This window comes from Methylocystis sp. L43 (assembly GCF_015709525.1).
Taxonomy (GTDB): Bacteria; Pseudomonadota; Alphaproteobacteria; order Rhizobiales; family Beijerinckiaceae; genus Methylocystis.
The window spans coordinates 1-57,671 of the sequence record NZ_JADNRA010000032.1; the positions used below are offsets into that span (position 1 = coordinate 1).

At 61.9% G+C, this 57,671-nt stretch carries 47 protein-coding genes, 1 tRNA gene and 1 pseudogene (1 of these 49 running past the window's edge); 25 read left to right on the forward strand and 24 right to left on the reverse strand.

The features are described 5' to 3' along the window. From IYX23_RS12475 to IYX23_RS12500, 6 genes and pseudogenes are all read right to left on the reverse strand, one after another. Positions 1-763: carboxyl transferase domain-containing protein (locus IYX23_RS12475; protein WP_348643657.1), on the reverse strand; the 763-nt coding region annotated here is incomplete at its 3' end. Positions 764-1,325: 562 nt separating this feature from the next. Continuing rightward, positions 1,326-2,189, reverse strand: a complete 864-nt coding sequence (locus tag IYX23_RS12480; RefSeq protein WP_196393832.1) for a DUF6671 family protein — start codon at positions 2,187-2,189, stop codon at positions 1,326-1,328. A gap of 1 nt (position 2,190) precedes the next feature. Beyond that, positions 2,191-3,288, reverse strand: a complete 1,098-nt coding sequence (gene pyrC / locus IYX23_RS12485) for a dihydroorotase (RefSeq protein WP_196393833.1) — start codon at positions 3,286-3,288, stop codon at positions 2,191-2,193. Between the two features lie 39 nt (positions 3,289-3,327). Continuing rightward, entirely contained in the window at positions 3,328-3,618 is a 291-nt protein-coding gene (locus IYX23_RS12490) for a formate dehydrogenase subunit delta (protein WP_246716751.1), read from the reverse strand. Beyond that, positions 3,615-6,483, reverse strand: a pseudogene (fdhF, locus tag IYX23_RS12495) (formate dehydrogenase subunit alpha). The gene IYX23_RS12490 and the pseudogene fdhF overlap by 4 nt, the downstream one beginning before the upstream one ends. 428 nt (positions 6,484-6,911) lie before the next feature. Then, complete coding sequence (locus IYX23_RS12500; RefSeq protein WP_196393835.1) at positions 6,912-7,562, reverse strand: heme-binding beta-barrel domain-containing protein; 651 nt, start codon at positions 7,560-7,562, stop codon at positions 6,912-6,914. 454 nt (positions 7,563-8,016) lie between these two features. Between IYX23_RS12500 and IYX23_RS12505 the strand changes: the two genes are divergently transcribed. Continuing rightward, positions 8,017-8,727: an ABC transporter substrate-binding protein gene (locus tag IYX23_RS12505; protein WP_196398849.1), complete on the forward strand. Its 711-nt coding sequence runs from the start codon at positions 8,017-8,019 to the stop codon at positions 8,725-8,727. Further along, positions 8,712-9,086 carry a cupin domain-containing protein gene (locus IYX23_RS12510; RefSeq protein WP_196393837.1) on the forward strand — a complete coding sequence of 125 codons (375 nt, stop codon included), beginning with the start codon at positions 8,712-8,714 and terminating at the stop codon, positions 9,084-9,086. Before IYX23_RS12505 ends, IYX23_RS12510 begins: the two co-directional genes overlap by 16 nt. 54 nt (positions 9,087-9,140) lie before the next feature. Here IYX23_RS12510 and IYX23_RS12515 read toward each other — a convergent pair whose 3' ends face one another. Continuing rightward, positions 9,141-9,740 (reverse strand): SGNH/GDSL hydrolase family protein, encoded by a 600-nt coding sequence (locus tag IYX23_RS12515; protein WP_210330684.1) that lies wholly within the window; start codon positions 9,738-9,740, stop codon positions 9,141-9,143. Positions 9,741-9,874: 134 nt separating this feature from the next. Continuing rightward, positions 9,875-11,014, reverse strand: a complete 1,140-nt coding sequence (locus tag IYX23_RS12520; RefSeq protein ID WP_196393839.1) for an OpgC domain-containing protein — start codon at positions 11,012-11,014, stop codon at positions 9,875-9,877. Between the two features lie 270 nt (positions 11,015-11,284). Between IYX23_RS12520 and IYX23_RS12525 the strand changes: the two genes are divergently transcribed. Beyond that, complete coding sequence (locus tag IYX23_RS12525; protein WP_196393840.1) at positions 11,285-12,394, forward strand: glycerol dehydrogenase; 1,110 nt, start codon at positions 11,285-11,287, stop codon at positions 12,392-12,394. Between the two features lie 21 nt (positions 12,395-12,415). Here IYX23_RS12525 and IYX23_RS12530 read toward each other — a convergent pair whose 3' ends face one another. Genes IYX23_RS12530 through IYX23_RS12545 form a run of 4 tightly spaced genes read right to left on the reverse strand, consistent with a single transcriptional unit; the run spans position 12,416 to position 15,950 of the window. Then, positions 12,416-14,029, reverse strand: coding sequence for a GMC family oxidoreductase (locus IYX23_RS12530; RefSeq protein WP_196393841.1), 1,614 nt, complete (start codon positions 14,027-14,029; stop codon positions 12,416-12,418). A gap of 8 nt (positions 14,030-14,037) precedes the next feature. Further along, the gene (locus tag IYX23_RS12535) at positions 14,038-14,469 is read right to left on the reverse strand and encodes a hypothetical protein (RefSeq protein WP_196393842.1); all 432 of its coding nucleotides are present in this window, start codon (positions 14,467-14,469) and stop codon (positions 14,038-14,040) included. A 30-nt stretch (positions 14,470-14,499) separates the two neighbouring features. Beyond that, the gene (locus IYX23_RS12540) at positions 14,500-15,177 is read right to left on the reverse strand and encodes a transaldolase family protein (RefSeq protein WP_196393843.1); all 678 of its coding nucleotides are present in this window, start codon (positions 15,175-15,177) and stop codon (positions 14,500-14,502) included. Positions 15,178-15,209: 32 nt separating this feature from the next. Beyond that, positions 15,210-15,950, reverse strand: a complete 741-nt coding sequence (locus IYX23_RS12545; protein ID WP_246716752.1) for a class I SAM-dependent methyltransferase — start codon at positions 15,948-15,950, stop codon at positions 15,210-15,212. A 371-nt stretch (positions 15,951-16,321) separates the two neighbouring features. On the opposite strand from IYX23_RS12545, the gene IYX23_RS12550 reads away from it, so the two are divergent. Both IYX23_RS12550 and IYX23_RS12555 read left to right on the forward strand, forming a co-directional pair. Next, the gene (locus tag IYX23_RS12550; protein ID WP_196393844.1) at positions 16,322-17,479 is read left to right on the forward strand and encodes a c-type cytochrome; all 1,158 of its coding nucleotides are present in this window, start codon (positions 16,322-16,324) and stop codon (positions 17,477-17,479) included. A 46-nt stretch (positions 17,480-17,525) separates the two neighbouring features. Then, positions 17,526-18,467, forward strand: a complete 942-nt coding sequence (locus tag IYX23_RS12555; protein WP_196393845.1) for a c-type cytochrome — start codon at positions 17,526-17,528, stop codon at positions 18,465-18,467. 22 nt (positions 18,468-18,489) lie between these two features. Here the strand turns inward: IYX23_RS12555 and IYX23_RS12560 are convergent, their stop codons facing one another. Beyond that, entirely contained in the window at positions 18,490-18,828 is a 339-nt protein-coding gene (locus tag IYX23_RS12560) for a rhodanese-like domain-containing protein (RefSeq protein ID WP_196393846.1), read from the reverse strand. 61 nt (positions 18,829-18,889) lie between these two features. Beyond that, positions 18,890-21,700, reverse strand: coding sequence for a phosphoenolpyruvate carboxylase (gene ppc, locus IYX23_RS12565; RefSeq protein WP_196393847.1), 2,811 nt, complete (start codon positions 21,698-21,700; stop codon positions 18,890-18,892). Between the two features lie 163 nt (positions 21,701-21,863). On the opposite strand from ppc, the gene IYX23_RS12570 reads away from it, so the two are divergent. Together IYX23_RS12570 and bioB are read left to right on the forward strand one after the other, a co-directional pair. After that, positions 21,864-22,400, forward strand: a complete 537-nt coding sequence (locus IYX23_RS12570) for a PTS sugar transporter subunit IIA (protein WP_196393848.1) — start codon at positions 21,864-21,866, stop codon at positions 22,398-22,400. After that, positions 22,397-23,380, forward strand: a complete 984-nt coding sequence (bioB, locus tag IYX23_RS12575) for a biotin synthase BioB (RefSeq protein ID WP_196393849.1) — start codon at positions 22,397-22,399, stop codon at positions 23,378-23,380. Before IYX23_RS12570 ends, bioB begins: the two co-directional genes overlap by 4 nt. Here the strand turns inward: bioB and lipB are convergent. Continuing rightward, entirely contained in the window at positions 23,377-24,114 is a 738-nt protein-coding gene (lipB, locus tag IYX23_RS12580; protein WP_196393850.1) for a lipoyl(octanoyl) transferase LipB, read from the reverse strand. The genes bioB and lipB overlap by 4 nt on opposite strands. Before the next feature lie 249 nt (positions 24,115-24,363). On the opposite strand from lipB, the gene IYX23_RS12585 reads away from it, so the two are divergent. Both IYX23_RS12585 and IYX23_RS12590 read left to right on the forward strand, forming a co-directional pair. Further along, positions 24,364-24,576 (forward strand): hypothetical protein, encoded by a 213-nt coding sequence (locus tag IYX23_RS12585; RefSeq protein WP_196393851.1) that lies wholly within the window; start codon positions 24,364-24,366, stop codon positions 24,574-24,576. Positions 24,577-24,742: 166 nt separating this feature from the next. After that, positions 24,743-24,827, forward strand: a tRNA-Leu gene (locus IYX23_RS12590). 38 nt (positions 24,828-24,865) lie between these two features. On the opposite strand, the gene IYX23_RS20640 is transcribed toward IYX23_RS12590, so the two are convergent. Together IYX23_RS20640 and IYX23_RS12600 are read right to left on the reverse strand one after the other, a co-directional pair. Beyond that, positions 24,866-26,776, reverse strand: a complete 1,911-nt coding sequence (locus IYX23_RS20640; protein ID WP_196393852.1) for a hypothetical protein — start codon at positions 26,774-26,776, stop codon at positions 24,866-24,868. Then, a complete protein-coding gene (locus IYX23_RS12600) occupies positions 26,734-27,711 on the reverse strand; it encodes an HTH domain-containing protein (protein WP_196398850.1) in 978 nt (325 codons plus the stop codon). The genes IYX23_RS20640 and IYX23_RS12600 overlap by 43 nt, the downstream gene beginning before the upstream one ends. On the opposite strand from IYX23_RS12600, the gene IYX23_RS12605 reads away from it, so the two are divergent. Together IYX23_RS12605 and IYX23_RS12610 are read left to right on the forward strand one after the other, a co-directional pair. Further along, entirely contained in the window at positions 27,689-28,468 is a 780-nt protein-coding gene (locus IYX23_RS12605) for a class I SAM-dependent methyltransferase (protein ID WP_196393854.1), read from the forward strand. The genes IYX23_RS12600 and IYX23_RS12605 overlap by 23 nt on opposite strands. A 245-nt stretch (positions 28,469-28,713) precedes the next feature. Next, the gene (locus tag IYX23_RS12610) at positions 28,714-29,589 is read left to right on the forward strand and encodes a hypothetical protein (RefSeq protein ID WP_196393855.1); all 876 of its coding nucleotides are present in this window, start codon (positions 28,714-28,716) and stop codon (positions 29,587-29,589) included. A gap of 46 nt (positions 29,590-29,635) precedes the next feature. Here IYX23_RS12610 and IYX23_RS12615 read toward each other — a convergent pair whose 3' ends face one another. Further along, positions 29,636-30,658: a polysaccharide deacetylase family protein gene (locus IYX23_RS12615; RefSeq protein WP_196394010.1), complete on the reverse strand. Its 1,023-nt coding sequence runs from the start codon at positions 30,656-30,658 to the stop codon at positions 29,636-29,638. A 20-nt stretch (positions 30,659-30,678) separates the two neighbouring features. On the opposite strand from IYX23_RS12615, the gene mgtE reads away from it, so the two are divergent. The 4 genes from mgtE to IYX23_RS12635 all read left to right on the forward strand — a co-directional run bounded on the left by mgtE (position 30,679) and on the right by IYX23_RS12635 (position 34,413). Then, positions 30,679-32,091, forward strand: a complete 1,413-nt coding sequence (gene mgtE / locus IYX23_RS12620; protein WP_196393856.1) for a magnesium transporter — start codon at positions 30,679-30,681, stop codon at positions 32,089-32,091. Between the two features lie 52 nt (positions 32,092-32,143). Further along, on the forward strand, positions 32,144-33,151 hold the full coding sequence (locus tag IYX23_RS12625; RefSeq protein ID WP_196393857.1) for a GH25 family lysozyme: 1,008 nt from the start codon (positions 32,144-32,146) through the stop codon (positions 33,149-33,151). A 137-nt stretch (positions 33,152-33,288) separates the two neighbouring features. Continuing rightward, entirely contained in the window at positions 33,289-33,477 is a 189-nt protein-coding gene (gene rpmF, locus IYX23_RS12630; protein WP_014891260.1) for a 50S ribosomal protein L32, read from the forward strand. Positions 33,478-33,651: 174 nt separating this feature from the next. Next, the gene (locus tag IYX23_RS12635; RefSeq protein ID WP_196393858.1) at positions 33,652-34,413 is read left to right on the forward strand and encodes a DUF4239 domain-containing protein; all 762 of its coding nucleotides are present in this window, start codon (positions 33,652-33,654) and stop codon (positions 34,411-34,413) included. A 47-nt stretch (positions 34,414-34,460) separates the two neighbouring features. Here the strand turns inward: IYX23_RS12635 and IYX23_RS12640 are convergent, their stop codons facing one another. The 4 genes from IYX23_RS12640 to IYX23_RS20645 all read right to left on the reverse strand — a co-directional run bounded on the left by IYX23_RS12640 (position 34,461) and on the right by IYX23_RS20645 (position 38,957). Further along, positions 34,461-35,246: an SDR family oxidoreductase gene (locus tag IYX23_RS12640; protein ID WP_196393859.1), complete on the reverse strand. Its 786-nt coding sequence runs from the start codon at positions 35,244-35,246 to the stop codon at positions 34,461-34,463. Then, positions 35,243-35,746, reverse strand: a complete 504-nt coding sequence (locus IYX23_RS12645; protein WP_196393860.1) for a TerB family tellurite resistance protein — start codon at positions 35,744-35,746, stop codon at positions 35,243-35,245. Before IYX23_RS12645 ends, IYX23_RS12640 begins: the two co-directional genes overlap by 4 nt. A gap of 140 nt (positions 35,747-35,886) precedes the next feature. Then, positions 35,887-37,476, reverse strand: a complete 1,590-nt coding sequence (locus tag IYX23_RS12650) for an ATP-binding protein (protein ID WP_196393861.1) — start codon at positions 37,474-37,476, stop codon at positions 35,887-35,889. Further along, positions 37,473-38,957 carry an ATPase domain-containing protein gene (locus IYX23_RS20645; RefSeq protein WP_348643658.1) on the reverse strand — a complete coding sequence of 495 codons (1,485 nt, stop codon included), beginning with the start codon at positions 38,955-38,957 and terminating at the stop codon, positions 37,473-37,475. The genes IYX23_RS12650 and IYX23_RS20645 overlap by 4 nt, the downstream gene beginning before the upstream one ends. A 469-nt stretch (positions 38,958-39,426) precedes the next feature. Here IYX23_RS20645 and IYX23_RS12660 point away from each other — a divergent pair, with 469 nt between their 5' ends. Next, positions 39,427-40,131 carry a L,D-transpeptidase gene (locus tag IYX23_RS12660; protein WP_196393862.1) on the forward strand — a complete coding sequence of 235 codons (705 nt, stop codon included), beginning with the start codon at positions 39,427-39,429 and terminating at the stop codon, positions 40,129-40,131. 314 nt (positions 40,132-40,445) lie between these two features. Next, positions 40,446-41,453, forward strand: a complete 1,008-nt coding sequence (locus IYX23_RS12665; RefSeq protein WP_348643659.1) for a histidine kinase dimerization/phosphoacceptor domain -containing protein — start codon at positions 40,446-40,448, stop codon at positions 41,451-41,453. A gap of 55 nt (positions 41,454-41,508) precedes the next feature. Here the strand turns inward: IYX23_RS12665 and IYX23_RS12670 are convergent, their stop codons facing one another. After that, positions 41,509-41,691, reverse strand: a complete 183-nt coding sequence (locus tag IYX23_RS12670; RefSeq protein ID WP_196393863.1) for a hypothetical protein — start codon at positions 41,689-41,691, stop codon at positions 41,509-41,511. Positions 41,692-41,930: 239 nt separating this feature from the next. Beyond that, on the reverse strand, positions 41,931-42,728 hold the full coding sequence (locus IYX23_RS12675; RefSeq protein WP_196393864.1) for an N-formylglutamate amidohydrolase: 798 nt from the start codon (positions 42,726-42,728) through the stop codon (positions 41,931-41,933). Between the two features lie 135 nt (positions 42,729-42,863). On the opposite strand from IYX23_RS12675, the gene IYX23_RS12680 reads away from it, so the two are divergent. The 8 genes from IYX23_RS12680 to addA all read left to right on the forward strand — a co-directional run. Then, on the forward strand, positions 42,864-43,766 hold the full coding sequence (locus IYX23_RS12680; protein WP_196393865.1) for a transglutaminase family protein: 903 nt from the start codon (positions 42,864-42,866) through the stop codon (positions 43,764-43,766). A gap of 51 nt (positions 43,767-43,817) precedes the next feature. Continuing rightward, positions 43,818-44,639: a transglutaminase family protein gene (locus IYX23_RS12685; RefSeq protein ID WP_196393866.1), complete on the forward strand. Its 822-nt coding sequence runs from the start codon at positions 43,818-43,820 to the stop codon at positions 44,637-44,639. 357 nt (positions 44,640-44,996) lie between these two features. Continuing rightward, positions 44,997-46,406, forward strand: coding sequence for an adenosylhomocysteinase (gene ahcY, locus IYX23_RS12690; RefSeq protein ID WP_196393867.1), 1,410 nt, complete (start codon positions 44,997-44,999; stop codon positions 46,404-46,406). A 334-nt stretch (positions 46,407-46,740) separates the two neighbouring features. Continuing rightward, positions 46,741-49,245 carry an ATP-binding protein gene (locus tag IYX23_RS12695; RefSeq protein ID WP_246716753.1) on the forward strand — a complete coding sequence of 835 codons (2,505 nt, stop codon included), beginning with the start codon at positions 46,741-46,743 and terminating at the stop codon, positions 49,243-49,245. Further along, a complete protein-coding gene (gene tsaE, locus IYX23_RS12700) occupies positions 49,242-50,792 on the forward strand; it encodes a tRNA (adenosine(37)-N6)-threonylcarbamoyltransferase complex ATPase subunit type 1 TsaE (protein WP_196393868.1) in 1,551 nt (516 codons plus the stop codon). The genes IYX23_RS12695 and tsaE overlap by 4 nt, the downstream gene beginning before the upstream one ends. 34 nt (positions 50,793-50,826) lie before the next feature. Beyond that, entirely contained in the window at positions 50,827-51,519 is a 693-nt protein-coding gene (locus tag IYX23_RS12705) for a nucleotidyltransferase family protein (RefSeq protein ID WP_196393869.1), read from the forward strand. A gap of 5 nt (positions 51,520-51,524) precedes the next feature. Further along, the gene (gene addB / locus IYX23_RS12710; RefSeq protein ID WP_196393870.1) at positions 51,525-54,632 is read left to right on the forward strand and encodes a double-strand break repair protein AddB; all 3,108 of its coding nucleotides are present in this window, start codon (positions 51,525-51,527) and stop codon (positions 54,630-54,632) included. Continuing rightward, positions 54,629-57,671, forward strand: partial view of a double-strand break repair helicase AddA gene (gene addA / locus IYX23_RS12715; RefSeq protein WP_196393871.1) — the 5' portion only. It continues 446 nt past the right edge of the window; 3,043 of the gene's 3,489 nt are visible here — the first part of the coding sequence; its start codon is at positions 54,629-54,631; the stop codon falls past the right edge of the window. The genes addB and addA overlap by 4 nt, the downstream gene beginning before the upstream one ends.

Sequence of the window (57,671 nt, forward strand, 5' to 3'; positions counted from 1 at the left end):
GCGCCTCCTCCTGGTTGGAGGAAGGCAGGAAATCAATCAGCCGGCGCATCTGCAGGAGCGCTTCGACGTCGTTGTCATATGCGCGATCGGCGATCGAGCTTTTGGTCGTATGCACCGAAGCGCCGCCGAGTTCTTCCGCCGTGACGGTCTCGTTGGTCACCGTCTTCACGACATCGGGTCCGGTCACGAACATATAGCTCGTGTCGCGCACCATGAAGATGAAGTCGGTCATCGCCGGCGAGTAAACGTCGCCGCCGGCGCAGGGGCCCATGATCACCGAGATTTGCGGAATGACGCCCGAGGCCAGCACATTGCGCTGGAAGACCTCGCCATAGCCGCCGAGCGCCGCGACGCCTTCCTGGATGCGCGCGCCGCCGGCGTCGAAGAGGCCGATGATCGGGGCGCGATTTTTCAGCGCCATGTCCTGCAGCTTGGTGATCTTTTGCGCGTGAGTCTCGGAGAGCGAACCGCCGAAGACGGTGAAGTCCTTGGCGAAGACGAAGACGGCGCGGCCGTTGACCGTTCCCCAACCGGTGACGACGCCGTCGCCTGAAATTTTTTCGCCCTGATCCATGCCGAAATCGGCGCAGCGGTGGGCGACGAACATGTCGAATTCTTCGAACGAGCCGTGATCGAGCAGCAGTTCGATTCGCTCGCGCGCCGTGAGCTTGCCGCGGGCGTGCTGGGCTTCGATCCGCTTTTTGCCGCCGCCAAGTCGGGCGGACGCGCGCCGCCGTTCAAGCCCGTCGAGAATATGTTTCACCAACCATTGTCCTTACCATTTCGTAGCGAAGATCGCACCGACAAGACTACGGCCGCCGAAATCTCCTGAGATTCAACATATGTTGCGCAAATCCATCGCAAATGCTCTTCATTTGGCCCCCATCCCTCGTCGCGATGTCCGCTCCTCAACTTTACGCGATTCATTCCAGCCATTACTTTGGCGTCTGAGTGCGTAGAGGATTTCATGGTCTAGGCAATCTAGGCGGATTTCCAGCGTTGCAAAAATTCAAAATGTCTAAGAATTTGTTTCAAAAAACTCGCATAGGGTCGTAACCGGCCCCGATCTCGCGAAGATCGTCCATTCGATGAAGCGAAAGATTGATCTACTGCGGATGCAGCGCGCGCAGAGGCTTCAGTGCGACGTCATGCGGCCGAAGATGGTCCGTCAAGAGGGTCGATCCCGCAAGACCGCAGATCCTCTTTTGCTGAAACGGTGCGCGTGACTGCGTCACCGGCGAAGCTTGCTCTCCGCCTCACGGAGAATCCTGCGAGGAAAGTGACACTGCGTCAGTGTCAACAGAAGGTCCGGGAGCTGGAATGCATCATGGGTTGCACAAAGGGCAGTGCTGAGCCGGCGCGCGCTGCAATCCATCTCCCCGAAGGCGTTCTTCCGTATAATCGCATGCGGGACACCCTAATCTCTCAGCAACGACCAACTCAGTGGGCGCGCCGCAGGCTTCGCAGAGCAAGCCGGCGCGAGATCCGGTCCGACCAAAACCCGGCGCGCCGCAGGCCGGGCATTGCCGCGCCAGGCGCTGCGCGAGGCGTTCGGCCAATATGGCAAGACTCCTCATCCGCGTCGGGTTGAAGTGGGCGCGCATGTCCGTCTCCATGCGCGCCCGGCCATCCGATGATACAGCAGCGGCTGCTTCAATGGCGCGCCTTAAGCGGTCGGGATCGACGATGCCCTTAGCGAGAGCAGACGCCACTTCACCTTCGTTCGGCCGCACGATCAGCCCATGGGTTGGAAAACCGATCCTTTGCAAAAACCCGTCGGATGCTTCTCCGGGCGAGACGACCAGATGATCATAATTCGTCTTCTCGGCGATTAAGCTTTCGGCGACAACAATTCCGCTCTCGTCATCTACAAAGACCAGAAGCTCCATGCCTGCAGGAATATACGGAATGGCGGGATGCGGACCGAATGAGCCTTCACTCGCAAGCCCAAGCGGCACGCCTGCGGCGCGCATGCCCAAACGCGCTTTGCGCATGGCGACGTCGAGCATCGTTCCATCGCGCGGAATCTCTCCAGAGAACGTGCCAAGTTGATCAGTATCTACTCCAGGCGGTGAAGTGACGATTAAGCCGGGTGTCGACATCAACGCGGGCGCAACGACCTGTTCCTTGCGGTGCATGGTGGCGAAAGCGGCCGTTCGACTGGCGTAAGGATGGCGCGCTTGGGCCATGCTAGTAAGCGCCGCTCGATCGTCCGCGAAAGGTCCAGGCGAGGGTGGCGTTCGCCTGAAACGGTATGATGTGAGTGTTGGCGACAACCATGGTTGGAGACACTCTTCGCGGTGTCCGTTCGAGGACGATGGAGCGCGTATTGAGAGAAAGACCATAGAAGCGGGGACCATGTTCGGCGGCGAAGGCTTCCAGTCTCTCCAGCGCGCCTTCCTCGTCGAAAACCGCGGCGTAAGTTTCCAACGCCACGGGAGCGTTGAAAATGCCAGCGCATCCGCAGTCGGACTCCTTCTCGCCCACCGCGTGCGGCGCTGAGTCCGTGCCTAAGAAAAACTTCGGATTGCCCGACGTCGCCGCGCGGCGCAGCGCCAGTCGATGCCGTTCCCGCTTGGCGACCGGAAGACAGTATAGGTGCGGGCGGATACCGCCTTTGAACATCGCGTTTCGATTGATGACCAGGTGATGCGGCGTGATCGTCGCGCCGAGGTTCGGTCCGGCGGTCTCGACGAACGCGACCGCCTCCTCGGTCGTTATGTGCTCCAACACCACTCTTAGCGCCGGAAACGCCGCGAGAAGTTTCGCGAGAACACGCTCGATAAAAACAGCCTCGCGATCGAAGACGTCGACGTGGTGGTCAACGACCTCACCGTGCACCAGCAACGGCATCCCAAGTCGCTGCATCACCTCGAGGACAGGATAGATGCGCTCGATATCGGTCACGCCTTGCGCGGCATTGGTGGTCGCGTGCGCCGGATAGAGCTTGGCCGCTGTGAATACGCCAGATCCGAAGCCCCTCTCGATTTCGCCGGGATCAATAGTGTCGGTGAGGTACGCGGTCATGAGCGGCGTGAACGCGAGACCCGGCGCGAGCGCCGCCTGAATGCGCGAGCGATAAGCCTCCGCGGCGGCGACCGTCGTCACCGGCGGAACGAGGTTCGGCATTACGATCGCCCTTGCAAATTGCCGGGCCGTTTCGTTGACCACCGCCCGCAGCATGTCGCCGTCGCGCAGGTGCACATGCCAATCGTCGGGCTGTCGGATGACCAATCTGGTCGCCGCGCCGGGCGTCGGAATCCTCAACGGGTCGCGAAAACCAGGCATGACAGTTGACCATGGTTGACGCGCGTGCCGCCGCTTCGGTCAAGCCTTCGGCGGGCCATAATAGCCGGGCTTGGAATGGGTATCGTTCAGCAGCAGTTTCGCGCCTTCGACGACATGGGGCGCGAGGCCCGCGCCCCCCGTCTCGATCAGCGTCAGCAACTCGGCGCGCATCCTCGGATCCCAATAGGTCCGCATGTGATTCCTGATGCCTTCCGCGCGCCTTTCCGGCGGATAGGGCGCGAAGAAATCGCCGATCTGATTGGCCATCAGAACGATGCGATCGAGCGCCATGACAGGAATGTCGGCGCCCTGCGAAGGCCACTGCGTCATGCGCATTCCGCCGGCTCCAGCTCCTCGATACCCGGCCCTTCCGCCTCCTGCACGCTGTCGGCGGCGGGGCCGTTGGTGCGAACGACGTCGACCGCCGTGACCTTGTATTCGGGACAGTTCGTCGCCCAGTCGGAGAGGTCCGAGGTGACGGCGTTGGCCTTCGATTTCGCATGGTGGAACGTTGTGTAGACAACGCCCGGATTCACGCGCTCGGAAATCTTCGCGCGCAGCTCGGTCTGGCCGAAACGGCTCGACAGCTTCACCCAGTCACCGCTCTTCAGGCCGCGCGACATGGCGTCCTGTTCGTTGATTTCGAGCACGTCTTCGGGATGCCACATGGAATTCGGCGTGCGCCGCGTCTGCGTGCCGACATTATATTGTGAGAGAATGCGGCCCGTTGTCAGCAGCAGCGGATATTTATCGTTGGCGCGCTCCGCTGTCGGCACATATTCGGTGAGCATGAAGGCGCCAAGCCCGTTGGCGCGCGGGAACTTCCCGATGTGGAGCACTTCAGTGCCCTCGGGCGCGTCCTCGTTGCAGGGCCATTGCGCCGAGCCGACGCGGTCGATCAGCGCGAAACTTATGCCGCGATAGTTGGGCGACAGCCGCGCAATCTCGTCGAGAACCTCACCGGGATTGTTGTAGGTGACGTTGTAGCCCATGGCGTTCATAAGCTTTACCGTGATCTCCCAGTCCTGAAGGCCGGCCAGCGGCTCGATCACCTTGCGCACGCGCGAGACGCGGCGTTCCGCGTTGGTGAATGTGCCGTCCTTCTCCAGCGACGATGAGCCGGGGAAGAAAATATGGGCGTATTTCGACGTCTCATTGAGGAAGAGATCATGGAGCACGACGCATTCCATGTTCTTCATCGCGGCGATGACGTGGTGCTGGTTCGGATCGCTCTGCACCGGATCCTCGCCCATGATGTACATGCCCTTGAAGGACCCCGCGACGGCGGCGTCGAGCATGTTGGGCAGGCGCAGGCCGGGCTCGGCGTCGAGCGTCACGCCCCATTCCGCTTCAAAGCTCGAGCGGGTGGCGTAATCCGTCACGAAGCGGTAGCCGCTGAAGACATGCGGCCAGCTGCCGAGACAGCTGCCGCCCTGCACATTGCCCTGGCCGCGCAGCGGATTGACGCCAACGCCCTCGCGCCCCAGCATGCCGCAGGAGAGGCCGAGATTGCCAAGGCACATCACGCCGGTCGAGCCCTGCGAATGTTCCGTCACGCCGAGGCCGTAATAGATGGCGCTGTTGGGGCCGCCGGCATAGATCCGCGCCGCTTTGCGGATGTCGTCCGGATCAACGCCGGCGAGCGGGCCGATGACTTCCGGCGCATATTTGTCAGAGCCGACGAGCGCTTTCCAGTTCTCGAACTCGTTCACTTCGCAGCGCGCGTGGACGAAAGCTTCGTTGTAGAGTTTCTCGCGCACCACGACATGCGCGATGCTGTCGAGAATCGCGACATTGGTGCCGGGTCGGATGGCGAGATGCACATCCGCCTTGCAATGCGCGGACTCTACCGTCTCGGTCTTGCGCGGGTCGATGACGATGAGCTTCGCGCCCTGGCGGATGCGCCGCTTCATCAGCGAGCCGAAGACTGGATGACCCTCAGTCGGATTGGCCCCGACGACCATGACGACGTCGGCCTGAAGGATAGAATCGAAGTGCTGGCTCGCAGCGCCCGCGCCGATGGTGTTGGTCAGGCCGAACTGCGTCGGCGAGTGGCAGATGCGGGCGCAGTTGTCGATATTGTTGTTGCCGAGCACCGCGCGCGCGAATTTCTGCGTGAGGAAGATTTCCTCATTCGTGCAGCGCGAACTGGAGACGGCGCCGACCGACTTCACCCCATATTTGGCCTGGATGCGCTTGAATTCGCTCGCCGCGTAGTCGAACGCCTCCTGCCAGCTCACGGGCTTCCACGGATCGTTGATCGAGAGGCGGATCAGCGGCGTACGCACCCGGTCAGGCGCATTGTAATAGTCATAGGCGAAGCGCCCCTTGATGCAGCTGTGGCCATGATTGGCCTTGCCTTCCTTCCAGGGAGTCATGCGCACGATCTTGCCCCCGCGCGTCTCGGCCTTGAAGCCGCAGCCGACGCCGCAATAGGCGCAGGTCGTGACGACGGATCTTTCAGGCTTCAGCGGGTTCGGCATGTTTGTACTCTCCCTCGAAGAGACTTTTCTCGACCAGCGCATGGCTCGGGCAGGTCTGCACGCAGGCGCCGCAACTCACGCATTCGGATTCAAAAAACGATTGATCCTGGCTGGCGACGACTTTGGACTCGAAGCTGCGGCCGGCGATGGTGATCGCGAAGGTTCCCTGCACCTCGCCGCAGGCGCGCACGCAGCGGCTGCAAACAATGCATTTGGCGGGATCGAACAGGAAGTAGGGGTTGGAGGCGTCGACGGGCGCGTCGAAGTGATTGGCGCCGCCGTTGCCGTACGGATGGGACGCGATCCCTTCGGCCTTCAGCGTTTCGTGGAGTTCGCTCCACCCGTCCGCCATCTCGCTTTCGGGGAAGTCGGAAAGGTAAAGCTCCAGAACGCCCTTGCGCAGGCGCTTCAGCGTCTCGGTCTGGGTCTTGACCTTCATGCCCTCGACGACCGGCGTGGTGCAGCTAGCCGGGAACCCGCCGCGGCCTTCGATCTCTACGAGACAGACGCGACAGCTGCCAAAGGGCTCGAGCATATCGGTGGCGCAGAGCTTCGGCACTGCGCGACCCGCTTTTGCGGCGGCAAGCATTACCGAACTGCCAGCCGGAACCGTGACGGTCACGTCGTCAACATCAAGCGTTACGGGCGATCCATCTCGTGGCGGGGTGCCAAAATCGATCTCGTCTTTCAGTCCGCGCAGTTCAGACCACATTCGCTGCCTCGCCAATCCAAAGCTGCCTTTTCTTGTTCCTTCAAGAGGTCACAACCCACTTCAAGAGTGGGCTTTCCTTCCCTCGCACAGTTGCTCGACCTGCGACGACCTCGACGTCGCAACTTGGCGCAACCAGATGGCATGGTCGCAGAGCGCAGCGCCTTTAGTGCTTCCGGCGGCGCCAGGGCATGGCGTCAGGGTCCCGGGCCGTTCGACGTCGCGACCGGGGTCGGGAAGGCAAGACTGCAAATGCCACAATATGCCAACGGCGCTATATTTAGCTGAATGCGATTATCACTCAATTTCAATTTATCGAATAGCTCGTTCTATTGTGGCAAAACGCCAGCGACCTCCCGATTGCACCGAAAGTTCTGACGACTCGGGGTGAACTAACATCGGGGGCGACATGACGTTTCAAGAATTCAGAGCTAACTCACTTTGCTGTCCTTCAGCAGGCCGACGAGCGGATTAGGCGCCGGGGGCGCGATCCGCCGCAGCGTATTTGTGTCGTGGTGGTTGAACGGCGGCGTCTTGCCGCGCAGGGCGAGATCCGTTCGCGTCACATAGGTCCAGCTGCCATCGTCGTTGAAGGCGATGTCGATGCGGTAATAGTCGGTGCGAAACGCCTCTTCCAGGAAAGTCGTCGAGCAAATGCCGAAGCGACTGTCGCCGCGCCGCGCCTCGACTGAAATGCGCGCGTCATCGGGTTTCGCCGTTCCGCCCGCCAGCACGACTTGTCCGCGCGGGATCGCGATGGTCTGCATAATCAGGCCCGTGGCCGGCTCCCAGAGCCAGTACCCAACCTGGTCGTGAAAGGTGATCGCCTCCTCCGGGGTGTTGATATGGATGTGATAGCGCAAACCATAGAGGAGTTGCGGCCCGTTCGTCTGCGGATCGATCGGATCCATCCTTATATGCTCGCGATACGCGCGTCTTTCCGGCCCTTCGGCCTTGGGATTGACGTCCACGCCTTGATCGGATTGCCACACGCCCGCCAAGCGGCGCAACGGACCCAGATTAGCGAGCGTGTCGGGGGAGAACTCAGGCTCGGTAAAAATATCTTCCGGACTGCTGCACACTTTTCATGTCCCTTCTTGCTCATCTGAGCGCTTGTGATTGAGGAACGTGCGCGGCCTGATTTCAAGCGGCAAATTTACCCAATCTGCTGCCGACATTCGTCGCAGCGGCTTTTGACTGAGACAAAGACATCAAGGCGACGAGACGCCGGCTTCGCGGACGCTCGGGCATGAATCGCGCCGCACGCACCGTGCGGGGGCGCACTGCGCCTTTCAATGAGACGCGCAATGATCCGAATGTTGCAAAGAACGCTTAGCTTTTCGAAGCGATCGGGGCCGGCCGGTGGGGCCGGCCCTTTTTCGCGCCCCTGCTCGGTTTTTTCTAGGGTCTTGGCGGACGTAAACGCGTATATTTCCGTCAGATATTTGCATCGTTGGTGGGTAGGCTGCTTGCTCCGTGAGAGCCGGTTTGATAGGCGGAGTCGAACGTGCCTCTCGATTTTGTGCAGCGTGTCCCATGGACGTCAGCACCATCACATCCGGCGTCTTATGCGTCGGCGCCGCATTGCCCGATCCGCCGTTCGAATTCATGGAGGACGGGGAAGCTCGCGGCTTCGACGTCGAGCTGATGCAGGCGGTCGCCGCCGAGCTCGGTCTCGCCTGGCGGCTCGCTCCTTATACGGGCGCGGATTTCAACGGCATCTTCGAGGGGCTCGCGCGCGGCACGTGGGATTGCGTCGCGTCCGGGGCGACGATCACGCCCGACCGGCTACGGCTGGCGTCGTTCTGCACGCCTTACATCCGATCCGGCCAGAGTCTCGTTTGCAACGTCGAGGCGACGCCGAGCGTCAGGTCGATCGACGATTTGCGCGGCTTGATCCTTGGCGTGCAGCAGGGCAATACCTCCGAGCCAGTGGCGCATCGCCTCAAGGATGAAGGTCGGATCGCGGAAGCGCGCACCTATGCGTATCACGACATCGGCGCGATGTTGGATGACCTGTCCGCCGGAAAGATCGGCGCGGTGATGAAGCTCGCTCCCGTGATGCGCTGGATGATCAGGAATCGTCCCCAATTGCGCATCGTGCAGGACGGGATCACGGATGAGAGGCTCGGCGTCGCAGTTCGCCTCGGCGACGACGCCCTGCGCACGGCGATAAACGACGCCCAAGCGCGATTGCACAAAAGCGGCGCGCTCCCGCAGTTGGTGAAGAAATGGCTCCAGACGTAATCCGCTGCATTCACCTGTATACGGGGAGCGACGGCCGCTCCCACGTCGACCATATCGCGCTTCCGTTGGGAGCCGTAACGCCAGCGAAATTGGCGCATTTCGAGGAGACCGCGCCCGGCGCCTCGCGCGACTGGCACACCGCGCCATGCGAGCAATTCGTCGTCACGCTCTGCGGAACTTTGGAGTTCACCACACGCGACGGCGAGACGTTTGTGCTGCGGCCAGGCGACATACTGCTGGCGTCCGACACGGCCGGAACCGGACATCGCTGGCGGCTCATCGACGATCAGCCGTGGCGACGCCTTTACGTCGAGCTGGCCGCTCCCTTTTTTCCCGCCGGCGCCGGTCTCGAGACCTGACTTTGCGCGCGCGCCAGCGGCCGCGCTGCGCCAACGTCGCTCCGCTCCGCGGCGTCAAGGATCGAGACGGCTCACAAGGTCCTGGATCTGGCCCGCGAGTCGTTCGGCGACGCAGGCATAGCCGGCGTCGTTCATGTGGAGACCGTCAGGCGCGAGCAGAGGCTCGACGCCGCCCCCCGGCGCGGCATCGAGCGTCTTCATCAAATGGTAGCGCGAAAAAAGGCAGATGTGCTCCTTCTCCGCGACGCGCTCTAACGTCTCGACGAAACGCTCGTAACGGGCTGGATCTTGGACCTTTTTGATGAATTGCGGATCGACGAGCAGCACGTCGCTCTTGTGCCGCTCGATCGACAAAATGCCGCGTTCGACCACGGCTTCAAACTTTGGCTCCGAGACCGATGCGTTCAGCGCGTCGTTTGTCCCCACCTGCCACAGCACGAGATCGGGCTTGATGCGGTCGAGTTCAGCATTCAAGCGTTCAAGCGCGCCATCGGCGGTCTCGCCCGCCTTTCCGGCATTGATGACCTCGACGTCCGCGCCGGGAAACCTTTGCTCGAGCGCGAGTTCGAGCCGCGCCGGATAGGCGGCCGCCGGCGAAGACGCGCCGACGCCTTGCGTCGATGACGAGCCGATCGCCAGCACATGGACGGGCATTTTCGCCCGCAGCCGCGCGGCTGTCCGCTTGAGAGCGCCTCTCGCCGGCATGCGGACTGGCGCGGCTGCGCAACGACTGCGAGGAATCAGTTCCACCGCGAGGCCGGGCCACGACGCTATGCAAGCGAGGCCGGTCAGCGCGTGAAGGAAAGCTCTTCGGCCTGGACGAAGTCCGCTGGCGCAGCGGTCGCCGCCAGAGGCGGTGTGCGATGTCTGCATTCCAGAAAGCTCGCGAGTTTGTAGAGAGTCCAGAGTCCGGCGAGAACGAAGATGACGTCGAAAAACGGAGAGTTGATCGCCGTGGCGTTCAGAATTTGTCCGATTACGCTCAGGAGACTACCGGCGCTGAATATGACAAGGCTATGTCTCCCCAGAAGCGACGTGGCCGAAAAGATGGCGGTCGCTTTAAGCTTGGCGGACGCACGGGAACAATAAAGAACATAGGCGAGGGCAAGAAAGTCGACAATTCGAATGACGCCAAGCTCCGTCTTGCCCCGATCCAAATGGGCCACCGCGACATCGGCGAACTCGGGAATAAACCCGATGAAATTGCTCACGATAAGCGCGGCGCCCAGAGTAAACGTGAGGGCAAGGCGATAGGTTCCCGCGTGCATCGCGAACTTGCCGTCTCGTATGACCAAGCCTGTGAAAATCCCTAAAGCAAACATCAATTGCCAGGTCATGGGATTGAAGAACCAGACGCCAGGCTCCGGCCAGGAGGGCAAATTCGCGCCGGTAAAGCGGGCGACCGCATAGATGCCGGCGGACAGAAGCAACATTCGCCAGCGATTACGCAGTCCGACAAGGCAGAGCAGAGGGGCGAAGAGCAGGAGCGCGACATAGAGGGGGAGAATGTTGAAATAGCCGATCTGATGCCCGAGCGTCGCGACGCCAACCAAGCCCCGCAGCGGATCAAGGAACGGCGCGGACCGCCCATGTTCGGCGAGGAATTGCTCTTGACCGGTCAGAAGGGTCGCGGCGCCAAAGAGCGCGAGCGCGATGGCGGTGAGGCCAAGATGCGCTGCGTAAAGCCGCATGGCGCGCGACAGCAAAGGCGCGGAGGCCGTCCACTTCGGGGCTGTCTTGAAGCGGCGACCGTAGGCGAGCGCGACGGACAGTCCTGACAGGAAGACGAAGGCCTCGGCCGCGTCAGAAAAGCCGTAGTTCCGGGGCGTCAGATAGCCGAGAATATTGCCTGGCATATGATTGACGAAGATCGCCGCCAATACGGCGCCGCGCCAGAAATCGATCGATTCGATTCGTTCTCCTGGCACGCGGTCTGCTCCCTGCATGCGCGTTCGCGACGCGCTTATCAATGTAGGCGATATTGGGGAGCCGAGGGGAGCCGCTGCACGTCGTGTAGGCGCCTAAATCCTATGCGAATGGTGTGCAAACTTCAGACGCTTGCCGTGAGACTTTGCAGCGTCATGCTAAGCGGCGGCAATCACCGACTTCACAGGAAGGCGATCTCGAGCCGATGCGTTGCGTTGCGGCCGCATTTGCTCTCAAATCGCAACCCTCACGCGTCAGATCGGATCTCGCGCATGTTGAAGATTTTCTGCGCTCCCGCGAGATATGTTCAGGGCCGCGACGCGACGATGGCGCTCGCCTCCGAACTGGCGCGGCTCGGCATTGCGGGAAAGGCGCTGATCATCGCGAGTCCGACCGCGCGCAAGGCGCTGGAGCCCGTTTGGCGCGAGACGTTCCCAGCCGCCGGACTCGACTATGCGATTCTCGATTTCGGCGGTGAGTGCTCGTCTGCGGAGATTTCCCGCGGGAGCGAAGAGGCGCGCCGGGTCTCGGCCGCGTCGATCGTCGGCGCCGGCGGCGGCAAGACGTTGGACGCCGCCCGCGCCGTCGCCGCGGAACTTGAGCTTCCCGTCGCCTGCTGTCCAACGACGGCGTCGAGCGACGCGCCCTGCAGCGCGCTTTCGGTCGTCTACACCGAAGACGGGGTGTTCGAGAAATGCCTCTTTTACCGGCGCAACCCCGATCTCGTGCTTGTCGACAGCACGGTCATCGCACGCGCGCCGGTGCGCCTGCTGATCTCGGGCATGGGCGACGCGCTCGCCACTTTTTTCGAAGCGGACGCCACCATCCGCGCGCATCGCAAGAACGTCGCTGGGGGGCTGAGCACGATCGCCGCCGCCGCCATCGCCGAGCTCTGCTACAAAACGCTCCTCAATGACGGGATATCCGCCGTCGCTGCGGCGCGGGCAGGGTCGATCACGCCGGCGCTGGAACGCATCATCGAAGCGAACACGCTGCTCTCCGGCCTCGGGTTCGAGTCGGGCGGCCTTGCGGTGGCGCATTCGGTCCACAATGGACTGACGGCCGCGCCGGAAACGCATGATCGGCTGCATGGCGAAAAGGTCGCCTTCGGCACGCTGGTGCAGCTTGTGCTGGAAGGACGGCCGCGTTCGACGGTCGATGAGGCAATGGGATTTTGCCTCTCGGTCGGCTTGCCTGTGACGCTTGCCGAACTCGGGCTCGCAAATCTGTCGCGCGAGACCGCGCGGGCGATCGCCGAGCGCGCCGTCGCCGTCGGCGAGAGCGCGCATAATGAACCCTTTGAGGTGACCGCCGCGACTCTCATGGACGCGATTTATGCCGCCGACTCCATGGGCGTCGCCTTCAAGGCGCGCGCTTCATAGCAGGCAGGCTCCCGCGCGCGCCTATTCCGTCAAGGAAGAAAGAACGGCGTCGGCGGCGCGAAGGGCGAGCGCGGCGATGGTGAGCGTCGGATTTGCGGTTCCGCCGGTCGGGAAAACGGCGGCGCCAACCAGAAAAAGATTTCGGTGCGCGTGCGCGCGCAGGTTTTTGTCGACGACCGACGTCGTCGCGTCTTCGCCCATGCGCGCCGTGCCCATGATATGGCCGGCGCCTTGGGCGTCGTCCTTGTGCCAAAAGGCTTCCACGCCGATCTTCGCAAACATGTCTTCATGCAGAAGTTTGGCGTTGGCCAGGGCGCGGTCGGTGTAGCGGTCGAGTTGAAAGAAGATCGCCGGGCGCGGCAGGCCGGTCTTTTCGATTTGCGTTCGATCCAGCGTCACCCTGTTGCTCGCCAGAGGGAGCTGCTCCGTCAACGCGGCCACGCGAATGTGCCGCGACGTCTGCTCCCTGAGCGCCGTGTCGAGCGCCTTTCCGCGCAGGCCGCTCAGCGCCAGTTCGCGCGCGGTCGATTCAGGCGCTCCCGTCGGCCAATTCCACCCTTCATTGCCAAATTCGAATCTCAAAGCCGAATTTGCGCCGCGGTCTTTCAGATCTCGAAAATTCTCGATCCCCGATGTCGCCCCAGGTCCGCGATAGGGCCAGACGGGCTGGCGCGTGAGCGCCCAGCTCAGCTGGATCGGATGATCCATCAGATTTCGGCCGAGCTGATCCGAGCGATTGGCGACGCCGCCAGGATAGGACTCGGAGGCCGAGGCCAGCAGGAGTCGCGGCGTCTCGACGCCATTGCCGGCGACGCAGACGGCGCGCGCGAATACGCGTCCTGTCGAGCCATCCGATCGTATGAACCTGACCGCTTCGACGCGCCCGTCCGGGCGGCATTCGACGAAATTGGCGCAGGTCTCCGTCAGCAGCCTCGCGCCGAGAGATTGGGCGCGCGCGACGTGAATGGTCGCGTCATATTTCGCTTGAATCGGACAGATGGGAATGCAGCTGGCGCTGCCGTGACAGGCCGGTCGGTCGCCGGACGGCTTCGAGAGGCGCGCCTGCGGCGTCGGGCGGACCTTATAGTCGGACGCCTGCAACGCGTTGCGCCATGCGCGATCAAGAAAACTCTGGGCGATCGGCGGAAACGGGTAGGGCGCTGATCGTGGGGAGCCGAGATCGTCGTCATTGTCTCCGGCGACTTCGAGCTCCTGTTCCGCCTGGCAATACCATGGCTCGAGATCGGCGTATGAGATCGGCCAGTCAACGCCGAGGCCGAAGCGCGATTTCATCTCGAAATCGGCGGGAACCAGTCGAACGGCGGTGCCTAGCCAGTGCCATGTCGTGCCGCCGACCTGGCGCAAATAGGTCGAACTGAAAGGATGAGGCCCTTTCTGCGCATAGAACGCATCGGGCTTGTCTGACTCGGGGTGCGGCGTGAACGCCGCCTGCTCATAGGCCGACTCGGGAGTCTTGGGAAAAGCGGTCTGGAACCGCTTCACCGAGGCGGCGCGGTCGACGCGCGGGCCGCCCTCCATGATGATGACTGTCGCGCCTTTGCGCGCGACGCGAGAGGCGACCAACGCCCCGGCGACGCCAGAGCCTATGACCACTACGTCGGCGTAAAAATCCATGCGAGGCGTCACTTCCCGATTGGCGTGAGCGCCCAGCCCGCGCCGTCATTTCGGGGAATGCCTCTTGGCCCGGCAAAACCGATTGCGTTCCACAGGAGCGCGCCCGTGTAGTCGACGCAAATCATGCGTCCAGACTCGACGGTTTGACCGGAATACCAGTCGGCCACAATTTGGCGCGCATGGCGCTCCGAGTCTTCTCGGTTCAAACGGCCTATGTCAGCAAGGAAGCGGCGATCGGGTCCAAGACTCTGCAGATAAATCCGAGCGGAATCGACTGAAAGATTCGGGCGCCCAGTAAGCTCGGCGCTCAGGCGGAGAAAGTTTTCGAGATCCGAGGTTTCCGCAAGTCCGGTCCGATCAGCAATGCAGGGCGCAAGCGCGCCGAGCGCGCAGCCGATCAGCAGCTTCCGACGCGAGACGTCACGATCCTTTGCGCGCATGGCATTCTCGTTTTGCGAAGAGCCAGCCCTTCAGCGTTCCAATACGATATTCTTGTCGAAGGCTTCGATCGCCTCCTTCGACAGGGCGGACGTCAATAAGTCGTCGAGAACAGACGGCGGCACCGTAATGTCGCGACTATATTGCAGTCCAACTTCGACGGTCTGTCGATCGGAAAAACTCGCAAGCAGCAACGTCCGTTCGGCGCTCTTGACGATCGCGGCGATGGCATCGAGCTGCTTCTCCCAATCTTTTTCACGCCGCATGAGTCTGCCGAGATATACGGCGACGCCATCCGCGCCCGCCTCCATCGCGACATAGGCTTGCGCCGCCGTGAACACCGCTGTCGCCAGAGAGGCGCACTCCTTTTCCTTCAGCGCCGCGCAACATAAAAGGCTGGTTCGGGTCGGCGCAAGCTTGATCCACAGTTTCTTCCCGCGCGCGGCTTTCAGGTCGCCGACATAGCAAGCCGCTTGCCTCAGCGCGTCGTCTGCGCTTCCAACCGCCTGAATCATCAGATGCCGAATCGCGCCAATATCGGCGGACATTCCGCAGAGCTTGCGCGCGGCGGCGACGTATTCATCCAACGACAAAGCTTCCGCGCCGGCGGCGCGGGCGATCAATGTCGGATTGGTGGTGAAGCCTTGCACGCCAGGAAATTTCAGCGCCTTCAGGATCGCATCTTGATCCGCCGTATCGACGAGAAGCATCGCGTCTCACTTTGTTGTGGTCGTGGCCGGGTTCACGCAGGCTTTTTCCTTGCGCTCAACACGACGCTCTTCGGATTGGCGAGAATGGCGTCCCAGAATTTCTGTCCGTGCCGCTCAATTCCTTCCTTAGACACGGCGAACGGCGTCCACTCGGCGTCAGCAAACCCGCCCTGATCCAGCGCGTCCTCATATGCGCCACGACTCCACTGGGTAAATTCGATCGAGAAATTCTCGCCGCCGACAAAAGCCATCCGGACGCGCAGGCTGCGCGGGTCTTTGCCGATCTCTTCGAGAAAAAATCCATAGGGAAGCGTATCGGCTCGACCGTTGATGAAATCCGGATTGGGCACGACAGCGATCAATCTGCCCTCGGGAGCCAAATTCGCCGCCACGGATCTGAACATTCGCACAAGCGTCTGCTCGTCCTCGGCATAATTGAACAGAAAGGCGGCCGTAGCGACGTCGAACGCCCCCAAGACCGCCGTCGCTGCGGCGTCGCCGACCTCGTAGGCGACGCCAAGTGGATTTTGGCTCTCTTCATGCCGGGCGACGTCAATCATGGCGGGCGACAGATCAACGCCGAGCACATTCTTTGCGCCAAGTCTTTTGAGGAGCCGGGAATAATGGCCAGTGCCGCATGCGTAGTCGATGACGCTCGCGCCTGAAAGATCGCCGAGAACCGATTGGACGGTTGGCGTTTCAAGGAAAATCGTATGGTCATCCTTCCGCGCCGCCGAATATTGCCGGCTGATTGTTCGATATTGGTCGCTCATGCGCATGTCCCGGAAAGCCGCTGCTAGATCACGCTGCATTTGGGCGAAATCGCCCAAATGCAGGCTTCAAGGTTTGGAACTTATTCCTTCAGCTCGACAGTGGCCATGGGTTCGCCAAACGAGGAACGCTTTCTGCCGCGACGGCCTCTTAAGGCAATCTGGCGAGGCCTGCGCTTGCGAGCTGATCGCTTCGTGTTCCAGCCCTATCTCTCTTAGAGACGCTACTGCGTCGAGACGCTACTGCGTCGAGACGCTACTGCGTCGGCGACGCTGCCAGGCTAGCGCCAAGTGGGGAGATCGGTATGGAGAGAACCGAACAGTCAAACGCAACTGGCCCCCGATGCGCCGGCGCAGCGCGGCGGTGACGCCAGGTGGCGTTCGCCGGAAAAGCTCTACTCGCCGTAGTCGGGGTCGCCCTCGTTCTAGCTTTGGCCGTCCTGTTCTTCGCGTGGTCGGGTCTCTACAACGTCGCGGCCAGCCAGCCTCATTGGGCGCTCACGCGCTGGTTCCTGGACTTTGGTTTGCGGCGTTCCGTTGCGACGCACAGCGCCCCCATCACGCCGCCGACGCTCGATGATAAAGATCTGGTGATCCTCGGCGCCGGCCATTTCGACGGAGGCTGCGCGTCTTGCCACGGCGCGCCGGGGGGGCGCAGCGACCCGATCGTTGATCGCATGCTCCCAGAGCCGCCCGAACTCAACCGCGCCGTGTCGGATTGGTCGGCCGAGCAGCTCTTCTGGATCGTCAAGCACGGTCTGAAATTCACCGGAATGCCGGCGTGGGTCGCGCAGCAACGCGACGACGAAGTGTGGTCTGTCGTCGCCTTTCTGCGCGCGCTGCCGCAGATGAGCGAGGGCCAATATCGGCTGTTCGCCATCGGCGACGTCGAGGCGCGGCCGAATGACGGCGCTGAGATCGCCCGGAACGGCATGACAATGGAGGCGCTGACGCGGTGCGTGCGCTGCCATCGGGGCGATGCGCAGCCCAGAAGCGCGCTCGTGCCCCGCCTCGCCGGACAGTCGCAGGCCTATGTCGAACGCGCGCTGCGCGATTTCGCCGGCGGATTAAGGTCGAGCGGAATCATGGAGCCGATCGCCGTGGCGCTGGACGACGCCGCGATCGCGGCGCTGAGCGCATATTACGCGGGCGCGCCCAACCTCGCTCCAAGCGCGCCGCCGATAGAATCGAACGCCGATCAAATTGCGCGCGGCAAGCAGATTGCGACAGAAGGCGTTCCAGGGTCGGGCGTTCCGGCTTGTCTGGTTTGCCACGGCGATACGCGCGCGCCGTCCTTTCCAAAGCTCGACGGCCAGTATGCGCCCTATATTGTCGGCCAGATCGAACTGTGGAAACGAGGGCTGCGCATAAAGACGGGATATGGGGCGATTATGGGGGCGATCGCGTCGCGTCTGACCGACGAGCAGGCGCGAGACGTCGCCGCATATTTCGCGAGTGTTGCGGCGAGGCCCGCCGAAAGGCCCGCGCCGCCGTCGCCGCCTTCACCTCGTCGAGGACGCCGTGCGCGATAAAAGACGATCCAGTCGCGTTAAACTGGCCGCTCCAGCTGCGTGCGTCATGCTTGCCGGATGTGACGGCGTTCAATCGACGCTCTCGCCGGCTGGACCGCAGGCGCACCATATTGCGCGCCTGTTCTGGGCGATGACGGCGGGAAGCGGCGCGATCCTGCTCGCCGTCATTCTCGTGACGGCGATCGCGCTATTTGCGCCGACGCGCCGGCGGGCATTCCTGGCCGACGACGCTGTCGTGCTCGCCGGCGGGCTGATCTTCCCCGTCGTCACGCTCTCTGCGCTGTTCGTCTACGGACTGATTCTGCTGGGCGCAGGGCCGGGAAAGACGGCCGCCGCGCCGATTGGAATAGAGGTGGCCGGCGAGCGCTGGTGGTGGCGCGTCATCTACCGGGACGGCCCGTCGGCGGTGGAGAGCGCCAATGAGTTGCGGATTCCGGTCGGCCGCGCGGTTGAGATCGAACTTTCCAGCGATAATGTCATTCATAGTTTCTGGGCGCCGAGATTGGCCGGCAAGCTCGACATGATTCCCGGCCGCAAGACCGTGCTGACGCTGAGCGCCGAGACAGCGGGCGTGAGCAGGGGCCAATGCGCGGAATATTGCGGGGGGGCGCATGCGCTGATGGCGTTCAACGTCGTGGCGATGCCGCAGAATGAATATGACGAATGGCGGTTGCGGGAGTTCGAGCCAGCGCAGGAGCCCGCAACGCAGGAGACGCGAGAGGGCAAGGCGCTGTTTCTTTCGCATGGCTGCGGCGCGTGCCACACAATCCGCGGAACGCCTGCGGCCGGCAGGATAGGGCCCGATCTAACCCATGTGGGCGGCAGGATCTCGATCGGCGCTGCGATCCTCGCGACGGACGAAGCCTCCCTCGCGCGCTGGATCAAGCACAATCAAGACATCAAGCCCGGCAATCTGATGCCGGCCTTTGACATCTTCAATGATAGCGAACTGCTCGCCCTGTCGCGCTATCTCGCGAGCCTGCGTTGAAGCTGCGCGGCCGTCTGAGCGCTTACATGCCCTGGACGACGGGTTCGCCGGCGCTGAGCCAAGCGAGGATGCCGCCGCCAAAATGCGTGTTGGCGTCGCGACGGCCCAAGAGCCGCGCCTGCTCCATCGCCGACACCGAGCGCTTGCCGGAGCGGCAATAGATGATCACTTGCTGGCCCTCGCCGGCGACCGGCAGCTGGCTCGGATCGAATTTCGACAGCGGATTGAACAGCGCGCCGGCGATGTGGCCCGCCGCATATTCTTCAGCCTCTCGCACGTCGACAAGCAAGACCCGCCCTGTTGCAAGTCCTGACTTCAACTCCTCCAGACTGATGTCATTGAACTGGTTGCCTGCGCTCATGACGCTTATTCCTCCGATCGATCCTTCGCATGATGAATTTTGGCGCGTTGTCAGGGCTCGCCTATCCCGTATTGCGCAAGCCCGCCGCAATGCCGTTGATCGACATCAGGATGCCTTCGCGAATGTCGTCGCCGCGCTCCCCCGCGCGATGGCGGCGGATCAGTTCGACCTGCAGATAGTTGAGCGGCGCGATATAGGGGAAGCGGTGCCTCAGCGAGCGCGCGAGCGTCGGATTGTCGGCGAGCCGCTCCTTGGAGCCGAGAATTTTTTCAAGCGCGTCATTCGCGCGCGCATGCTCCGCCTCGATCATGCCGAAAATGCGCGCGGCAAGCGCCTTGTCCTCGACGAGTCCGGCGTAATGATGCGCGATCGACATGTCGGTCTTGGACAGGATCATGTCGATGTTCGAGAGCAGCGCGCGAAAGAACGGCCATTCTTCGCTCATCCGGCGCAAGAGCGCGAGCCGCGCTTTTTCGTCCTTCTCGATGAAATGCGCGATCGCCGAACCGAAGCCGTACCAGCCCGGCAGCGCGACGCGCGCCTGCGCCCAGGAGAAGCTCCACGGGATGGCGCGAAGATCCTCGATGCGGCGCGACGGTTTGCGCGAGGCCGGACGCGAGCCGATGTTGAGCGAGGCGATTTCCGAAATCGGCGTCGACGAAAAGAAGAAATCGACGAAGCCTTCGGTCCCATAGACAAGGCCGCGATAGGCCGCCATGCCGGCCTGCGACAATTCTTCGGCGGCTTCCAGGAACTCCGGCGCCGGAGTCTTGTGCGCGGAGAGCAGCGTCGCCTCGAGCGTCGCCGCGACGAGCAGTTCGAGATTGACGTGGCCGATCTGCGGATTTGCGTATTTCGCCGCGATGACTTCACCCTGCTCGGTCAGACGGATCTGCCCGTTCACCGTGCCGGGCGGCTGCGCGAGAATGGCGTCGTAGCTCGGTCCGCCGCCGCGTCCGACGGTTCCACCGCGTCCGTGGAAAAGCCGCAGGGCGACGTTCGGCAGTGGGCCGAAAAATTCCGCAAGCGCGGTCGAGGCGCGGTAGAGCTCCCAGATGCTGGTCAGGATGCCGCCGTCCTTGTTGGAGTCGGAGTAGCCGAGCATGACGTCCTGCTGCCCGCCGGAATTGACGACGAGCTTGAGGATGCCGGGCAGAGCGTAAAACTCCTGCATGATCGGCGCGGCGTTGCGCAGATCCTCGATGGTTTCAAAGAGCGGCACGATGATGAGATCGGCGACGACGGTCTGTGTGTCGCGCGGATCGAGCGTGCCCCGCATCAGGCCGCATTCTTTTTGCAGCAGCAGAACTTCAAGGAGGTCGCTCACCGTTTCGGTGTGGCTGATGATGTAATGACGGATCGCCTCGTCGCCGTAGAGCCGGCGCATCTCTCGCGCGCGTTCCATGATCGTCAGTTCGCTCGTGGCGCGGTCGCTGTATGTCGCGCCCGGCAGGCGCACCGGCCGCGGATCGTTGAGCAGCCTCAGCAGCAGCTGCTGCTTTTCGACCTCCGGGAGCGCGGCGTAATCGTCGACGACGCGGGCGACGCCGAGAAGCTCGGCGATGGTCTCCTCGTGCCGATCGGAGCTTTGCCGCAAATCGAGCGTCGCGAGGTGAAAGCCGAAGACTTCGACGGCGCGGATCAGCGGCTCGAGCCGCTGCGTGGCGATGACCTCGCTGTGATGCACGCGCAGCGATTCATCGATGGTGACGAGATCGGCGAGCAGCGCCCATGAATTGGCGTAAGGCTCGCCTGGCGCGACCGCGTGGCGCGCCGCCTGACCGCCGGTCAGCTTCTCCAGCGTGCCGGCGAGGCGCGAATAGACGCCGATGAGCGCGCGGCGATAGGGCTCATCGTCCCGATGCGGATTGTCGTCGCCCGAACGGACCGCAAGCGCTTCGAGCGCCTTGGTGCAGCCGGCGTAACGCCGCGAAATCGAAAGTTCCGCGCCGAGCTCATGCACTTCGATGAGATAAAAGCGCAGCACGGTTTCGCACTGCATGCGCAGGGCGGTCGAAAGCGACTCCGCCGTCACGTTCGGATTGCCGTCGCGGTCGCCGCCGACCCAGGCGCCCATGCGCAGGAACGGCGGCACGCGCAGTCCTTCGAGACGCTGTTCGATGTCGGCGTAAAGGCGCGGGATCTCGCGCAAAAAGGTGCTGCGATAATAGCTCAGCGTGTTCTCGATCTCGTCGCGCACGGTCAAGCGCGAGTGACGCAACAGCTCGGTCTGCCAGAGCTGCGAGACGCGGGCGCGAAGCTGCATCTCGTTTTGCGCGCGCTCGGCCTTGCCGCGCATATGTTCGCGTGCGGCGAGCAGTTTGAAGATCGCGTGTTCGGCGTCGAGCAGGCTCTTGCGGCGCACTTCCGTCGGATGCGCCGTCAGCACCGGCGAAATCCAGCCGCGCGCCAGCGCCTGAGCGATCTTGCCGGCGCCGACGGCGGCCTTGCGCAGACGCGCGAAGGTCGTGGCGAGGCTCGGCGCCCCGGTGAAGGCGCCGCTCGCCTGGGCGCGGGCGCGCTGCTGCAGCGGATGCAAATCTTCGGCGATATTGGCAAGATGCGAGAAATAGCTGAAGGCGCGGATGACGGTGCGCGCCTCTTCCGCCGTCAGCGCGCGCAGCAACGCGTCGAGATTCCTGTCGGCTTCGGCGTCCCCGTTGCGGCTGGCGGCCACGGAAAGCCGCCGGATCGTTTCGATGCGCTCGAAGGCCGCGGCTCCCTCATGTTCGCGAACCGCGTCGCCCAGCAGGCGCCCAAGCAGGCGAATGTCCTCGATGAGGGATTCGTCGCCCTTCAAGGGTTCGGGATCGGCGCCCGCCGCCGCAGCGGTCGTAACGAGCTTTTCCTGCGCCTGCGCTTCAAGCTGCATGATCTATCGCGACCTTTAAACTTTCCGCGCCTCAAGGCGCCTCTCGGTCAGCTATAGCAGGGTTTAGGCGCCATTTCGACGCGGCACTTGTTCGAGGCGGCTCGGCCGCTTATAGACGTCGGCGACGATGCGATCCGCCTAATCTCCGTAATTTGCGTCGCTAATGGTCAAAGCCATGCTCGATACAACCGAAATTCTTATCTTTGCCGGGGTCGGCCTTGTCTTTGCCTTGGGCCTCCTCGCGTTCTGCAGGTGGTCGGGCGCGGCCGTCCAGCGGATCGCCGCCTATGCGCTGATCGCGCTGTGCTTCCTCTACGTCGGCTTCGCCTTCCGCGCTGAGGAGCCGGGCCCTTGGGTCGGCTTTGAAATGACCGGCGTCGCCGTCTTCGGCACGCTCGCCGGCATGTCGATCATCGGCTCGCCCTGGTGGGTCGTCGCGGGCCTCGCGCTGCATCCGCTCTATGCGATTTACTTTCACTATATCGGCGCCGCCTCGCAATTCGCCCCCGCGCCCTTCGTCGTCGCCAATGCGGCCTTCGACGTCGCGATGGCGCTTTTCGTCGCTTATGCCGCATTGCGTGGCGGTCGCAAGAGCGCGGCGGGCGTTCAGAAGACGTCTGAGAAGGAGGCGCCGCAGCGCAGACTCGCCGCGCGCTCCCAGCATCGTTCGCAAAGCCGCGACGCCGGAGGTCCGGCGTGAACGCGCCTGCGGACTTCTCCTTGCGCTACGACTGGGGCGTCGAAGAGATCGTCGCGATCCATGATCAGCCGCTGCTCGATCTCGTCGCGCAGGCGAACGCCGTTCATCGCCGCTTTCACGACGTCAATGACGTGCAGAAGGCGGCGCTGCTGTCGATCAAGACCGGCGGCTGTCCGGAAGACTGCTCCTATTGCCCGCAATCGGCGCATCACCGCGAGGTGAAGCTCGACCGCGTCGATCTCTTGGAGACGGCGGAGGTGCTCGGCGCCGCAAAGACCGCCAGAGAGGCCGGCGCCGATCGCTTCTGCATGGGGGCCGCCTGGCGCTCCGCGCCCGAGGGCAAGCGCTTCGACGCCGTGCTCGACATGGTGCGCGGCGTGCGCGCGCTCGGCATGGAGGCCTGCGTCACGCTCGGCATGATCAATGAGTCGCAAGCGAAGCGCCTCGTCGAGGCCGGGCTCACCGCCTACAATCACAATCTCGACACCGGCCCGGAATTCTACAACGAGATCATCACCACCCGCACCTATCAGGACCGTCTCGACACGCTCAAGGCCGTGCGCGGCGCGGGTCTCGAGATGTGCTGCGGCGGGATCATCGGCATGGGCGAAAGCGTGAAAGATCGCGCCGGCATGTTGCAGACGCTGGCGTCTTTCGATCCGCATCCGGAAAGCGTGCCGATCAACGCGCTGGTCGCCGTCGAGGGCACGCCGCTCGCCGGGCGCGCGCAGATCGACCCGCTCGATCTCGTGCGCATGATCGCGACCACGCGCATCGTGATGCCGAAGGCGCGGGTGCGGCTCTCGGCCGGCCGCTCGTCGCTGTCGCGCGAAGCGCAAATTCTCTGCCTCGTCGCCGGCGCCAATTCGATCTTCTACGGCGAGAAGCTGCTGACGACGGGCAACGCCGGCGTCAATGAAGACGATGCGCTCTTCGCCGCTCTTGCGGCGCGCGAGGGGCGGGCGCCCACCGCGCCTTAAGAGTCCTCGGCCGGGCCGAAGATCAGCTCGAAATTCCTGCGCAGCGCAGCGTCGACGGCAGGCATGTCCGCCGCCACGCCGAGGTCCGCGAGGCTCGTGACGCCAAGATGCGACTCGCGCACGCCGCAGGGCGCGATGCCGGAAAAATGCGTCAGATCCGGCGCGACATTGAGCGCGATCCCGTGAAAGCTCACCCATTGCCGCAGGCGCACGCCGATGGCGGCGATCTTGTCTTCCGCCATTTCGCCGCCCCGTCCTTTGGCCTTCTCCGGCCGCTCGACCCAGACGCCGACGCGCCCGGCGCGCCGCTCGCCCGTGACGCCGAAATCGGCGAGCGTCGCGATGATCCATGATTCAAGCGCGCAGACGAAGGCGCGCACGTCGCGTTGGCGTCGCGAAAGATCGAGCATGACGTAAGCGACGCGCTGTCCTGGCCCATGATAGGTGAACTGCCCGCCGCGTCCGGTGCGGTAGACGGGAAAGCGCGCCTCGAGCAGATCCTGCTCCTTCGCCGAGGAGCCGCCGGTGTAGATTGGCGGATGTTGCAGCAGCCAGACGCATTCGCGCGCCTCGCCCGAAGCGATCGCCGCGGCCCGCGCCTCCATAAAAGCCACCGCCTCCTCATAGGGGACGAGATCGTCGCTGACGCGCCATTCGACCGGCGGCGCGCCAGGGCGCAGACGCATGACGGCGTCTAGGGAGCCGCTAGAAGGCGGACAAGGCGTTTCAGTCATTCGGCCGAACGAAGCCCATCAAGCGCCGCGAGACGCACGTTCCGACGAAACTGAATCTCGGCGATTGCTTCAGGCCTAGAGCGTTTCGCGAGCAGCCTCTGTATAAGCGCAAGAATTTCTCGAAAAGCGACCGTAACAACCGCGTTGAATTGGATGTCTGGTCGCGGCTCAGCTTCAATTCTATCCCCTTGTTCATTCACGCGCCGGTCGCAACTACGTGCAATGATTAGCGCAAAGCAGGAGAACGCAATGGTTTACTTGTTCGAGTTTTTCGCAATCGACGCCGCCGGCCAACGCCTTTCTCTAAATGCGACGAAACGTCGTGTAAAGACGGCGGCGCTCGCGGACGCCTATGGGCAAACAATGATGCGCGATGTCTTCTATGACAATCAAAAGGCCACCATCTGCGTCATTAAGGATCAAGTCGGGCATACGCTTCGTGAAGTGCTTGCGACCGCCTGAAAGTCACAAAAGAGAAATTCGTCCCGCCAAGGCGATCGGCGCGCCGCAAATGTAAGGCGCGTCCTAACGAGCAAAGAGCGGGCGGTTACGCGTTCGCCGCTTGTCATCTGGGAGCCGATTTGTTAGACGCAGCGCGCCGGCGCTTCGCGTTAAGCGGAGCGTCCTTGCGGCCGTGGCGGAATTGGTAGACGCGCTAGCTTGAGGTGCTAGTTGGGCAACCAGTGGAGGTTCGAGTCCTCTCGGCCGCACCAATATCGAATTTATCTCGATGCGTGGCTATTTTGAGCCTTCACATATTGCCATAGGGCACGGCCGACAAACCACCGGCCTTGATCATGCCAGTAAGAAATGCAAATGCATTCTCAGCAGCGATCTCCTGATGATCTTTGGTTTTAGATGCTGCAAAATCGCAAATTCCCTTTACTATAATCCATTCTTTCAATTGCCTCGCTGCCACAGCGCTGATGCCAGCACCCTCCATTTCGAGCGCTACTGCTTCAGGCTCAATCTTAAGGACGGCTTTTCGAAATTTCTGACTATCCACAAGCTTATCTCCCGAAAGGAAAATTCCAAAATGAACTTTCGCTCCGCCCCATTGCGAATAGCAGTGCCTCGCCCTGTCCAATAACAACGGTCCGGCATCAGGGCGCGGTCCCCTAGGAATGATTGTTTCTCGACCCAAAAGCCTGTCAAAAAATCCACCGGACCCCACGCGTTGTGCCTCGTAATCCCTGAGCGCAGTGGAAACTGCTATGTCGCCAATTTTCTGCTTGGACGGAACCAAACCAGCGCAAATACCTGCAGAAATAATGAAATTTGGCCGTATGCGATCAATGGCCTCGCCAACCACTTCTTGCGCCCCCGAAGGCCCGCCACTGCCGGACGAACTTCTTACATGAAACACTTCCACCCCGCGATGAATACCAAAATACCTGATCGAACTACGACCATTAAAATCAACGTCCACGACGCTTATCTCATGTCGATTAAGCACGTTCAGCGCAATTTTGTCCTCTGTATCTGTAGCAGTAGCAATTAGCAGGCGTCCGATAGCGCTATCTGACTTGCTAAGCGCTGATCTGACGCCTTCTTCTTCCCTCTTTATCATGTTACACATCCCATTAATTCTTTGCGCGGCGTTTTTTAACGCTTCTGGATAAGATGTCGCTCGGCGGCTCTGCTCAGGAAGTCTCCCGGCCGCGTCTAGCATGATTCTGACAACCTTGTTCATTGTTTCCCAGTTTATCTTGCGAAGAGGTCCTCCGCTGTTTAATTGCCTAATTGCTACAGATAGTCTTTTCGTAGCGTAATGGAGCTCCATCTTTTCAGTCGAATCATAATACTCAATCCGTTCATTAACAGCGTATGAACTACTCTTGTTTAAGTACGAATGCAAACCAGTAAAACGCATTATGAATTCTATAGTGCTGTTGCAAAGCATTGGCTCGTTATGTTTTGTGTCAAAATACTCGATACTAGGAAGACCCAAGATTGTTAGTGCACGGAAGTTTTTAACGTAGTGATTGACATATAGGCCACTTAAGGCACGCCTTAATGCACCCTCCTCTTGAGGATTTATTGTTTTCCCCAATTCCGTTTCTCGAAATGTGGCGTAGGTCATTGCTCGGCCTTCGCTTCGCGCGCATATAGACCCGATTTGCTCGGACAACGCCCTCAAACTAAATGAGTCCAACTTGGTGATGAGACGTTCTACGTCATTCGGTTGAGAATGGCTCCATTTCTTGACTGAATCCGAAATATATTTCGTTGTATTTCCAGTATCCTGCTTTATAGGCGTTAGTTCCCCGCATGCTCTAATTGCCGCATGATCGAAGTATATGGGATAACGATTTCGATCATGTTGATAGAGCGCGCGCCGGGACTGCAAAAACTCTTCGATCCTATCGAAATCACTATAAGGCAAGAATATTGGCTGCTTACTAAGTAATATCAATTCTGACATCAATGCAGAATGTATATCTGCTGTCTCAATTTGTTGTGAAATGTTGGCAAACATGGGCTCGTTATGTAGCACCGTGCAAGAGCGCACAGTTTGCAGATATAAAGCGTCATGAACTCTTTTGCCCACCGCATCATGTAACTCACGATTTAGAAAATGCAGGAAAATCGGCTTTCCACCGGTCGTTGAAAATCGATCTAAGAATGGGCTGTCCACGTGATCCAACTCCTGCTGCTCCACTTATCTGTACTTTCCTTTATAAATCTATCAATTAGCAGGCGTGACCAGAGCTCGAAATCATCAATTTTATTTGGATAAGCATCTATGCTAAGCCACTGCAAATCGTTAATTGAAAGCTCACCTTTTTTTGGTTCATAAAAGCTCGGGCAATAATATAGTACTATTGCTGCAATGTGCCGGGACGCTTCTTCCGTATCGTCAACATTCAGGAACGAATGCAACTGAAATTTTCCGCCGCGCCTCAGACGAAAGTCATTGGCTAGGTTCAACTCCTCGGCCAATTCACGAACAGAGTTATTTGTAATTCCAAACAACTCGGGAGACCATAGGTCGGTATCGACGTCCGACACGTGCCCGCCAAAGCCTATACTTCGTGCGCCTCTGATTTCATCGGCTGCTGACGAATACCGCCCACGACGGTAAGAGAGAACCTTGGTCCCACGAATCACTAAAATGTATGTCACAAGTTGTTTTCGCGTAGTATCGGCCTCAGCACGTTTTCGGTCCACGTACGCCAAATCGGCGTTCTTGAAAATTGCTAGTACATGATCGGTATCTTCAACCAATCCGGAAACTCCTTCCCGTTCAAGAACGGATCTGGGGATCGTCAAGACCATTTCTCTGTGGAGTTGTTTGGATCGTCTCCGCGCAATAATTATATTTTTATACTCTCTTGGAACAGTTGGATCACAAAGCAGCTCCCGAAGAAAAAATTCACCGGGTCGCGTTCTAAAAAAAAGAGACTTCACTCCATTGCGCAGAATATCTTCGCTAAGACGCGCACCCATCGTCTTATGCTGGGTTTTTCCCTTGAGATGAGAAGGTAGCAATTGGCGCAGCGCTGCCTCGTGCACAATCGTGTGTGCACGCATAGGCACCTTGACTTCACGAATAATCTGGCGTGCAACGTCTATGTATGCGTTTTTCAAATGCATCACCCACAGAGATCAAGAAATGGTTGCATCAGCGGATTCTGCCGGTTCCTCCTTTGACAGCATAAGTTTTATCCGGCGGTTTGCCAATCGCCGTCATGCATTGGATAGCGTGAATCGCCGACTTGACGAGCCAACAATTCTTGAGCTCGTCGGCCCGGTCCAAGGACGGCGTGTTTTGGATGTAGGTCGTGGACTTGGCAATTTGGCAGCAAGAATTGCGGAACTGGGTGCTGAAGATGTTTGGGGGATTGATAGCTCATATGGAATGATTGAAAAGGCTCGGTCGAATTTTTCTCATCCCCAATTGAGTTTTAGCTCAACGACCATTGACGGTTTGGCGGGTGAAAATCTATTTGATACAATTATCAGTTCGATGGTCATGCATTTCATACCTGAGCTGCCCTCATTTCTAAAAACAGTGGTGCGCCTTCTAAAGCCGGGAGGATCGCTAGTTTTTTCTCAGCGTCATCCAATTCGAACCAGTAATCCTAACTGTAGACCAGCGCCATCAGATCCAAATTGGGTCGTCACGAAATACTTTGACGAAGGCCCGAGAGATTATACGTGGCTTGGACAGCCATTTCGACTGTACCATCGTGCCCTATCGACGATACTACAGGCTCTTGCGAAGGAGGGGTTACTGGTGGACGCCGTCGTTGAGCCGGCACCTTGTCTCGCCGACGTCGAATCTAGTGCGATCATGGTCGAAGCAAGAGCGATACCAATGATCCTCGCGTGCAAAGCGATCAAGCCATGAAATCTCGATAAATTCGGGCCTCTGCAGCGAAGACCCTGCTGCAGAGGAAGGGCTTCGCACGGCCGATTGCGGCGCCGCAGCGGGCAAACATCAGCCACATTCCCCATTGTAATATCGTTGCGCTGGCGCTTGGTCAGTGCAAGCCGCCTGCTCGATCTTCGCAAATGAGCGCGCCGCGCGCCTTGTGCGCAGACGCGAGGCGTTCGACGCCGCTCTTTGGTTCGACGGCGCCCGGAGAGGGAAGCATGGCTGTGTCGTTAAGAGACCGCAGGCCGCCGCCAAAGGCCGACACTATCGAGACGCGCGCCCGCTATGCCTGGCATGATATCGAAGGCGATTGGCGCGCGGCGTCGCCGCGGCCGGCGGGTTCGCGCCGCCAATCCTACGCAACGGCGTCCGATCGCAACTTCGAAAGGGTCGAGCGCTTCTTCTACATTGGCGCCGCGGCGCTTGTCGTCATCGGCACCGCCATCGTTGTCGGCTCCGCCTTCTGGGGCGAACTTCCGCAAAATGGCGATCCCGCAGATTCAATGGCGCCCCAAAAAATAGCGCCTTCCGCGCCGCGCGGGGCGCCGAGCCAAGCGCATCCGGGGGCGCCGGCCGCCAATTTGCGATCGCAGGAACAGCCGCCCTCGATCATCGCCGGACCGGTGGAGCCCACAGCGACGCCAGAACGCGCCGCACTCACGCAGGACGGCGCGGAATCGGCGCCGGGCGCGCAAGCGTCGAACCCGCTCGCGTCATCCATCGCCAACCTCGAACTCGAGCCGGAATTTCTCAGCGACGGCATCGCGGGAAAGCGCCGATCGGCGCGCCGCGGGGCGCAAGATGACTCGTCGGCGACGGCGAACGTCGCGGCTGAACAGGAGCCGCCCGCGTCCGAAGCGCGAACCGGCAAATGCTACGTCAGAATTTCGGGACGCGTGCTCAACAGCGGCGTCTGTCAGATCTCGCGAAAAGGCGGCGCGGTGATCTTCCAATATTCCGGTCAGACGCTGACGCTTTCTCCGGCCAGGGGAAAAAGCTGGTCTGCGGCGCTCGGCGGCAAAAATCTCGGAAATGTTTACAAGAGCGGATCCTGCTGGGGTTCAAAGAGCACATATATCTGCGATCGCGGCTAAGCGGCGCCTCCCGCAGCCTTAGAACGCGCTTCTCGATCACATTGCGCTAAGGCTCGCCGGATTTCGGCGGCTCTTGCGCGCCATGCTCATGTTCATGCTCATGGGCCTGCGGCGCCTGCCTGGCCTTCGGCCCAAGCGTTTTGGCGATGATCGGCTCTGTCGTCGAGGTCCAATCCGAACCGGCGGCGACGATCGGGGTCGGCGCGTCGCCCGGAACCATGTGGACAAGCGAATAGCCGCGTTTCTTCAGTTCGCGCAGAAATTCCGGCAGCATCTGCGCGGTGATCCCTTGCGAATCGTGGAAGAGCACGATGCCTTTGCGGTTCTTTTCAAGCCGCGACAGCACGAGATCGAGTTCGGCCTTGGGCGTCATATGCGACCAGTCCGAAGCCCACAAATCCGAGCCGAAGATAGTGTAGCCGCGCGCCGTGAGGTCGGCGACGAGCGCGGGCGTATCGGCGAAGCCGGGAAAGCGGAAGAAGGGCGCGGCCGTCGCGCCGAGCGCCTTGTTCACGGCGGCGATCCCCTTGTCGATGTCGGCCTTTGCGGCCTCCTCGTTCATCAGCCTCAGGGTCTTGTCGGGATGGCTGTAGGAATGGTGAGCGATGGTGTGGCCGTCCGCGGCGGCGCGCTTCACCAGAGCGGGCAGGCTTTCCGCATTCCGGCCGATCAGAAAGAAGGTCACGCGCGCGCATTCCTTGGCGAGCGCGTCGAGCACTTGCGGCGTGGGAGACGCCGGTCCGTCATCGAACGTCAGCACCACCTCATGGTCGCGCAAATCGAGCGTGCGCGGATAGCTTTGCAGGCCGACCGCCGTTCCCTTGCCGCGGTCGATTTCGATGATGCGCGACACGCCAAGCGCGTCGGGTCCGCAGGTCCGTTCCGCAGCCGCCGCGTCGTTCGGCGCGCAAAAAAAGCCGGCGACGGACAGAGCCGCCAGCAGCATAAGCGCGAACCGCAGGAGGGGAGCGTCGACTGTCGCTTTGGATCTTTTCAGCAATAGAAAAATGGCGGTCATGACGGCTTGCCGGTTTGATTTCTCGCGCCCTCGGGTTAAGAGCGCCACCATAATATAGCGCGGGACCGCCAATGCCGCTCGATCATGAAGATACGGCGACCGCCGCCGAGGACTTCCGCGACGGCGGAGAGGCGTCTCTCAGCCGGGAGTTCGTTCTCGACGTCGAAGGCGCGATCGCGCTGGGCGACGCGGAGCGCGTTCACGAACTCGTCGGCGACCTGCATGAGGCGGACCTTGGCGCTCTGCTGGAGCTCTTAAGCCACGAGGCGCGACCGCGCCTCGTCGAGCTGATGGGCGCGGACTTCGACTTTACCGCCCTGATGGAGGTCGGCGAAGCGACCCGCGAGGACATCCTCGAGGAACTCCCGGTCGAGACTTTGATCGAGGGCGTGCGCGAACTGGAAAGCGACGACGCCGTCGCCATTCTCGAAGGTCTGGAGCCGAAAGAACAGGCCGAGGTCCTCGATGCGCTCCCAGCGCAGGAGCGGATCGTTCTGCGCCGCTCGCTGGACTATCCCGAGGATTCCGCCGGGCGCCTGATGCAGACGACTTTTGTTGCCGCGCCCCCCTTCTGGACGGCGGGACGCGTCCTCGATTTTTTCCGAGAGTGCGGCGAAGAGAATCTGCCGGAGAGCTTTTTTGAAGTCTTCGTCGTCGATCCTGGCTACCGTCTGCTTGGAACCGTTTTCCTCGACGCCCTGGTGCGGGCCAAGCCAAGCGTGCGGCTCGATGACATCATGCAGGAGGATCGGCGGCGGGTGAAGGCGACCGAGGACGGCGCCGAGGCGGCGCGGCTCTTCGAGCGCTACAATCTCGTTTCCGTTCCGGTTGTCGATGAATCCGAACGGCTCGTCGGCGTTCTCACCATCGACGACATCGTCGACGTCATTCAGGAGCAGGCGTCGGACGAGATCCTGGCGCTCGGCGGCGTGAACCCCGAAGAAGAGCTGACCGACAATTTCTGGTGGATCGCGCGGAGCCGCTTTACTTGGCTCTCGGTCAATATGCTGACCGCCTTCATCACCTCCAGCGTGCTCAAGCACTTTCAGCTGCAGCTGGAGCAAATGGTGGCGCTGGCGGTGCTGGGACCGATTGTCGCGGGACAGGGCGGCAATTCCGCAACCCAGACCATGACCGTCGCCGTGCGGGCGCTCGCCACCCGCGAGCTGACCCGCGCCAATGCCATACGGATTATTTTTAGGGAGCTGGCCATCGGCGCGGTCAATGGCGCGGCCTTTGGTCTCGTGACCGGCGTCGTCGCCGCCAACTGGTTCAATAATGTTGGGCTTGGGCCTGTTATCGCCATGGCGATGTTCACGAATCTCGTCGCGGGCGCCTTGGGGGGCATCGTCGTGCCGCTTGCGTTCGACAAGCTGAAGTTCGATCCTGCCGTCGCTTCGGGGCCTTTCGTGACGACCATCACCGACGTGGTCGGCTACGGGGCCTTCCTTACAATCGCCAGTATGTGGTTCCATTTGGGTTGAGGCGTTTGGGGCGTTTACGCTCCGTTACCGCCTGCGGAGATAATTTGGCGAAATGCGCCCGTTCAAATATTTTCCCCTGCTTTCCTCCGCCCTCGTGTGCGCCGTATCGGCTGCGGCGACCCTTGCCGGCTGCGGCAGCTCCTATGATCCGAGCTTTTCGCGCCGGCCGCGGTTCCAGACCAGCGCGCCGCTGATCAATCCCAAGCGCGACCCGAGCTTTCTCGCCTACGCCGTGCCGGAGACGGATCTCCATAAATTCCCGGCGACGCGCAGCGCCGAATTCGCCGTCCACGGCATCGACGTCTCGAAATATCAGGGCAATATCGACTGGGAGCAGGTCAAGGACTCGGGCGTCTCCTTCGCCTTCATCAAGGCCACGGAAGGCGGCGACCGGGTCGACTCGAAATTCGCCTACAATTGGGCGGCGGCGAAGGCCGCCGGCGTGCCGCGCGGCGCCTATCACTTCGTTTACTGGTGCCGCCGGCCGCATGAAGAGATCGGCAATTTCGCCAGCGTCGTGCCGAATGAGCCCGACGCGCTGCCGCCGGTGCTCGATGTCGAGGCGACGCCGACGTCGGGAACCTGCAAACGCACGCTCTACCGCGAGGAAGTGCTGCGCGACATGAAGGACATGCTTACGCAGATGGAGCGCCATTACGGCAAGAAGCCGATCATCTATTCCTCGGTCGACTTCTATCAGGCGATCCTTCACTCCGACGCTCTGTCCGAATATCCGATCTGGGTCCGCTCGACGAAATACCATCCCAAAGTTCGCTACGGCGACCGCAACTGGACGTTCTGGCAGTACCGCTCGGACGGGCGCGTGCCAGGCATCACCGGCGCGGTCGACCAGAACACGTTCAACGGCTCAGCCGATCACTGGCGAAGCTGGCTCGCGCATCAGACCGGCCTGGCGGCGGCGCCGGTCGCGGCGCGGCCCGCCGACGATCGCGGCGGCAAGCAGCTCATCGAGGAAGATCCGGCGATGCTGTCGGGCGGCGAAAAGAACGCCTATGACAAGGCGGCGAGCGCGCCCGTCCCGCCGGCCGCCGTCCAGTAGGGGAAAGCCGCCGGGCCCGATCGCCCTTGAATGGCCGTCGCCGGGGTAGCCATGGGGCGAGATTTCGCGTATAGGCGCAACGCCAGTTTTCGCCGCGCGGCGCTCCCGTCCGCGGCCTTCCGTCAGAGAGAGAATAAATGGCCGTTCCGAAGAGAAAAACCTCGCCGATGAAGCGGGGATTCCGTCGCTCCGCCGACGCCCTCAAGGCGCCGACCTATATCGAAGACAAGGATTCCGGCGAGCTCCGCCGGCCGCATCACGTCGATCTCAAGTCCGGCATGTATCGCGGCCGTCAGGTGCTGAAGCCGAAATCCGTCGAGGAATAGTCGCTCCGTCCGTTAGAAATCAAAGCGAGCCGCGCGGCTCGCTTTTTTTGTTGAACCAGTCAATTGGGGGCTGGATTCAGATCATTTTCGGGGATGCTTCCGGCCCCGTGAAGGCATTGGCGTCTTCTGCAAAAAGGCGTCCTTGCCGGGCAGGATCGTGCGGAGGAAATACGCGTGAATAGCATCGATATCGCTATCACAACTTTTTTTGCGACATTGCTTGCAGGCATATTTGGCTTTGCCATTACTTTACACCTGCACGAGAGCTGGCTTGATGGCATATCAAGGGATCAGTTCAAAGCCGTGAGAAACATGATTGCTTCACTGCTTGCAGTATGTCTCGGCTTCTTATTGGTGACGGCAAAAAACAATTTTGATAAGAAAGTTGACGAGGTCAGAACGCAGGCGTCCAAGGTTATTTTATTGCATCGCGTGTTGGATTTGTATGGCGACGAAGCCAACGGAGCCAGAACAAAAATAATAAATGCTTTGCAGGGTCAAATTGATCTGTTGCAGGTCGCGAGCGGAAATTACATCGACCAAAAAGAAGCTTTTAAAAAAGCCAAGATCGATTCATTTCGTGAAGCAGTGCTCTCTTTGGAAGACAAAGATCAGAAAAAATCATGGGCGAAGACGGCCGCGCTTAATTTAACACAAGAAATCACCGGCATAAGATGGAAGATTTATAGCGACTTGAACGCCAATATACCGCTGGAGGTGGTCATATTCCTGATCGCTTTGCTCGTGACAGTTTTCTTTAATTTCGGCGTCATCTCGCACCACCATTGGACCGCGGCGCTTGGGCTTGTCACCGCGTCCCTATGCGTCTCCGGGGCGATCTTTCTGCTGGTGGAGCTCGATCGGCCCTTCCAGGGATTTTTCACCGTTCCCACCGACCCGCTGAAATCTGCAGTCGATATTATTAAGATGGGTTAGGTTATAGTTAGATATTGACTTTGCCCGACAGATCCCGCCAGCGTTGATCAGCGCCGCTTTTGAGCCGTCGCGAGCAGCGGCAGCAAAAGCGCCCTCGGCGTCGCCGCCGCGCCCCAAACGAACATCCGGTTGACGAGGCCCGGCACGATGACGCGCTTGCCGGCCATGAGGCCCTCATAGCCCTGGCGCGCCACTTCCGACGCCGGCAGCATCGCCGGCTTTATCGCCGTCATGAAGCCGGAGAAATCCAACCCGGCGCGCGCCTGAAAGCCGGTCTGCACCGGGCCGGGACACAGGCACGCGACCTTCACCCCCAGCGGCTTCAATTCCTGCGACAGCGCTTCGCTGAACGAGCGCACATAGGCCTTGGTGGCGTAATAGACGGCAAAGCCCGGTCCCGGCATGAAGGCCGCGACCGAGGCGACATTGAGCACGCCGCCATTCGCCGCGACGATCGCCGGCAGAAAGCGCAAGGTCAGCGCGGTGAGCACGCGCAGGTTGAGGTCGACGATCGCGAGCTGTTCGGCGGCGTCGAGTTCGATCGCCCGGCCCATGAGGCCGAAGCCGGCGTTGTTGACGAGGTAGCGCGGCGTGACGCCGGCCTCCGCCAGCCGCTGCGACAGCGTCTCAGCGGCGCCCTCAGTTGTGAGATCGAGTTCGATCGGGAGCGGGCGGACGGCGCCATCGGCGGCGATTTCGTCGGCCAGCGCCTCCAGCCGGTCGCCGCGACGGGCGACGATCGCAAGTTCATGGCCGTTGGCGGCGAAGATGCGGGCAAGCGCCGCGCCGATGCCGTCGGACGCGCCGGTGACGACCGCGACCGGGCGCGTCACTGGCCGTCACCCTTGCTTGGCGACCAGGGGCCGGTCGGCGCCGGGACGGCGGCCTCGCGGAACTCGCGGCGCAGCTCGACGCGTTCGCGCGTCGAGACGCCGAGCAGTTCGGCGACGCGCCAGACGACATTCTCCTCGAATTCATGCACCGCGCCGTCCGCATGCGCCATGTCCCACAGCATGCCGACGATCTGGCGGCGCCCGTCCTCGTCGAGCCGGCGCTTCAACACGCTCGTAAAGCGATAGAGGTCGACGGCGTCGCGCTCGCTCTCCTGCGCGGAGTCGATCAGTTCGGTCGCCGCGTCGCCTTCAAGGCCGAATCGCGCCTCAACGAGCTGACGAATGCGCGCCCTTTCCTTGTCGTCGAATTCGCCGTCAACCGAGGCGATGTGGACGAGAAGGGCGGCGGCGGCGAGCTGATAGTCCGCGGCCCCAAAGGACTTGGGCCGCTCGGCCTCGCCGGTGATGTCGTTGATGAAGTTTTTGAGCGCTGAGAACATGGGCGGCGAGGCTACCGGGGCAGGAGCTGCGTTGCAAATCCGTATAGATCAGAGGGCGTGAGAAGGGTAGCGTGGGAAGGGTAGGCGATCCCGGCCAGCCAATCGAGACGACATGAGCGCAGATGCGGCGCCGCATCTGATTAGGTAGGCGCCTCGGAGGCGAAAAGCTTTTCCAATTCCGAGATCTTGATCGGTTTGACGAAATGCCGGTCAAAGCCAGCTTCGGCGCTTCGCTCAAGGTAATCGGCCTGGCCCCAACCCGACAACGCGGCGACGAATAGCGAATCTCCGCCGGGAAGCTGTCTGATCCTCCGCACCGTTTCGTAACCATCCATCCCGGGCATGCCGAGATCGACAAAGATGACGCGGGGCTGAAATTTCGGGATGACTTCCAGCGCCTCGGCGCCGCCAGGAACAACCTGCACCTCCATCCCAAAGGAGGCGATCAACTCGCCCGTGAGCTTGCCGACAAGCTGGTCGTCATCGACGACCAGCACCTTGGTCGGGGACGCGCGCCGCTCCCTCGCATCTGGCGCAGCGTCTTGCGCAGCCTCAACATTCGCCGCAACCGGCGCTTCGCTCAACGGAAGCCGGACGATGAACTCGCTGCCCATGCCCGCGCCGCCGCTTCGGGCTTCAATTGTGCCTCCGTGCAGCGTTACTAGACTGCGGGTGAGCGATAGGCCGACGCCAATCCCGCCTTGAGCCCTTCCGAGATTGCGATCGACCTGGGTGAAGATGTCGAAAACGCGCGTTATCATTTCGGGCGGAATGCCGACGCCCGAATCCTTAACGATGACCACCGCGGAAGGACCGTCCTGCGTCACCGTTACATCGATCTCGCCGACGTCTGCGGTATATTTTGCCGCGTTGTTGAGAAGATTTGAAAAAACCTGACCGAGCCGAATGGGATCGCCCTCGATGAAAAGCTCTGTCGAGGACGCGTGAAACTGTTTGCGATGTTTGCCCGCTTGAAATTTGTCGGCCCCTTTTTCAAATACTTCGCGCACGAGCGCGACGAGATCCACGCGCTCCTTCTGAAGCTCCAACTTGCCGCGGCTGATGCGCGAAACTTCCAGAAGGTCGTCGACAATGCGCGTGAGCTGTTGAGTCTGCCTCTCGATCGCCGATAGCATGCCGTCGCTATCCGCGTCGGATGAGCGCCGCTTCTTGATGTGAATCGCCGCGCAAATCACAGCGAGAGGATTGCGCAACTCGTGGGCCAGGACGGCGAGGAACTCGTCCTTGCGGCGATTGGCGGTCTGCAGCGCATCCAATGCATCGCGAATGGCGTATTGCAGACGACGGGCTTCAATCGCGTTCTTGAGCGCGCTGATCAGCGAGCGCTTTTGCACCGGGCGTTCGATGAAGCCGATGCTAGGGCGCTTTTCGAGCTTTCGTAGCAACGCCAGGTCTTTTTGAGCGTGGCCGCGGGCGAGAAGCAACACGACGGGCAACTGCGACCACGCCGGTTCTGGACCGATCAAATCATCCCAGGCCACTCGGCGATCTCGCGGCAATGCCTCCTCCGCCATAAGCACGCAGCCTGCGCCTTTCGCGATCTCCCGGCGTAGCTCTTCTTCGTTGCCGCAAACGCAAGTGGAAACACCGCTACGATTGAGCGCGTCTTCGGCGAGGGCGGCGTCGCGTCCCGTTGGCGTCAAAATCAGGACCCGCAGGCTATCCTCGGCTTTGGGGACGACCTGCGCTGCGCCATCCGCCGCCATCATGGGTTCGGAACGATGGATTTAGCCTGATACACAGGCGTCCCCGTCAGGACGCCTGTAAAGCCGGTAAGCGGCTCGCTGACCTCGACGCCGCCCGGTCTCATCGTCAGTTTCCGGATCGTGTGCTCATGTTGGCCGCTACGCTTTTTGACGATCGAAAATGCCTTGTGCAGCGCGCCGTCAAGCTCGAAAAAACGAAGCAGGAATACATTGTCGGCCAGGAAGCTGAAGTCCATCGGCGAAGAGAGCTCCATTCCAAAAATACCGTGCTGTGTCAGCGTCATGATGGTGACAATCTGACGACGGTTCGGATAGGAGAGCAACTCCCTGATGTGAAGAATAACACTCGGTTCTTCCATCGCGGACTGCAGATAGCCGTTCAGCGTGTCCATCACGACGAGTTTCACGCCCTGCTTCTCGACTCGATCCACGACCAGGTCGGCAATCTCGCCGACGCTCAGCTGGGCCGGATCAAGATGCCTGAGCTCAATGCGGCCGGCTTCGACTTCGGCGCGCATGTCGAAACCCAGTCCCTCGCTGCGAGCGATATAGCTCTCCTCGCTCTCATCGAACAGAAAAACGGCGCATTTCTCGCCGCGCCTGGCCGCGGCCATCACGTAGAGCGAGGATATAGTTGATTTTCCCGCGCCCGCAGGCCCAGCGATGAGCGTGTTCGAACCTCTCGGAAGCCCGCCGCCGACAAGCGCGTCAATCTCTGAATTGCCGGAGTCGAGCGCCGGAGCCGCCACGAGGCTCGGAAAGCTCTGTGCGACGAGGCGAGGGTGCACGGTCAGCCCGCCAACGGCGAGCGTTACGTCGTGCGATCCGCTCACATAGCTGCAGCCGCGCAGTTTACTCACGCGCAGTGCGCGTCGGTCGGCCCCGTACGATGACGGTTTTTGCCGCAATTCGATGATGCCGTCAGACATAGTTTTGCTGCGGAGATCCTTTTCCGTCGTCGACGCTTCATCCAGCATCACCGTCGTGCAGTCGCGCGCCGCCATGAAGTCGCGAATACGTTTCAGTTGGCGCCGATGGAAGGCCGCCGTCGGCGCCAAAACGCGCAGACTCGAGATCGTATCGAGCACGAGCAGCTTTGGTTTGAACCGTTCGACTTCGGAAAAAAGATGGTCGAACGTCTCGCCGATCTCGACCTCGGCTTCCGGGAAGAGCGTGTAATCGAGCCCTTCTTCCGCGCTGGTCGGCTCCGACAGGCCCGTGATATTAATCCCAGCGAGACTCCATCCGTGCGATGCGGCGATCGACCGCAACTGGTGCGGCGACTCGGCGCTCGTCGCGAGCAGACAGCTTTCGCCTGCGCGAACCGCCTGGATCAGGAACTGGAGCGCCACGGTCGTCTTGCCGCTGCCGGGCGCCCCTTCGACGAGAATAAGAGCGCCGCGCGGAAGTCCGCCGTGAAGAACCCTGTCGAGCCCCGGAACGCCTGTCGCAAAACGCGGGGTTGTCTCTATCGGCACTGACACTGTGGCGCTCCGGACAATCGTGACGGACGGCGATCATAGCAAGTATTCGATGTTGTTGCTTTCCAATGTAAACTGGTCCGCAGCCGCCGTCGAGGAATCGGCGCAGGGGCGAGCCGCACATTGCAAAGCCACGGACGCCACGCGCCGACGACAGCCCGGGGGCGTGTGGGTCATAAATCATTCGACCCAATCAAGAATGATTCTTGAAAACAATCAGAACGGCCTCGCGTCCATCAAGACCGGAGTTCCAACCGTTGCTGAATCATGAGCGGACGGCGGGCGGCCGAATGCTGTGGGTTTGTCGCCACTGGCGATCGCCGCCACAGAATGACCGGAATTTCCGGTCAAAGCCGACTTATTCACATTCCGACAATCAAGTGATGGCAGGATCTCAGCTCAGCAAAGACGTGCAGCGGGTTTGTGCCGGAGTATTCTCTGCTCGGCAACAGGACATGGGAACTCCAAAATCATGATTATGGACGATGACTTGGTCAACGCCGACAAAAGAAGCGATGCAGCTCTGCTTCGGTCGGGGCGTCTCAACCGCCGGTCTTTTCTGGTTGGCTCCGCCGCCGGTCTCGGCGCGGCGGGGCTCGCCGGTTGCGTGTCGCCCGACGACATGATGCGCGCCGAGGCGGCGAAGCTTTACGGGCCGGTTCCCAACGACAAATTCGCGATCCCGGCGGTCGATATCAGCAAGGTCGATCCGAAATATTTTCGCCAGAAAGTGCGTTATGACACCAAGGAAGCGCCCGGCACGATCATCATCGATCCTGGCAAATTCCATCTTTACCGCATCGAAGGCGAGGGAATGGCCACCCGCTATGGCGCCAATGTCAGCCGCCCGGGGTTCCTGTGGAGCGGCGAAGTCTATGTCGGGCGCAAGGCCGAATGGCCGACCTGGACGCCGCCCAAGGAGATGATGGCGCGCCAGCCGGAGGCGCGCAAATATGCCGGCGGCATGCCCGGAGGTCTGGAGAATCCTCTCGGCGCCCGCGTGCTGTATCTCTATAAAAACGGCGTCTACACGGTTTACACCATCTACAGCACCAGCGACCCCGATACGCTCGGGCAGGGCATCACGAGCGGCTGCACCGGCCTCCTCAGCCAGGACATGATCGACCTCTATTCGCGAACGCCGGTCAAGACGAAGGTGGTCATGCTGCCGGCATAGGTAAGGGCCTGAGTTCCAGTCCACCCACTGGCGGCGGCGGCCGCGTGAAGAACAAGGCCGCAACGTTCTCAAGCTGAGATTGAATTGAGGCTACTCAATGCAGCCCGATTTCACAGGAGGCCAAACTGATCGCTCCTTACGAAGCGCGTTGCTAATTCGCTCCATTTCCCGCAGGGTCTCGATTTCCCGCAGGGTCTCGCGCCTAACGGCGTTCCCTGCCGCTTTTGAACCACTCCAAAGGCTTTTTCGAAATCACGACCGAACCCTTAGATCCCCAATATAGCGCACTGCTCGCGCAGGCGATCGTTGACACTGTGCGCGACCCTTTGCTGGTGCTTGACTGCCATTTCAGCGTAACCGCGGCGAGCCGATCTTTTCTCCATGTTTTTGAAGCGCGCCCCGAAGACGTCATCGGACATTCCGTTTTTGAAATCTTGCACGGCTGTTTCAAAATCCCGCGCCTGGTTTCCCTATTAAATAAGGTCTTGCCTGAGCACGCCACCGCGGAAGACTTTGAAATCGACGCCGTCTTTCCGCGCGTCGGGCGCCGCGCCCTGATTGTGAACGCGCGAGAAGTCTTCTTTGTTGGCAATACGCATAAAGCTATTTTGCTCTCTTTCGCAGACGAGACCCATCGGCGCAAAATTGAGAAAGAGAAAGAATCGCTTCACAACGAAACGCGGAGGCTGCTTCGAGAGAAAGAAGTGCTGCTTCTGGAAATGCAGCACCGCATTTTCAACAGTTTGCAGATCATTGCGAACATTCTCATGATGAAGACCCGCATCACGACGTCCGAAGAGGCGCGGCGCCATCTCGAGGACGCCTATTCCCGCGTGATGTCGGTCGCGACGTTGCAGAGGCATATTGATACTGCGGGCCGATCGGAGCTGGTCGAAGTCGTTCCCTATCTGACGACGCTTTGCGATGGCCTTTCGGCCTCGGTGATTGGCGAGGAGAAAAAGATATCCCTCAAATATGCGTTCGACCACGCCATGATTCCTCCGACGGAAGCGGTAAGTATCGGCTTGATCGTGACGGAGACGGTTATCAACGCGGTGAAATATGCCTTTCCGGAGAATCGTCCCGACGCGGAAATTCTCGTCAGATACGAGACCTCCGGGGCCGACTGGCGGCTCACGGTGTCGGATAACGGCGTCGGCAAGCAAAAAGAGGATGGCGTGGCGCCTCCCTCTGAGGGCCTAGGCAGCACGCTGGTGAAAGCGCTGACACAACAAATCAAGGCTCAGATCGAAACAATAAGCAGTCCGAAAGGACTGACCGTGGCGATTAGTCATACGACTTTCAGTCCGCGTCTCGCATAGTTCAGTTCAGCGACCCGTGGGCATTCCCAGAACGGTTCGGCGCCGTCAAACCTATTCAAGTTCGTCTGCTGGCGTGCAGCTCGACGAGCAGATCAGCTATTCCTTTGGGCAGCGGCTCCGCGAGGACTTTGTCGAACTTGGCTCGCAGAAGCTTGCCGACCTGCTCAAGAGCATCGGACTGCGCTTTCCGGGCGGAAGTGTCCAGCTTCCGCCAGTCGTCCGGCGGATTGTGGGGCATAATGTATACTCCTTGAAGGCAGGTAAACTCCTACCCATCAGGATTGTTCCTAAAAGGAAAATATTGAAAAAATAAAATGTTAGCAGTGACTGAAGTGCAGGCTTGAATCTAAGGAACAGGATATGTTCGCGATTCGGTTGGGGCATTCCCCAAGGCGGATTAATCGGAAGCCTTAACCTGAAGGCGATCTGCCCCCTCGGATCCGGCGCAACTCCCTCCCCCTCTATGCAACGCCAATCCTAGGGCTCAAGAGACGCCGCCGTCGCCAGCTCTTCATACGCTTGCGGCAGCAAACGCGCGAGCAGCGCCCCCCACGCGCGCTGTCCGCTGTCGTCGGCGATCAGGTCCTGGCGGATCTCGACCTCGACGTGAAGCAGGCCGCGTCGCTCGCCATGCACCGGAATGGTGTAATCCGACTCATCGGTCACGCTATAGGGCTCATTGTCGCCGACGATGAGTCCCTCTTCGCATCTGAGCGAAGCGATCAGCAGATCGGCGAAACGCGCGTCGCGATTATACAGCACGCCGGCATCCCAGGGCCGCTGCGCGCCCATGTAGACCGGCGTAAAACTATGCATCGCGATCAACGCCGCCGGCCGGCCCTCCCGCCATCGCCGATCAAGCTCGGCTTTGATCCGATCATGATAGGGCTGAAAAATCTCGCGCAGCCGCGCGTCCTTCTGGCCTTCGCTCAAACCGACGTTTCCAGGGATCGGGGTAAACTCGCTGATTTCGGGGATTGACGTCTCCGACCCCGGCGCGCGGTTGCAGTCGATGACCAGGCGCGAATAGTTCTGCTGCACCAAAGTGGCGTCGAGCGCGTCCGCGACGAAGCGGGAAACGGCGGCTATGCCGATGTCCCAGGCGATGTGGCGCGCCAATTCGCTTTCCGGAACGCCGAGCCGGCCGAGCGCGCGCGGGAGGGAATTGCCCGCGTGATCGACCACGATCAGCAGCGGCGAGCGGCCGTTTTCATTGTGCACCGTGATCGGCGCCGGTTCGTCGACCGCCAACAGCCTGTATAGCGTTCCAGTCATGGGTGTTCCATTCATGGGCGTTCTCTTCGTTGGCGCGGCGACGGCGCAAAGCGACAGACGAGTCCTGTTCCTGGCGTGGAAATTGCGTCCTCCCGGAACTTGCATTATCCGCAACTTGATCAGCGCGGGACCGCAATGCCGATTCTCACCGTCCGACACGTCACGACATACCATTATGCGCAGCCTGTCGCGTTCGGCGAGCACCGGATGATGCTGCGTCCGCGCGACGACGCCGACCAAATCGTGCTCGAGTCCGAACTCGAGATTACGCCCGCGCCGAGCCAAATCTCCTGGACGCGGGATATTTTCGGCAATCATGTCGCGACGGCCCGTTTCGCGGAACGCGCCTCGGAGCTTCGCGTCGAAAGCACGATGCGTCTCCGCCACGCGCCGACCGACTTCAAAGAAGTCGATATTGAGGACTTTGCGCGGAGCCATCCGTTTGCTTACGGCGAGGAAGAGAGCCGCGATCTCGCGCGCTTCCTCACGCCACAGTCGCAGCATCCCCGGCTCGATCGCTGGGCCGCCGCGTTCCTGCGTGAGGACGGATCGGCCGACACCCACAAGCTTCTCGTCGAGATGACGCAGACCATCAACCGGACCTTCAAACATGTGGCGCGACACGAGAAGGGCGTGCAGGACCCGGTCCAGACGTTGGAGCTCGCGAGTGGAAGTTGTCGCGACCTTGCGACGCTGATGATCGCGGCGCTGCGCGCGCTTGGAATCGCCGCGCGATTCGTCTCCGGATATCTGCATCTTGACGATGATGATGACGACGACGACGTCGGGGGCAACACCCATGCCTGGGTCCAGGCCTATATCGCCGGCCCTGGCTGGATTGACTTCGATCCTTCGAGCGGCATGTTTGGGAATCGGAACTTGGTGCGCATCGCGGTCGTGGATGAGCCAAGGAAAGCGATTCCGCTGCAAGGAACGTGGATCGGGACGGCGTCCGACCATCTCGCCATGAAGGTCGCCGTCAAGGTCGCCGCTGCTGCGGACGCCGACTGCGGCGCTCTCATGAGCGCGGGAGGATAATGCCCGACCGTTGCGACGGCTCCGCTTGTTCGAGCAGAGGAGGCTTTCCCGATGAAGATTCGCGCCGGCTACGAAATCACCTATGACTGCCCGCAGCCGACGCCGATGATTCTCACGCTGAGCGTCCATCCGTCACGCCTCGCTGATGTGCTGACCGCGGATCGTATGCGCCTTGATCCGCCCATCCCCGCCAACACCTATCACGACAGTTTCGGCAATTTCTGCCACGTCATCCGCGCGCCTGTGGGCCGGCTGACAATGTCCTCGGACTTCCTTGTGCAGGACAATGGCGAACCCGACCCAATCGCCGCGCAGGCCGAGCAGCATGCGCTCGAAGACCTGCCGGTGGAGGTTCTGATTTATCTGCTCGGCAGCCGCTATTGCGAGACCGATCGCCTATCGGACTTGGCGTGGTCGCTTTTCGGTCAGGTTCCGAAGGGTTGGCCGCTGGCGCAGGCGATCTGTGACTATGTCCATGATCGCCTCGCCTTCGATTACCAGCATGCGAGCCCGACAAGAACAGCGTGGGACGCGAATGCAGAGCAACGCGGCGTGTGCCGCGACTTCGCCCATCTCGCCGTCGCCTTGTGCCGCTGCATGAATATTCCAGCGCGTTACTGCACCGGCTATCTTGGCGACATCGGCGTGCCGCCGGACGACGCCGCGATGGATTTCAGCGCCTGGTTCGAAGTCTATCTCGGCGGCCGCTGGCACACGTTCGACGCTCGCCACAACACCCCGCGAATCGGGCGCATCCTGATTGCGCGCGGACGAGATGCGACTGACGTCGCGATGGTGACCTCTTTTGGCCCGTGCACGCTCGCGAGCTTCAGGGTCATCGCCGAGGAGGTCACGGCGCCGGCGCCGGCGTAACGGAATTGACATAAACGCATCTTTATATCTTTATTGCCTTCCTCTTCTGCCCTTGCTATAGACTCGTACAGGGCCGCTGGGCTGACCGGCGGCCTGAATTTGGCTGAACCGTTCCATGTTGTGTCGTCCCTGGCAGGCCGCAGGCCTGACCGGGAATCCAGAGCCCACCGGAAATGCTGGCTTTGCTCTGGATTCCCGATCGCTTCGACTCGCGCGAAGCGTCAGGAATGACATTCGAGGCGACTGAGACCAGGGACATCCGGGGTCGCCAAGGAAGGCTTTGCTCGGATACCCCATCGCTTCGCGATGGGAATGACATCCGAGACCAAGCCGCGCAAAGAAACAGAAGGATTTCGCATGACCGCACATCACTTTAACGATTTCGCCGTCACCGACCTTTCGCTGGCCGACTGGGGCCGCAAGGAGATCGCTATCGCCGAGACGGAAATGCCCGGCCTGATGGCGACCCGCGCCGAATATGGCCCGTCGCAGCCGCTGAAAGGCGCGCGCGTCGCGGGTTCGCTCCACATGACCATCCAGACGGCGGTGCTGATCGAGACGCTGAAGGCGCTCGGCGCCGATGTGCGCTGGGCCTCCTGCAACATCTATTCGACGCAGGACCACGCCGCCGCCGCCATCGCCGCGACGGGCACGCCGGTCTTCGCCAAGAAGGGCGAGAGCCTAGAGGACTACTGGGACTACACCCACAAGATCTTCGAATGGGGCGACGGCGGCTGCCCCAACATGATCCTCGACGACGGCGGCGACGCGACGCTGCTCATTCATCTGGGCCTGCGCGCCGAGCAAGGCGACGTCGCCTTTCTCGAAACCGCCTCGAATGAAGAAGAAGAGGTTCTCTACGCCTCGATCAAGAAGCGCCTGAAGGCCAATCCGGGCTTCTACAAGCGCAACGCCGAGGCGATCAAAGGCGTCACCGAAGAGACGACCACCGGCGTGCATCGCCTTTATGTCATGCACAAGGAGGGCAAGCTCCTCTGGCCGGCGATCAACGTCAACGACTCGGTCACCAAGTCGAAATTCGACAATCTCTATGGCTGCCGCGAGTCGCTCGTCGATGGCGTGCGCCGCGCGACCGACGTGATGATGGCTGGCAAGGTCGCCGTCATCGCCGGCTATGGCGACGTGGGCAAAGGCTCGGCGGCGTCGCTGCGCAACGCCGGTTGCCGCGTGCTCGTCACCGAAATCGACCCGATCTGCGCCCTGCAGGCGGCGATGGAAGGCTATGAAGTCACGACGATGGAAGACGCCGCGCCGCGCGGCGACATCTTCTGCACGGCGACGGGCAATGTCGACGTCATCACCGTCGACCATATGCGCGCCATGAAGGACCGCGCCATCGTCTGCAACATCGGCCATTTCGACTCGGAGATTCAGGTCGCCGGCCTGAAGAACCTCAAGTGGCACAATGTGAAGCCGCAGGTCGACGAGATCGAGTTCGCGGACGGCAAGCGCATCCTGCTGCTCGCCGAAGGCCGCTTGGTGAATCTGGGCTGCGCGACGGGTCATCCCTCCTTCGTGATGTCGGCGTCCTTCACCAATCAGACGCTGGCGCAGATCGAGCTGTGGACCAAGCAGGGCCAGTATCCGGTCGGCGTCTACACGCTGCCTAAGCACCTCGACGAGAAGGTCGCGTCGCTGCACCTCGACAAAATCGGCGTCAAGCTGACGCAGATGACGGACGAGCAGGCCAAATATCTGAACCTGCCGAAGAACGGCCCCTTCAAGCCGGACCATTATCGCTACTGAACCAGTTCAGGTTTTCGTGTATTTGCGGCCTCGCTCCATGCCTGGAGCGAGGCCGTTTCACGCGATGGCCCCCGTTTGCGCGCCGAAACGCGATTCCGTTTTGAGCAATTGCGCTTTAGATTGGGGTTGATTCGTGTGCGGCGCGGCGGGCCACCGACGGAGCCCTCCGTCTTCCTGTCGTCGGAGCCTATCCGCATCCTGCGCCCCGGCAGGCTGCGTCCGCGTTTGCAAGAACCGTTTACGGCGTTGTTGTGATGAGCACCCGCAATTGATCGTGGAGACCGGTTCTCATGACGCGCCAATTCGATCGCTTGCAAGCGGAGTCGTCCTCGCAATGACGAGACGGCGGCGCGCGATCAACCACTCTGGCGCTCCGCCCTTTGCCGGCGCTTCCCTCGGGTCTTTGCTTCTATGGCTCCAGGCGACGCCGGCGCGCGCGGCAAGCTTCCTCGAGGATCTGGCGATCGATCCGCAAATCGTCAGCTTCGCTTTTAGCGGCGGACTGGCGATTTTCGCCGCTGCGATCGTCGCGACGCATGTGCGCGAGCGCGCCGCCTGGCGTCGCCGGGAAGGCGCCTTGAGCGTCGAGCTCGACGACGCCCGCGCCCAGCTTGGCCGAGCGAAAACCTTCCTCGCCTCCGAGCCGCAGATCTTCGTCGCCTGGACGGCGCCCGACGCCGAGGCCGATATTCATTCTTCATCGCTGATCATGACCGGGGCTGTCGCCGCGCCGCGCCGCATATTGAGCTTTGGCGCCTGGCTTGCGCCCAAGGACGCTCAGGCGCTCGAAAGCGCCGTCGACCGTCTGCGCAAGAGCGGCGAAAGCTTTCGCCTGGCGCTTGCTGGCGTCGCCGGCCGGCATTTTGACGCGGACGGCCGAGCGGTTGGCGGCAGCGTCGTGTTGCGCATCCGTGAAGTCTCCGGCGACCGCTTGGAGCTGATTGGCCTTCGCGAGCGCTACGCCTCGGCGCAATCCGAACTCTCCGGTCTGCGCGCGATGCTCCAGGCGCTGCCCGCGCCATTTTGGATACGCGACGACGCGGGCGAACTCGTCTTCGTCAACGATGCTTATGCGCAGGCGGTCGAAGCGAAGAATCCCGAGGACGCCCTCGCCCGCAAACTGGAGTTGCTCGACGAGTCGGCCCGCATCGCCGCCGAGGCGGCGCGCGCCAAGAACAGCGTCTGGCGCGAGCGCGTCAACGCCGTCGTGGCGGGCGAGCGTCATCGGCTCGACGTCACGCAGGCCTCCGCGTCGGGCGCCGCCGCCGCCCTCGCCATCGATCGTCATGAAGTCGAGACGGTGCGCGCCGATCTTGAGCAGCAGATGCAATCGCATGTGCGCACGCTCGATCAGCTGCCGACGGCGGTCGCGAGCTTCGATCGCGCGCGGCGCCTCATTTACAGCAACGACGCTTACGCCAAGCTGTGGCAGCTTGACCCCAGGTTCCTTGAACAACGGCCGACCGACGGACAGATTCTCGACCGTCTGCGCGCCGAGCAGCGCGTGCCCGTCGAGTCGGATTACAGGGCGTGGAAGGAGCGGCTGTTCGACGCCTATCGCTCGCCAGAGCCCATACGTCACACGTGGCATCTGCCGGATGGCCGCATCATCGACGTCGTCGCGCATCCGAACCCCAAAGGCGGCGTCACCTATCTGTATGACGACACCACCAAGGCTTACGATCTTCAGACACGCTTCAACGCGCTTGCCCGCATGCAGAGCGAAACGCTCGAGACGCTGCACGAGGGCGTGGCGGTTTTCGGTTCCGACGGGCGTTTGAAGTTCAGCAATCCTGCCTTCGCGTGTCTGTGGCGGCTCGATCCCGAGGAGCTCACGAAACGCCCGCGCTTCGACGCGCTCGCCGCGAGATGTCGCGCGCTGCACGCCACAGAGGAGACATGGGCGGCGTTGCAAGGCTTCGTCACCGGTCTCAATGAGCTGCGCGAAGGCTTCACCCGGCGCATCGAACGCAGCGATGGCGTCGTCTTGGACTGTACGGCGCAATCTCTGCTCGACGGCGCGGCGCTCCTCACCTTCGTCGACGTTTCCGCCGACGTGAATGTCGAGCGGGCATTGACGGACCGCAACAAGGCGCTGCTCGCCGCCGAAAAGCTGCGCAATGACTTCATCCATCACGTCAGTTACGAGTTGCGCTCGCCGCTCAACAACATCAACGGCTTCGTGCATCTCCTCGGAGAGGATTCGACCGGCTCGCTCAATCCGCGCCAGCGTGAATATCTCGGCTACGTCAACAAATCCTCCGCGGCGCTGCTCGCCATCGTCGACGATATTCTCGATCTGGCGACAATTGACGAAGACGCGCTGGAGCTTGAAATTTCCGAGGTCGACGTCGAGGCGACGATGCGCGCCGCGATCGAAGGCGTGCAGGATCGACTCGCCGAAAATTCAATCGACGTGCAGATCGTCGCGATGGACGATGTCGGAACGTTCCGCGGCGACGCCAAGCGCGTGCGCCAGATCCTGTTCAATCTTCTTTCGAACGCCATCGGATTTTCCCGTCCGGGGCAGACGGTGACGCTTGCCGTGTTGCGGCGCGAGACCGAAATCGTCTTCAAAGTCACGGATCGCGGCCGCGGCATTTCGCCGGAAATCCTCGAACGCATCTTCGATCGCTTTGAGTCGCACACCGCCGGTTCCCGCCACCGCGGAGTCGGGCTTGGTCTCTCTATCGTGCGCGCCTTGATGGAGCTTCATGGCGGCAGAGTCTTCATCGATTCCGCCCCTGGCGAAGGCACGACCGTCACCTGCATCTTTCCGGCGCATGCCGCGCATGAAGAGGCGCGTCTCCTCGCGGCGAGCGCTGGAGGCGCGGAATGAGCGAGGAGGCAGCGGCGAAATCGGTCTGGCGCCTCGATGTCGCCAGCGAAGCCGAGACGATCGAACTCGCGCAAGAACTTTCGACGCTCGTACGCAACGGCGACGCCGTCATGCTTTCGGGCGATCTCGGCGCCGGCAAGACCACCTTCGCGCGCGCGATGATCCGCGCTTTGGTCGAAGACCCGCGGCTTGAGGCGCCAAGCCCGACCTTCACGCTGATGCAGGTCTACGAGGGCGCAGGCAATCGCGTCGTCCACGCCGACTTCTATCGGCTGGAGAACACCGGGGAGCTTGAGGGATTAGGCTGGGAGGAGGCGACCGACGACGCGATCGTGCTCGTCGAATGGGCCGAACGTGCGCGCGACGCGCTGTCGCCCGATCGTCTCGAAGTGCGACTGAGTTTCGTCGACGGCGATAATCGCGAGGCGCGTCGGTTCACCATTTCCGGCTATGGCGGCTTCGTGTCGCGCCTCGCGTCCTTCAAGGCGCTGTACGAACTTCTGCGAAAGGCGGGCTGGAGCCACGCCAGGCGCCATTTCCTGCAGGGCGACGCCTCGACGCGCGCCTATGAGCGGCTCGAAAAGGAAAATGGACAGCGCGCGATTCTGATGATCTCGCCGGCGCGTCCGGACGGACCGCCGATCCGCTATGGCAAGTCCTACAGCGCGATCGCGCGCCTCGCCGAAAACGTCGCTCCCTTTGTCGCGATGTCTCAGGGGCTGCGTGGCCTGGGGCTCTCGGCCCCGGAAGTCTACGCCAAGGATATCGACGCCGGCCTGCTGATTATCGAGGACCTTGGCGGCGAGGGCGTCGTCGACGGGGGCGGCCCCATCGTCGAGCGCTATCTCGAAGCGGCGGGCGCGCTCGCCTATCTTCATGCGCAGCGCCTGCCGGATGTGATCGCGGTCGAAGGCGACGGCGATTACCACATCCCGCCCTACGACCTCGACGCCTTGCTGATCGAAGTGGAATTGCTCGCCGACTGGTATCTCACGCGCCAGAAGGCGTCGATCTCTTCCGGCGCCAAGGCCATCTTTCTCAATCTCTGGCGTCAGGCGCTTGTTGATGTCGCGAGCGCCGCGCCGACATGGACGCCGACATGGACTCTGAGAGATTATCACTCTCCCAATCTTTTGTGGCTGGCGCAGCGGAATGGTCTGGCGCGGATCGGCATCCTCGATTTCCAGGACTGTGTGATCGGCCATCCCGCCTATGACGTTGCTTCGCTGGGGCAGGACGCCCGCATCGACGTGCCCAACGATTTGGAGTTGAAGCTCCTCGCCCATTACGCCAAACTGCGCCGCGACGCCGACTCTGCATTCGACATGGCCGCTTTCGCCAGGGCTTATGCGATCCTGGCGGCGCAGCGCGCGACAAAGATCCTGGGAATCTTCGCGCGGCTGGATCAGCGCGACGGCAAGCCGCAATATCTCGCGCATCTTCCGCGCGTTGAAGCCTATCTCAAAAAGAGCCTTCGCCATCCGGCGCTGGCCGACATCAGGGCGTGGTATGAGGCCAACATCCCCGGCTTGTTTCGCGACTCCTGAGAAGCGAGCGCTCGCGCCTGCGCCGAGCGTCGCCATGGTGTTCGCCGCCGGGCTTGGCGCGCGCATGCGGCCGATCACCGAGAAGACGCCAAAGCCGCTTGTGTCCGTCGCTGGCCGCACGCTGATTGATCGCGCGCTCGACGAATTCGAAAAGGCGGGCGTCGAACTGGCCATCGTCAACGTCCATCATCTCGCCGATCAGATTGAAACGCATCTCGCGACGCGCGCCCGTCCACGAGTCGTCATTTCTGACGAACGCACGCTGCTGCTGGATCAAGGCGGCGGGATCAAGAAAGCGCTTCCGCTGATCGGCAACGACCCGTTTTTCGTTTGCAACACCGACGCGTTCTGGATCGACGCGGCGCGCTCAAATGTGCGAACGCTCGCGGAAGCCTTTGACCCCGACGTGATGGACGCGGCGCTGCTGCTCGCGCCGACATCGGGAAGCGTCGGAGTCGACTGGGGCGGCGATTTCGATCTGGACGCTGAAGGGCGCATTATTCGCCGCGATGGCCAGAAACCTTATGTGTATACCGGCGTGGGCCTCATGAAGCCGCAGCTCTTCGCCGGCGTCGCGGATGACGTTTTCAAGCTCGCGCCCTTCTTTTTCGAGGCCGCGCGCAAGGGGCGGCTCTATGGAGTCGTCTCCAGCGGTCTTTGGCTTCACGTCGGCACGGTCGCAGCCATTGCGGACGCCGAGCGTGCGATCGCCCTGCGCCAAGGCTGAGCGCGATGCTCGCCCGCCGGCGCAATCTTTTCACCATTGCGCCTGGCGCGCCGTTTCTGAAGACGTTCGTTTCGGCGCTGCTCGACGGCGAGATTGTTCCCGTACTCTCTCGCGATACGCCGCCGCTGACGATGGCGCACGCGACGATCTATGTGCCGACCCAGCGCGCGGCGCGGGCGCTCGCGGCCGAATTCGCGCAGGCGCTGGATCGGCGCGCGACGCTGCTGCCGCGCATCCTGCCGCTCGGCGCTCTGGAGGAGCGCGAGAACGCTGCTTTGTTTGCCGGAGATTTTCGCGTCGAGACGGATGCGTCCCTCGCCGCGCCGATCGAAGAACTGGAGCGACGCCTGCTGCTGTCGCAGCTCATTCTGCAATGGGCGGAAGCGATTGGGCGCGCGCTCATCTCGGTCGATGCAAGCGGCGCGCCCAGCCTGCATGAGAGCGAGCCGCTGCTCGTCGCATCGACGCCGTCGGCCGCCTATGCGCTGGCCGCCGAGCTCGGCGCCCTCATCGACGAATTGCACATCGAAGATGTTTCGGTCGATACGTTCGACACTTTGAGCGACGACGCCTACAGCGATTTCTGGGCGATCACGACAAAATTTCTGCAGATCGCCTTGCGCGAATGGCCACAAATTCTCGCGGACCGGGGACGCATCGACGCCAGCGCCTATCAAAAACGCCTCGTTGAAGCGCAGCTCGGGGAGCTTGCCCGCACACCGCCGACCGCGCCGGTTATCGCGCTCGGCTCCACCGGCGCGCAGCCGACGACCGCGCGGCTGCTCGCCGCCATCGCCGGGCTCGAAAATGGCGCCGTGGTCCTGCCGGGCCTCGATCAGATCATGAGCGCGGACGCCTGGACGGGCGTGGGTCAGACCGAGAGAGGCGGAGAACCGGCCTTCACCCATCCGCAGATGATGCTGAAACGCTTGCTCGCGGCCATGGGCGCGGCGCGCGATGAGCCGCGGGAACTTGCGCGCGTGACTCCGGCGCTGGCGGCGCGCCGCGCGTTTGTCTCGCAAGCGATGGCGCCTGCCGACGCGACGTCAGCGTGGCGCGACTATCAGGCTGAGCAAAGTAGCGGCTTCGCACAGGCGCTCGACGGCGTCATTGCGCTGGAAGCGCCCGACGAGCGCCTCGAAGCTTTGGCGCTCGCGCTCTTCATGCGCGAGGCGCTGGAGACGCCCGGCCGAACGGCGGCGCTCGTCACGCCGGACCGGCTCATTGCGCGGCGCGTCGCCGCCGAGTTGCGACGCTTCGACATTGAGATCGATGATTCGGGCGGCATGCCGCTCGCAAGAACGTCCATCGGCGCGCTGGCGCGGCTCGTCGCCACGATCGGATCGGATCGCGCGGGCGCCGTGAACGTCGCCGCGCTGCTCGCCCATCCGCTGACCGGGCTCGGACTTTCGCGCACGCGCGTCGCATCTCTCGCATCGCCAATCGAGATTGGCGTGCTGCGGACATTCGCGCAGCCTGACGGCGGCTGGGCGGCGCGGGTCCTGCCGGCGCGCGAATTGGCCCGCGCGCCGCATGCGCATCCGGCGGCGCGTCGCATCAGCGATGACGAGTGGCGTGCGATCGAAGACACGCTTGCGCGTATTGACGCCGCTTTCTCGCCCTTCGCCGCGCTGACGCCGACATCCTCGCTGTCGGACCGCGCGCGCGCGCACAGCGGCGCGCTTGAAGCGGTGATCGCCGGCGCCGACGACGCTGATGAAGAAGGCGCGTCGACGCTGTTCGAACTTCTTGACCGGCTCGCGCACGCTGAGGCGCCGGCAGGCTTTGACGCGCAAAACTATGCAGCTTTGTTCGACCGTGTCGCCGCCGAGACGATGCTGCGCGGCCCGCGACGCGCCCATCCGCGCCTGAAGATCCTCGGCCCTTTGGAGGCGCGGCTCATCGAGGCCGACCTGGTCCTGCTCGCCGGACTGGACGAAGGCGTATGGCCGCCGCAGACGGACACCGGCGCTTTTCTCAACCGCTCGATGCGCGCCCAACTCGGCCTGATGGCGCCGGAGCGACGCATCGGCCAAAGCGCGCATGACTTCATCATGGCTATGGGCGCGGAGCGCGTCGTGCTGAGCCGCGCCATCAAGCGCAATGGCGCGCCAACCGTTCCTTCCCGCTTCATCGCGCGCCTCTCGGCGCTTGCCGGCGACGCGTTCGACGACTGCAGGAAACGCGGTGACGCGATGCTCGCGATCGCCGCGGCGCTCGATCGTCCAAAAGCGACGATTGCGATCGAGCGGCCGCAGCCGCGCCCACCGGCGGCGCTGCGCCCGCACCGCTTGAGCGTCACCCGCGTCGAGCGCCTGCGCCGCGATCCTTACGCAATCTTCGCCGAATATATTCTCAAACTCGCGCCGATGCCGCCGATCGGCGCGGAGGCCGGCGCGCGCGAAATTGGCGTCGCGATACATGAGGCGCTTGCGGCATTCGTCGCGCGCCATCCGCGCGGCGCGCTTCCCTCTGGGGCCCGCAACGTTCTCCGCGATCTCGCGCGCGAGAAACTCGATGGCTTCATGGCCGATCCCGCCTTCGTGAGTTTCCAATGGCCGCGCATCGAAGCGGGGCTCGATCATGCGTTCAGCTTCGAACAGGAGCGGCGCGCTTTGGACTGCGACATCCATGTTGAAACGCGCGGCGAGATCGCGCTTGCGCTCACCGACGGAACGATTTTTTGCCTGACCGCGATCGCCGACCGCATAGAGGTGGATCGCGAGGGCCAAGCATATGTCTTCGACTACAAGACGGGCGCGCCGCCGTCCAAAAAGCAGGTCAAGGCCGGCTGGTCGCCGCAGCTGACGTTGGAGGCGGCGATGATCGAGGCCGGCGCTTTCGAGAAAATCGGCGTGCGGCCAGTTTCCGGCGCCGCCTATATCGGCTTGCGAAAGGGCGGCGAGACTCACTGGCTCGAATGGAAAGACACGCGCTTCGCCGACGTCGTCGCGGCGCATCGCGCGCAGCTCAAAGAGCTGCTGTCGCAGTTTTCCAGTGAGTCGACGCCTTATGCGTCGCGGCCGCATCCGGCCTTTATGAGCGATATCGGCGACTACGACCATCTAGCGCGCGTCAAGGAATGGATGCGCGGCGGCGGAGAGACGGTATGAGCGAGCGGCCCGTCGGCGCCCTGACGATACGGCGCCAGCAAACGGCGTCAGATCCGTTCACGTCCGCCTGGGTGTCGGCGCATGCCGGCTCCGGGAAAACCCATGTGCTCGCGCAGCGCGTTTTGCGGCTGCTGCTTGCCGGCGCACGGCCGTCACAGATTCTCTGCCTCACTTATACGAAGGCGGCAGCGGCCAATATGGGTTCGCGGGTCTTTGACGCGCTCGCGCGCTGGGCGACGCTCGACGATGCGGCGCTGGCCAATGAAATCGCTCAAATGGGCGCGACGGTCGAGTCGCGCATCGATCTTGACTACGCCCGGCGGCTTTTCGCGCGCGCCGTCGAGACGCCCGGCGGCCTCAAGATCCAGACGATCCACGCCTTCTGCGAAAAGCTGCTGCACATCTTTCCTTTCGAAGCCAATGTTCCGGCGTCCTTCCGCGTCGTCGACGATCTGGAGCGCGCCGAGCTGATGGACGCGGCGCGCGGGCGCGCGCTCGAGGCGGCCACGCGAGACAAAGGATCACTGCGAAAGGCGCTGGAGCTTGTCGCCCGCGAGACGACGGCTGCGGGATTCGACGCGCTCTGCGAAGAATTGCTGCATCATCGCCAAACGATCGCGCGCATGCGCGAGCAGGACGATTACGGGGCGCGTGTCTTTGCCGCGCTTGGTTTGACGACAGATGAAACGCTGGCGCGCATCGACGCGGCGATCATCGAGGACGGCGAGCCGCCGTCCGCGTGGCCGACGCTCGCCAAAATGCTGCGCGGTGGTTCAATCAACGACGGCAAGCTCGCCGACTCGCTCGACTCCGCTTTTGCGCTTTCGCCGCATCCAGACTGTATCGAGAGCTATATCGCAGCCTTTTTCAAGAAAGACGGCGAGCCGCGCGGGATCGGCAAGACAAGAATCGTCACCAGCGGTCTCGCCAAATGCGAGCCACAGCTTCTTGCGCGCATGGAGGCTGAGCGCGACAGACTCGTCACGCTCATCGAAAAGCGCAAGGCCGCGGCCGCCGCTGAACGTTCGCTGGCGCTCCATGTTCTCGGCGACGCCATTCTTGGCGAATATGAGCACGCCAAAAGACGTCGGGGACTACTCGACTATGAAGATTTGATCGAGGGCGCGCACCGCCTGCTTCATCGTTCGAGCCCATCCTGGGTGCTCTATAAGCTCGACGCGCAAATTGACCACATCCTGCTCGATGAGGCGCAGGATACGAGTCCGAAGCAGTGGCAAATATTGGCGGCGATCGCTGACGAATTTTGCGCAGGCGTCAGCGCGCGCGAAGCGAGGGGCGGTCCGCCGCGCAGTTTTTTTGCGGTTGGCGACGAGAAGCAGTCGATTTTTTCCTTTCAAGGCGCGAAGCCTGAATGGTTCGATGCGATGCGGCGCGAGTTTCGCCGAAGATTCGAACGCGGCGAACGCCGCTTCGAAGCGGTGAGGCTCACGCAATCCTTCCGCTCTTCGCCCGGCGTGCTGCAAGCCGTCGATGATATTTTCGCGATCGAACAGAATCGCCTCGGCCTGTGCTGCGATCCGCAGGAGCCGGCGCCAAGGCACGAGGCGTGGAAATCCGACGTCGCGGCGCTCATCGAAATCTGGGAGCCGATCGGCGCGGAAAAAGCGCAGGACCCGAGCGATTGGCGCCTGCCGCTCGACTATGTCGACGCGAGCGACCCCAATGAGCGGCTCGCGGAAAGACTGGCGCGCAAGGTCAGGTCGCTGCTTGCGCCGCAGAGCGGCGAATGCGTCGAGGACGGCGGCGCGCTGCGCCCTGTCGAGGCCAGCGACATACTGGTTCTCGTGCGCAAGCGGGGTCCGCTCTTCGAGGCGATCATTCGCGCTCTGAAAAACGAACATGTCCCGGTCGCGGGCGCCGACCGGCTCAACCTCGCCGACCACATCGCCGTCCACGATCTCGTCGCGCTTGGTCGCGCCGCGCTGTTGCCGCAAGACGATCTGACGCTGGCGAGCGTCCTGAAGTCGCCGTTCTTCGGCTTCGAGGACGACGATCTCATCGCGCTCGCGCCCGGCCGTCGCGCGTCACTGATCGAAGCGCTTGAACAATCTGACGACGCGCGCTGCCGGGAAGCCGCGACGCGGCTTCGACGCTTGCGACGCGACGCTGCGGCCATGGCGCCGTTCGATTTTTACAGCAGCGTTCTTGGGACTGACGGTGGGCGCGCGCAGCTCATGGCGAGACTGGGCGGCGAAGCCGAGGACGCCATCGACGAATTTTTAAAGCTCGCCGCGAGTTTCGAGCGCGAACAGCCGCCATCGCTCACGGCCTTTCTGGCGATGGCCGAGTCGCTCGATCTTTCGATCAAGCGCGATATGGAATCTGCGGGCGGCGCCGTGCGGGTGATGACCGCTCATGCGGCGAAGGGACTGGAGGCGAAGATCGTTTTTCTGCCCGACACCTGCGGCGCGCCCTCCGGCAAGCACGATCCGAAGCTCTATGCGCTCGGCGAGGATGGCGATGCGGTTCTCCTCTGGTCGATCGGCAAGGACAGCGACCCGATCGCGCTCCAGCAGGAGCGCGAGGCGCATCGGCGGCGCGAGCGCGAGGAAAGCCAGCGCCTGCTCTATGTCGCGCTGACGCGCGCGGAGGAGCGGCTTTACATTTGCGGCGCGCATGGCCTCAGCGGTCGCGCTGATGGCTGCTGGTATGACGCCATTCGCAACGCGCTCGAATCGAGCTGCGAGGCTGTGCCCGATCCCCTCGATGCGACATCGACGATTCTGCGCCGCGGCGCGGTTCCGCCGCGCTTCGATCTTGCGAGAAGAGCGCCGCAGGCCGCCGCCGTGGACGTTCCGGCCTTCGCCACGACCAAGGCGCGGCCCGAAGTCGCGCCGGCGCCGCCGCTGCGTCCTTCGAGCGCGCTCGCCGGCGCAGACCTCATCGCCATTGGCGCGGATGGCGTCGCTGCGCGTCGAGGCGAAGCGGAACGTCTGCTCCACGGTCGTCTCGTCCATGCGCTGCTGCAGCATCTGCCGGCCTGCGCGACGGACCATCGTCAAAGCGCGGCGCGGCGCT

What these genes read in the sequence shown, in the direction of transcription:
- IYX23_RS12695 (WP_246716753.1), top strand. Translation starts at nt 46,741, where the DNA reads ATGACGAGACGGCGGCGCGCGATCAACCACTCTGGCGCTCCGCCCTTT.
- rpmF (WP_014891260.1), top strand. Translation starts at nt 33,289, where the DNA reads ATGGCCGTTCCGAAGAGAAAAACCTCGCCGATGAAGCGGGGATTCCGT.
- IYX23_RS12570 (WP_196393848.1), top strand. Translation starts at nt 21,864, where the DNA reads ATGGTCAAAGCCATGCTCGATACAACCGAAATTCTTATCTTTGCCGGG.
- tsaE (WP_196393868.1), top strand. Translation starts at nt 49,242, where the DNA reads ATGAGCGAGGAGGCAGCGGCGAAATCGGTCTGGCGCCTCGATGTCGCC.
- IYX23_RS12670 (WP_196393863.1), bottom strand. Translation starts at nt 41,691, where the DNA reads ATGCCCCACAATCCGCCGGACGACTGGCGGAAGCTGGACACTTCCGCC.
- IYX23_RS12605 (WP_196393854.1), top strand. Translation starts at nt 27,689, where the DNA reads ATGTATGCGTTTTTCAAATGCATCACCCACAGAGATCAAGAAATGGTT.
- pyrC (WP_196393833.1), bottom strand. Translation starts at nt 3,288, where the DNA reads ATGCCTGGTTTTCGCGACCCGTTGAGGATTCCGACGCCCGGCGCGGCG.
- IYX23_RS12510 (WP_196393837.1), top strand. Translation starts at nt 8,712, where the DNA reads ATGGCTCCAGACGTAATCCGCTGCATTCACCTGTATACGGGGAGCGAC.
- lipB (WP_196393850.1), bottom strand. Translation starts at nt 24,114, where the DNA reads ATGACTGAAACGCCTTGTCCGCCTTCTAGCGGCTCCCTAGACGCCGTC.
- IYX23_RS12625 (WP_196393857.1), top strand. Translation starts at nt 32,144, where the DNA reads ATGCGCCCGTTCAAATATTTTCCCCTGCTTTCCTCCGCCCTCGTGTGC.
- IYX23_RS12525 (WP_196393840.1), top strand. Translation starts at nt 11,285, where the DNA reads ATGTTGAAGATTTTCTGCGCTCCCGCGAGATATGTTCAGGGCCGCGAC.
- IYX23_RS12685 (WP_196393866.1), top strand. Translation starts at nt 43,818, where the DNA reads ATGAAGATTCGCGCCGGCTACGAAATCACCTATGACTGCCCGCAGCCG.
- IYX23_RS12585 (WP_196393851.1), top strand. Translation starts at nt 24,364, where the DNA reads ATGGTTTACTTGTTCGAGTTTTTCGCAATCGACGCCGCCGGCCAACGC.
- IYX23_RS12480 (WP_196393832.1), bottom strand. Translation starts at nt 2,189, where the DNA reads ATGGCCCAAGCGCGCCATCCTTACGCCAGTCGAACGGCCGCTTTCGCC.
- IYX23_RS12680 (WP_196393865.1), top strand. Translation starts at nt 42,864, where the DNA reads ATGCCGATTCTCACCGTCCGACACGTCACGACATACCATTATGCGCAG.
- IYX23_RS12650 (WP_196393861.1), bottom strand. Translation starts at nt 37,476, where the DNA reads ATGATGGCGGCGGATGGCGCAGCGCAGGTCGTCCCCAAAGCCGAGGAT.
- IYX23_RS12600 (WP_196398850.1), bottom strand. Translation starts at nt 27,711, where the DNA reads ATGCATTTGAAAAACGCATACATAGACGTTGCACGCCAGATTATTCGT.
- addB (WP_196393870.1), top strand. Translation starts at nt 51,525, where the DNA reads ATGCTCGCCCGCCGGCGCAATCTTTTCACCATTGCGCCTGGCGCGCCG.
- IYX23_RS12540 (WP_196393843.1), bottom strand. Translation starts at nt 15,177, where the DNA reads ATGCTTCTCGTCGATACGGCGGATCAAGATGCGATCCTGAAGGCGCTG.
- mgtE (WP_196393856.1), top strand. Translation starts at nt 30,679, where the DNA reads ATGCCGCTCGATCATGAAGATACGGCGACCGCCGCCGAGGACTTCCGC.
- IYX23_RS12505 (WP_196398849.1), top strand. Translation starts at nt 8,017, where the DNA reads ATGGACGTCAGCACCATCACATCCGGCGTCTTATGCGTCGGCGCCGCA.
- IYX23_RS12705 (WP_196393869.1), top strand. Translation starts at nt 50,827, where the DNA reads ATGGTGTTCGCCGCCGGGCTTGGCGCGCGCATGCGGCCGATCACCGAG.
- IYX23_RS12610 (WP_196393855.1), top strand. Translation starts at nt 28,714, where the DNA reads ATGGCTGTGTCGTTAAGAGACCGCAGGCCGCCGCCAAAGGCCGACACT.
- ahcY (WP_196393867.1), top strand. Translation starts at nt 44,997, where the DNA reads ATGACCGCACATCACTTTAACGATTTCGCCGTCACCGACCTTTCGCTG.
- IYX23_RS12645 (WP_196393860.1), bottom strand. Translation starts at nt 35,746, where the DNA reads ATGTTCTCAGCGCTCAAAAACTTCATCAACGACATCACCGGCGAGGCC.
- IYX23_RS12535 (WP_196393842.1), bottom strand. Translation starts at nt 14,469, where the DNA reads ATGCGCGCAAAGGATCGTGACGTCTCGCGTCGGAAGCTGCTGATCGGC.
- ppc (WP_196393847.1), bottom strand. Translation starts at nt 21,700, where the DNA reads ATGCAGCTTGAAGCGCAGGCGCAGGAAAAGCTCGTTACGACCGCTGCG.
- IYX23_RS12560 (WP_196393846.1), bottom strand. Translation starts at nt 18,828, where the DNA reads ATGAGCGCAGGCAACCAGTTCAATGACATCAGTCTGGAGGAGTTGAAG.
- IYX23_RS12515 (WP_210330684.1), bottom strand. Translation starts at nt 9,740, where the DNA reads ATGCCCGTCCATGTGCTGGCGATCGGCTCGTCATCGACGCAAGGCGTC.
- IYX23_RS12615 (WP_196394010.1), bottom strand. Translation starts at nt 30,658, where the DNA reads ATGGTGGCGCTCTTAACCCGAGGGCGCGAGAAATCAAACCGGCAAGCC.
- IYX23_RS12675 (WP_196393864.1), bottom strand. Translation starts at nt 42,728, where the DNA reads ATGACTGGAACGCTATACAGGCTGTTGGCGGTCGACGAACCGGCGCCG.
- IYX23_RS12530 (WP_196393841.1), bottom strand. Translation starts at nt 14,029, where the DNA reads ATGGATTTTTACGCCGACGTAGTGGTCATAGGCTCTGGCGTCGCCGGG.
- IYX23_RS12555 (WP_196393845.1), top strand. Translation starts at nt 17,526, where the DNA reads ATGCTTGCCGGATGTGACGGCGTTCAATCGACGCTCTCGCCGGCTGGA.
- IYX23_RS12490 (WP_246716751.1), bottom strand. Translation starts at nt 3,618, where the DNA reads ATGACGCAGTGGCCTTCGCAGGGCGCCGACATTCCTGTCATGGCGCTC.
- IYX23_RS12660 (WP_196393862.1), top strand. Translation starts at nt 39,427, where the DNA reads ATGATTATGGACGATGACTTGGTCAACGCCGACAAAAGAAGCGATGCA.
- IYX23_RS12545 (WP_246716752.1), bottom strand. Translation starts at nt 15,950, where the DNA reads ATGAGCGACCAATATCGAACAATCAGCCGGCAATATTCGGCGGCGCGG.